The organism is Catellatospora chokoriensis, from assembly GCF_011297315.1.
Taxonomy (GTDB): domain Bacteria; phylum Actinomycetota; class Actinomycetes; order Mycobacteriales; family Micromonosporaceae; genus Catellatospora; species Catellatospora citrea.
The window spans coordinates 511,916-567,163 of sequence record NZ_JAAOTI010000001.1 but is presented as its reverse complement, the minus strand read 5'-3'; the positions used below and the strand labels follow the sequence as shown (position 1 = coordinate 567,163).

52 protein-coding genes and 4 pseudogenes (2 of these 56 only partly in view) are annotated in these 55,248 nt (G+C 71.2%); 26 read left to right on the top strand and 30 right to left on the bottom strand.

Annotated elements, in window-relative coordinates; all coding sequences use genetic code 11:
• From HAV39_RS02525 to HAV39_RS02505, 5 genes are all read left to right on the top strand, one after another.
• A protein-coding gene (locus HAV39_RS02525) for a dipeptide ABC transporter ATP-binding protein (protein ID WP_191837491.1) crosses the window boundary here: on the top strand, positions 1–1,504 show its 3' portion. It extends 356 nt beyond the left edge of the window; 1,504 of the gene's 1,860 nt are visible here — the last part of the coding sequence; its start codon lies off the left edge, out of view; its stop codon occupies positions 1,502–1,504.
• Between the two features lie 105 nt (positions 1,505–1,609).
• Positions 1,610–2,359, top strand: a complete 750-nt coding sequence (locus tag HAV39_RS02520) for a GntR family transcriptional regulator (protein ID WP_191837490.1) — start codon at positions 1,610–1,612, stop codon at positions 2,357–2,359.
• Complete coding sequence (locus HAV39_RS02515) at positions 2,356–3,156, top strand: alpha/beta fold hydrolase (protein WP_191837489.1); 801 nt, start codon at positions 2,356–2,358, stop codon at positions 3,154–3,156. Before HAV39_RS02520 ends, HAV39_RS02515 begins: the two co-directional genes overlap by 4 nt.
• 155 nt (positions 3,157–3,311) lie before the next feature.
• Complete coding sequence (locus HAV39_RS02510) at positions 3,312–4,592, top strand: VWA domain-containing protein (protein ID WP_239121028.1); 1,281 nt, start codon at positions 3,312–3,314, stop codon at positions 4,590–4,592.
• The gene (locus HAV39_RS02505; RefSeq protein WP_239121027.1) at positions 4,592–5,410 is read left to right on the top strand and encodes a peptidase; all 819 of its coding nucleotides are present in this window, start codon (positions 4,592–4,594) and stop codon (positions 5,408–5,410) included. The genes HAV39_RS02510 and HAV39_RS02505 overlap by 1 nt, the downstream gene beginning before the upstream one ends.
• A gap of 78 nt (positions 5,411–5,488) precedes the next feature.
• Here HAV39_RS02505 and HAV39_RS02500 read toward each other — a convergent pair whose 3' ends face one another.
• The 5 genes from HAV39_RS02500 to HAV39_RS02480 all read right to left on the bottom strand — a co-directional run bounded on the left by HAV39_RS02500 (position 5,489) and on the right by HAV39_RS02480 (position 11,239).
• Positions 5,489–5,935: a hypothetical protein gene (locus HAV39_RS02500; protein ID WP_191837487.1), complete on the bottom strand. Its 447-nt coding sequence runs from the start codon at positions 5,933–5,935 to the stop codon at positions 5,489–5,491.
• Positions 5,936–5,997: 62 nt separating this feature from the next.
• Positions 5,998–8,475, bottom strand: coding sequence for a M48 family metalloprotease (locus tag HAV39_RS02495; RefSeq protein ID WP_191837486.1), 2,478 nt, complete (start codon positions 8,473–8,475; stop codon positions 5,998–6,000).
• Positions 8,472–9,269 carry a hypothetical protein gene (locus HAV39_RS02490; protein ID WP_191837485.1) on the bottom strand — a complete coding sequence of 266 codons (798 nt, stop codon included), beginning with the start codon at positions 9,267–9,269 and terminating at the stop codon, positions 8,472–8,474. The genes HAV39_RS02495 and HAV39_RS02490 overlap by 4 nt, the downstream gene beginning before the upstream one ends.
• A 2-nt stretch (positions 9,270–9,271) precedes the next feature.
• Positions 9,272–10,012 (bottom strand): LPXTG cell wall anchor domain-containing protein, encoded by a 741-nt coding sequence (locus HAV39_RS02485; RefSeq protein ID WP_191837484.1) that lies wholly within the window; start codon positions 10,010–10,012, stop codon positions 9,272–9,274.
• A gap of 237 nt (positions 10,013–10,249) precedes the next feature.
• Entirely contained in the window at positions 10,250–11,239 is a 990-nt protein-coding gene (locus HAV39_RS02480; protein WP_191837483.1) for an ArsR/SmtB family transcription factor, read from the bottom strand.
• Between HAV39_RS02480 and HAV39_RS02475 the strand changes: the two genes are divergently transcribed.
• Positions 11,226–12,503: an MFS transporter gene (locus HAV39_RS02475; RefSeq protein ID WP_191837482.1), complete on the top strand. Its 1,278-nt coding sequence runs from the start codon at positions 11,226–11,228 to the stop codon at positions 12,501–12,503. The two genes, HAV39_RS02480 and HAV39_RS02475, sit on opposite strands and share 14 nt — an antisense overlap.
• Before the next feature lie 27 nt (positions 12,504–12,530).
• Here the strand turns inward: HAV39_RS02475 and HAV39_RS02470 are convergent, their stop codons facing one another.
• The gene (locus HAV39_RS02470) at positions 12,531–13,037 is read right to left on the bottom strand and encodes a DinB family protein (RefSeq protein WP_191837481.1); all 507 of its coding nucleotides are present in this window, start codon (positions 13,035–13,037) and stop codon (positions 12,531–12,533) included.
• 198 nt (positions 13,038–13,235) lie between these two features.
• Between HAV39_RS02470 and HAV39_RS02465 the strand changes: the two genes are divergently transcribed.
• Positions 13,236–13,736, top strand: coding sequence for a hypothetical protein (locus tag HAV39_RS02465; RefSeq protein ID WP_191837480.1), 501 nt, complete (start codon positions 13,236–13,238; stop codon positions 13,734–13,736).
• A 30-nt stretch (positions 13,737–13,766) separates the two neighbouring features.
• Here the strand turns inward: HAV39_RS02465 and HAV39_RS02460 are convergent, their stop codons facing one another.
• Positions 13,767–14,243, bottom strand: coding sequence for a MarR family winged helix-turn-helix transcriptional regulator (locus tag HAV39_RS02460; protein ID WP_191837479.1), 477 nt, complete (start codon positions 14,241–14,243; stop codon positions 13,767–13,769).
• Positions 14,244–14,346: 103 nt separating this feature from the next.
• On the opposite strand from HAV39_RS02460, the gene HAV39_RS02455 reads away from it, so the two are divergent.
• Complete coding sequence (locus tag HAV39_RS02455; RefSeq protein WP_191837478.1) at positions 14,347–14,907, top strand: NADPH-dependent FMN reductase; 561 nt, start codon at positions 14,347–14,349, stop codon at positions 14,905–14,907.
• A 49-nt stretch (positions 14,908–14,956) separates the two neighbouring features.
• The gene (locus HAV39_RS02450) at positions 14,957–15,697 is read left to right on the top strand and encodes an SDR family NAD(P)-dependent oxidoreductase (RefSeq protein ID WP_239121026.1); all 741 of its coding nucleotides are present in this window, start codon (positions 14,957–14,959) and stop codon (positions 15,695–15,697) included.
• Between the two features lie 104 nt (positions 15,698–15,801).
• On the opposite strand, the gene HAV39_RS02445 is transcribed toward HAV39_RS02450, so the two are convergent.
• The 3 genes and pseudogenes from HAV39_RS02445 to HAV39_RS43755 all read right to left on the bottom strand — a co-directional run.
• Positions 15,802–16,998 (bottom strand): epoxide hydrolase family protein, encoded by a 1,197-nt coding sequence (locus HAV39_RS02445; protein WP_191837476.1) that lies wholly within the window; start codon positions 16,996–16,998, stop codon positions 15,802–15,804.
• A gap of 271 nt (positions 16,999–17,269) precedes the next feature.
• Positions 17,270–18,127, bottom strand: a pseudogene (locus HAV39_RS43760) (polysaccharide deacetylase family protein); the annotation flags it as partial.
• A gap of 78 nt (positions 18,128–18,205) precedes the next feature.
• Positions 18,206–19,192, bottom strand: a pseudogene (locus HAV39_RS43755) (glycoside hydrolase family 11 protein); the annotation flags it as partial.
• Between the two features lie 489 nt (positions 19,193–19,681).
• Between HAV39_RS43755 and HAV39_RS02435 the strand changes: the two are divergent.
• The 5 genes from HAV39_RS02435 (at position 19,682) to HAV39_RS02415 (ending at position 24,009) form a co-directional block, all read left to right on the top strand.
• A complete protein-coding gene (locus HAV39_RS02435; protein WP_191837474.1) occupies positions 19,682–20,038 on the top strand; it encodes a YciI family protein in 357 nt (118 codons plus the stop codon).
• Between the two features lie 59 nt (positions 20,039–20,097).
• Positions 20,098–21,366: an RNA polymerase sigma factor gene (locus HAV39_RS02430; protein ID WP_239120887.1), complete on the top strand. Its 1,269-nt coding sequence runs from the start codon at positions 20,098–20,100 to the stop codon at positions 21,364–21,366.
• 71 nt (positions 21,367–21,437) lie between these two features.
• Positions 21,438–22,127: a response regulator transcription factor gene (locus HAV39_RS02425; protein WP_191837472.1), complete on the top strand. Its 690-nt coding sequence runs from the start codon at positions 21,438–21,440 to the stop codon at positions 22,125–22,127.
• Positions 22,124–23,494, top strand: a complete 1,371-nt coding sequence (locus tag HAV39_RS02420; protein WP_191837471.1) for a HAMP domain-containing sensor histidine kinase — start codon at positions 22,124–22,126, stop codon at positions 23,492–23,494. Before HAV39_RS02425 ends, HAV39_RS02420 begins: the two co-directional genes overlap by 4 nt.
• Positions 23,495–23,550: 56 nt before the next feature.
• The gene (locus HAV39_RS02415) at positions 23,551–24,009 is read left to right on the top strand and encodes a hypothetical protein (RefSeq protein ID WP_191837470.1); all 459 of its coding nucleotides are present in this window, start codon (positions 23,551–23,553) and stop codon (positions 24,007–24,009) included.
• 135 nt (positions 24,010–24,144) lie between these two features.
• On the opposite strand, the gene HAV39_RS02410 is transcribed toward HAV39_RS02415, so the two are convergent.
• The gene (locus HAV39_RS02410) at positions 24,145–24,657 is read right to left on the bottom strand and encodes a hypothetical protein (protein WP_191837469.1); all 513 of its coding nucleotides are present in this window, start codon (positions 24,655–24,657) and stop codon (positions 24,145–24,147) included.
• A 91-nt stretch (positions 24,658–24,748) separates the two neighbouring features.
• Positions 24,749–25,153 (bottom strand): BlaI/MecI/CopY family transcriptional regulator, encoded by a 405-nt coding sequence (locus tag HAV39_RS02405; RefSeq protein WP_191837468.1) that lies wholly within the window; start codon positions 25,151–25,153, stop codon positions 24,749–24,751.
• A gap of 86 nt (positions 25,154–25,239) precedes the next feature.
• Here HAV39_RS02405 and HAV39_RS02400 point away from each other — a divergent pair, with 86 nt between their 5' ends.
• From HAV39_RS02400 to HAV39_RS02385, 4 genes are all read left to right on the top strand, one after another.
• Positions 25,240–25,740 (top strand): ABC transporter permease, encoded by a 501-nt coding sequence (locus tag HAV39_RS02400; RefSeq protein WP_239120882.1) that lies wholly within the window; start codon positions 25,240–25,242, stop codon positions 25,738–25,740.
• Positions 25,741–25,868: 128 nt separating this feature from the next.
• Positions 25,869–26,891: a Bug family tripartite tricarboxylate transporter substrate binding protein gene (locus HAV39_RS02395; RefSeq protein WP_191837467.1), complete on the top strand. Its 1,023-nt coding sequence runs from the start codon at positions 25,869–25,871 to the stop codon at positions 26,889–26,891.
• Positions 26,891–27,391, top strand: coding sequence for a tripartite tricarboxylate transporter TctB family protein (locus HAV39_RS02390; RefSeq protein WP_191837466.1), 501 nt, complete (start codon positions 26,891–26,893; stop codon positions 27,389–27,391). Before HAV39_RS02395 ends, HAV39_RS02390 begins: the two co-directional genes overlap by 1 nt.
• Positions 27,388–28,929 (top strand): tripartite tricarboxylate transporter permease, encoded by a 1,542-nt coding sequence (locus HAV39_RS02385; protein ID WP_191837465.1) that lies wholly within the window; start codon positions 27,388–27,390, stop codon positions 28,927–28,929. Before HAV39_RS02390 ends, HAV39_RS02385 begins: the two co-directional genes overlap by 4 nt.
• A gap of 69 nt (positions 28,930–28,998) precedes the next feature.
• Here HAV39_RS02385 and HAV39_RS02380 read toward each other — a convergent pair whose 3' ends face one another.
• On the bottom strand, positions 28,999–29,667 hold the full coding sequence (locus HAV39_RS02380; protein WP_191837464.1) for a response regulator: 669 nt from the start codon (positions 29,665–29,667) through the stop codon (positions 28,999–29,001).
• Positions 29,664–31,217, bottom strand: a complete 1,554-nt coding sequence (locus tag HAV39_RS02375; RefSeq protein WP_191837463.1) for a sensor histidine kinase — start codon at positions 31,215–31,217, stop codon at positions 29,664–29,666. The genes HAV39_RS02380 and HAV39_RS02375 overlap by 4 nt, the downstream gene beginning before the upstream one ends.
• Before the next feature lie 37 nt (positions 31,218–31,254).
• Here HAV39_RS02375 and HAV39_RS02370 point away from each other — a divergent pair, with 37 nt between their 5' ends.
• Positions 31,255–32,232, top strand: coding sequence for a tripartite tricarboxylate transporter substrate binding protein (locus tag HAV39_RS02370; RefSeq protein WP_191837462.1), 978 nt, complete (start codon positions 31,255–31,257; stop codon positions 32,230–32,232).
• Between the two features lie 17 nt (positions 32,233–32,249).
• Here HAV39_RS02370 and HAV39_RS02365 read toward each other — a convergent pair whose 3' ends face one another.
• Positions 32,250–33,152: a M56 family metallopeptidase gene (locus HAV39_RS02365; RefSeq protein WP_191837461.1), complete on the bottom strand. Its 903-nt coding sequence runs from the start codon at positions 33,150–33,152 to the stop codon at positions 32,250–32,252.
• A gap of 226 nt (positions 33,153–33,378) precedes the next feature.
• On the opposite strand from HAV39_RS02365, the gene HAV39_RS02360 reads away from it, so the two are divergent.
• Together HAV39_RS02360 and HAV39_RS02355 are read left to right on the top strand one after the other, a co-directional pair.
• Positions 33,379–33,759, top strand: coding sequence for a BlaI/MecI/CopY family transcriptional regulator (locus HAV39_RS02360; RefSeq protein ID WP_191837460.1), 381 nt, complete (start codon positions 33,379–33,381; stop codon positions 33,757–33,759).
• Positions 33,756–34,649 carry a M56 family metallopeptidase gene (locus HAV39_RS02355; RefSeq protein ID WP_191837459.1) on the top strand — a complete coding sequence of 298 codons (894 nt, stop codon included), beginning with the start codon at positions 33,756–33,758 and terminating at the stop codon, positions 34,647–34,649. Before HAV39_RS02360 ends, HAV39_RS02355 begins: the two co-directional genes overlap by 4 nt.
• Before the next feature lie 72 nt (positions 34,650–34,721).
• On the opposite strand, the gene HAV39_RS02350 is transcribed toward HAV39_RS02355, so the two are convergent.
• The 3 genes from HAV39_RS02350 to HAV39_RS02340 all read right to left on the bottom strand — a co-directional run bounded on the left by HAV39_RS02350 (position 34,722) and on the right by HAV39_RS02340 (position 37,983).
• A complete protein-coding gene (locus HAV39_RS02350; RefSeq protein WP_191837458.1) occupies positions 34,722–35,666 on the bottom strand; it encodes a metallophosphoesterase family protein in 945 nt (314 codons plus the stop codon).
• Positions 35,663–36,979, bottom strand: coding sequence for an MFS transporter (locus HAV39_RS02345; protein WP_191837457.1), 1,317 nt, complete (start codon positions 36,977–36,979; stop codon positions 35,663–35,665). Before HAV39_RS02345 ends, HAV39_RS02350 begins: the two co-directional genes overlap by 4 nt.
• Positions 36,980–37,119: 140 nt before the next feature.
• The gene (locus HAV39_RS02340) at positions 37,120–37,983 is read right to left on the bottom strand and encodes a phosphatase PAP2 family protein (RefSeq protein WP_191837456.1); all 864 of its coding nucleotides are present in this window, start codon (positions 37,981–37,983) and stop codon (positions 37,120–37,122) included.
• Between the two features lie 124 nt (positions 37,984–38,107).
• Here HAV39_RS02340 and HAV39_RS02335 point away from each other — a divergent pair.
• A pseudogene (locus tag HAV39_RS02335) lies at positions 38,108–38,311 on the top strand (sensor histidine kinase); the annotation flags it as partial.
• Positions 38,312–38,341: 30 nt separating this feature from the next.
• Here the strand turns inward: HAV39_RS02335 and HAV39_RS02330 are convergent.
• From HAV39_RS02330 to HAV39_RS02300, 8 genes and pseudogenes are all read right to left on the bottom strand, one after another.
• Positions 38,342–41,371, bottom strand: coding sequence for a putative bifunctional diguanylate cyclase/phosphodiesterase (locus HAV39_RS02330; RefSeq protein WP_191837455.1), 3,030 nt, complete (start codon positions 41,369–41,371; stop codon positions 38,342–38,344).
• A gap of 134 nt (positions 41,372–41,505) precedes the next feature.
• Positions 41,506–42,501: a dihydroxyacetone kinase subunit DhaK gene (gene dhaK / locus HAV39_RS02325; protein ID WP_191837454.1), complete on the bottom strand. Its 996-nt coding sequence runs from the start codon at positions 42,499–42,501 to the stop codon at positions 41,506–41,508.
• Between the two features lie 14 nt (positions 42,502–42,515).
• Complete coding sequence (gene dhaL / locus HAV39_RS02320; RefSeq protein ID WP_191837453.1) at positions 42,516–43,157, bottom strand: dihydroxyacetone kinase subunit DhaL; 642 nt, start codon at positions 43,155–43,157, stop codon at positions 42,516–42,518.
• Positions 43,154–43,939 carry an HAD-IA family hydrolase gene (locus HAV39_RS02315; RefSeq protein ID WP_203736598.1) on the bottom strand — a complete coding sequence of 262 codons (786 nt, stop codon included), beginning with the start codon at positions 43,937–43,939 and terminating at the stop codon, positions 43,154–43,156. Before HAV39_RS02315 ends, dhaL begins: the two co-directional genes overlap by 4 nt.
• Positions 43,933–44,793 (bottom strand): class II fructose-bisphosphate aldolase, encoded by an 861-nt coding sequence (locus tag HAV39_RS02310; RefSeq protein WP_191837452.1) that lies wholly within the window; start codon positions 44,791–44,793, stop codon positions 43,933–43,935. The genes HAV39_RS02315 and HAV39_RS02310 overlap by 7 nt, the downstream gene beginning before the upstream one ends.
• Positions 44,794–44,961: 168 nt before the next feature.
• Complete coding sequence (gene eno / locus HAV39_RS42095) at positions 44,962–46,248, bottom strand: phosphopyruvate hydratase (RefSeq protein ID WP_203736603.1); 1,287 nt, start codon at positions 46,246–46,248, stop codon at positions 44,962–44,964.
• Positions 46,249–46,323: 75 nt separating this feature from the next.
• Positions 46,324–47,151: pseudogene (locus HAV39_RS42090) on the bottom strand (MerR family transcriptional regulator); the annotation flags it as partial.
• An 80-nt stretch (positions 47,152–47,231) separates the two neighbouring features.
• Entirely contained in the window at positions 47,232–48,602 is a 1,371-nt protein-coding gene (locus HAV39_RS02300) for an FAD-binding oxidoreductase (protein ID WP_191837450.1), read from the bottom strand.
• A gap of 376 nt (positions 48,603–48,978) precedes the next feature.
• Here HAV39_RS02300 and HAV39_RS02295 point away from each other — a divergent pair, with 376 nt between their 5' ends.
• On the top strand, positions 48,979–49,581 hold the full coding sequence (locus tag HAV39_RS02295; RefSeq protein WP_191837449.1) for a hypothetical protein: 603 nt from the start codon (positions 48,979–48,981) through the stop codon (positions 49,579–49,581).
• A 46-nt stretch (positions 49,582–49,627) separates the two neighbouring features.
• Here the strand turns inward: HAV39_RS02295 and HAV39_RS02290 are convergent, their stop codons facing one another.
• Both HAV39_RS02290 and HAV39_RS02285 read right to left on the bottom strand, forming a co-directional pair.
• Positions 49,628–50,626 carry a phosphotransferase gene (locus HAV39_RS02290; protein WP_191837448.1) on the bottom strand — a complete coding sequence of 333 codons (999 nt, stop codon included), beginning with the start codon at positions 50,624–50,626 and terminating at the stop codon, positions 49,628–49,630.
• Positions 50,627–50,689: 63 nt separating this feature from the next.
• Positions 50,690–51,370 carry a tetratricopeptide repeat protein gene (locus HAV39_RS02285; protein ID WP_239120888.1) on the bottom strand — a complete coding sequence of 227 codons (681 nt, stop codon included), beginning with the start codon at positions 51,368–51,370 and terminating at the stop codon, positions 50,690–50,692.
• Between the two features lie 107 nt (positions 51,371–51,477).
• Here HAV39_RS02285 and HAV39_RS02280 point away from each other — a divergent pair, with 107 nt between their 5' ends.
• Entirely contained in the window at positions 51,478–52,008 is a 531-nt protein-coding gene (locus HAV39_RS02280; RefSeq protein ID WP_203736599.1) for a GNAT family N-acetyltransferase, read from the top strand.
• 79 nt (positions 52,009–52,087) lie between these two features.
• On the opposite strand, the gene HAV39_RS02275 is transcribed toward HAV39_RS02280, so the two are convergent.
• Positions 52,088–52,459 carry a TraR/DksA family transcriptional regulator gene (locus HAV39_RS02275; RefSeq protein ID WP_191837447.1) on the bottom strand — a complete coding sequence of 124 codons (372 nt, stop codon included), beginning with the start codon at positions 52,457–52,459 and terminating at the stop codon, positions 52,088–52,090.
• A gap of 202 nt (positions 52,460–52,661) precedes the next feature.
• Between HAV39_RS02275 and HAV39_RS02270 the strand changes: the two genes are divergently transcribed.
• Complete coding sequence (locus tag HAV39_RS02270) at positions 52,662–53,168, top strand: sigma-70 family RNA polymerase sigma factor (RefSeq protein ID WP_239120883.1); 507 nt, start codon at positions 52,662–52,664, stop codon at positions 53,166–53,168.
• A complete protein-coding gene (locus tag HAV39_RS02265; protein WP_191837445.1) occupies positions 53,165–54,544 on the top strand; it encodes a WD40 repeat domain-containing protein in 1,380 nt (459 codons plus the stop codon). Before HAV39_RS02270 ends, HAV39_RS02265 begins: the two co-directional genes overlap by 4 nt.
• 107 nt (positions 54,545–54,651) lie before the next feature.
• On the opposite strand, the gene HAV39_RS02260 is transcribed toward HAV39_RS02265, so the two are convergent.
• Positions 54,652–55,248 carry the 3' portion of a hypothetical protein gene (locus HAV39_RS02260; RefSeq protein WP_191837444.1) on the bottom strand. It continues 243 nt past the right edge of the window, so only the last 597 of its 840 coding nucleotides appear in the window; the start codon falls outside the window, past its right edge; its stop codon occupies positions 54,652–54,654.

The window sequence follows — 55,248 nt, the reverse complement described above, 5'->3', positions numbered from 1 at the left end:
GCACCCGCTGCAGACGGTGCGCGCCACGCTCGCCGAGTCGCTCGACCCGCGGACACGGCGCGACCGGGCACGGCGCGACCAGGAGATCGAACGCCGCCTGGACGAGGTCGGCATCCAGCCAGCCATCGCCGACAAGCGCACCTTCGAGCTGTCCGGCGGCATGCGCCAGCGCGTCGGCATCGCCGCGGCACTCGCGCGCGACCCGCAGCTGCTCATCGCCGACGAGCCGACGACGGCACTCGACGCCGGCACCCAGAAAGAGGTGCTGGCACTGCTCGGCAGGCTGCAGCGCTCGCGCGGGATGAGCCTGATCCTCATCACCCACGACCTCAACGTCGCGTTCGCCGCCTGCGACCGCATCATGGTGATGTACGCCGGAACCATGCTGGAGTCCGGCCCGTCCGAGGCCCTGAAGCACGCCCCGAGGCACCCCTACACCCGCGGGCTGCTGAACGCGGCACCGCCGCTGACGCACGTCGTCGACCGGCTCGACGCGATCCCCGGCACCGTTCCCGCGGCGCACGAGGTCCTCGGCCAGTGCGCCTTCGCGAGCCGATGCGACCTGGTCGTCGACGCCTGCCGGACGCAACGCCCCCCGCTGCGCCGGCTCGACGACGGACACACCTCGGCCTGCCTGCGCACCGACCAGCTGGACACGACCACCCCCCGCGAGCCGCGCGGCGGCGACGCCGTCATCGCGCAGCCCCGACCCGCCACGGTGCCGCTCGTGAAGGTCGAGAACCTGTCGAAGGCCTACCGGTCGACCGCGATCACCGGACGCCACCGTGTCTTCCACGCTCTGCACGACGCCTCCTTCGAGATCGGCGAGGCGGAAGCCGTCGGCCTGGTCGGCGAGTCCGGCTCGGGCAAGTCGACCCTCGCCCGGTGCCTCATGGGCCTGACCACACCCGATACAGGCCGGATCGGGCTCGGCGGCCTCGACGCGACCGACTTCTCGAAGCTTTCCCTCCAGCAGCGCCGCGACGCCTACCGAACCGTCCAGATCGTCTTCCAGGACCCCTACTCCTCCCTCAACCCGAAACTGACCATCGGCGCCGCCCTCGAAGAGGCCGTCCGCGTCCGCGGCGGGCACCGCACCGAGGTGCCCGGCCTGCTCGAGCAGGTGGGGCTGCCCGGTGACTACGCGCAACGGTGGCCGCGGGCGCTGTCCGGCGGCGAGCGCCAGCGCGTGGCCATCGCCCGCGCCCTGGCCCTGCGTCCCCGGCTGCTGATCTGTGACGAGCCCGTGGCCGCCCTGGACGTCTCGGTCCAGGCACAGATCCTGGAGCTGCTCCGCTCGGTGCAGTCCGCCACCGGGATGAGCACCCTGTTCATCACCCACGACCTGGCCGTCGTCCGGCAGATGACCTCACGGGTCCTGGTCTGCTTCGAGGGGCGGATCGTCGAGAGCGGCGCTACGTCGCAGGTGCTCGACGACCCCACGCATCCCTACACGCGCCGCCTGCGAGACGCCGCCCTCCTAGGCGCACGCGACGCGGCATGAAAGATTGGATCCATCAGTGACAAGATCCACGAACTCACGTCCGGAGCCGGAGGCATACCCCATGACTGACCGCCCCATGGTCGGCGACGACATCCGAGCCGTTGCATGACGCGCGAGACCCGTGCCGAGGACACCGCCGAGCCGGCCGAAGCCCAGGCCGGCTCCCCGACGGTTGCGAGCAGGCGGATCGCCGAGCACCTGCGGCAGATGATCCTGGACGACCGCCTCCTGCCCGGTGAGCGCATCCGTCAGGAGGCGGTCGCCGAGCAGTTCGGCGCCAGCCGGCTGCCGGTGCGCGAGGCCCTGCGCATCCTCGAGTCCGAGGGCCTGGCGACCCTGAAAGCGAACAGCGGCGCCTGGGTGGCGCGCATGGACCTCGTCGAATGCCAGGCCATCTACAAGATCCGTGAGCGTGTCGAACCCCTTGCCCTCATCGAGAGCATGAACAACCTCACCGACACCGACCTCGCCGAACTCGAACGCATCCAGTCCGAGATCGAGTCCGGATGGGACGTCGAAAGGTTCCTGGTCCTCGACCGTGAACTGCACCTGCTCACCTACAGCGGCTGCCGGATCCGCCAGCTGGCCAACATGGTCCACCGGTTCTGGAACACCACCCAGCACTACCGGCGTGCCTTCGTCCGACTCAACGGACCCGGGCAGCAGTGGATCGTCAACGCCGAGCACCGCCTGCTCATCGAGGCGATCAAACGACGCGACCCGACCGATGCGGAGCAGATCCTCAGCGGCCACATCCGCCGGACCCGCCACCAGCTGGCCCTGCACCCCGAGTTGTTCGACCGCCCCGCACCCCCGGCGCCCGAGGACAGGCAGGCCGGCGAATGGAACGGATGACCCGGCCCCCGGCGACCTCGGGCATGATCTCCGGGATCAGCTGGGCTGCCGCGGGAGCAGGCGACCCGCTGTTGCTGATCCAGGGCCTCGGTTACCCGGCGGCGATGTGGTTCCGGCTGCTGCCGTTGCTGACCCCACGGCGACGAGTGATCACCTTCGACAACCGGGGCGTCGGCGGGAGCGCGGCAGCCGACACGACCGGACTGACCATCGAGCAGATGGCCGCCGACGCCGCCCTGGTGCTCGACGCCTGTGAGATCTCCTCGGCCGACGTCCTGGGCGTGAGCCTGGGCGGGATCGTCGCCCAGGAGCTCGCTCTCGCCCACCCCGCGAGGGTGCGACGGCTGGTCCTGGCCTCCACGCACACGGCAGACGAGCACGCCGTACCCGCCGACGACGAGGTCCTCGCCATGTTCGCGCGACGCTCGCAGCTCAGTCCTGAGGAGTCCCTCGTGGCGTCCGTGCCCTTCGTCTACGCGCCCTCCACACCGCGCGCCTTGATCGAGGAGGATGTCGCCTGCCGGGCTCGGCAGCCCGTCCCCCCGGGCGTCTACCAGGCACAGCTCACCGCGGCTGTGGCGTTTCGTGGCACGTGGCAGCGACTGCCGGAGCTGACCCATGAGACCCTGTTCGTCCACGGCACCGAGGACCGCGTCGTGCCACCGGTCAACGCCGCCATCGCAGCGGAGCGCGTGCACGGTGCCAGACTTGCGTGGATCGAAGGCGGAGGCCACAACCTGTTCTCCGAGCGGTCCGTCGACACGGCCGAGGCCGTGAACCAGTTCCTTGGCGTTTAGCGCTCGTTGAGCTCATACGGCAGCAGTCACGATTGGCGAACAACGGGTGTCCGGTGCCAGAGCCATGGTGTCTAAAAAGGACTGTCGTATAGGGATGATCGTTAATGCGGTGCGGCGCTGTCAGGGCGCCTGTCGCGGTCAGTATGATCATCGCGGTGATCACCAGCAGATGGTTACGAACCATCCTCATAGGACCGTTGGTCGCGCTGTCGACCATCCTCCCGACGGCGGCCCACGCCGACGAGAACGAACCCGTCGAGACTGCCGCGCCCCCCAGGGTGGAGCTGGTCCTCGACGTCAGTGGATCGATGCGCGCCGCCGACATCGATGGTCGCACCCGGATCTCCGTCGCACAGCAGGCGTTCAACGAGGTGGTGGACGCCCTCCCGGACGGAACAGAGCTCGGCATCCGCGTGCTCGGCGCGACGTACCAGGGCAAGGACAAGGCCAAGGGCTGCCTGGACACTCAGCAGATCGTGCCGGTGGCCCCGGTGGACCGGTCAGCTGCCAAGGCCGCCATCGCCGCCCTGCGGCCGACCGGGTTCACCCCGGTCGGGCTGGCATTGCGCGGTGCGGCCGAGGACCTGGGCACCGGCGAGACCACCCGCCGGATCATCTTGATCACCGACGGTGAGGACACCTGCGCCCCGCCAGACCCCTGCGACGTCGCTCGCGAGCTGGCCGCCAAGGGCACCCACCTGGTGGTGGACACGCTCGGCCTGGCGCCGGACGACAAGGTACGCCGACAGCTGCTCTGCATCGCCGCGGCCACCGGTGGGACGTACGCCTCCGCGCAGACGCCGGTCGAGCTCACCCACCGGATCCAGCAGCTCGTCGACCGGGCCAAGGACACCACCGTCAAGACGCCCGCGCTCGTGGCGGGCGGCAAGGAGTGCGCCGGAGCGCCGCTGCTGTCACCCGGCGTCTACACCGATCGCGAGAAGATCTCCGAGCACCGCTGGTACCGGGTGCCGGTCCGCGAAGACCAGGAACTGCGCGCCTCCGTGAGCATCGCCCTGGACCGCCAGGTCAACCCGGACTACGGCGTGCTGCTGCGGGCCACCGCCGCCGACGGCCGGGAGCTCGTCCGCGGCACGGACGCGGGCAGCGGGCGCACCGACGTGCTGTCCACCGGCCTGCGCTGGTCGGCCCTGGAGCCTGACGCGGAGCCGGACACCTCGACAGACGGCCCCACCGCCCCGACGCACGTCTGCCTGGTGATCAGCAATTCCTTCGCCAGCTCGACGGCGAACGACGCGCCGGGCTTGCCCTTCGAACTGACCATCGACGTCGTCGCCACCTCGCCCGCACCGGACGCGCCAGGGCTGGGAAGCGGCTGGCTCCTGCTGCTGGTGCTGACCGTCGCCGGCCTGCTCACCGGCGCGCTCGCCGGCTGGTTGACCCGCTGGTGGGTCGCTACCTGGAGGACCAACTAATGCTCATCCATCACCAGCAGGGACACGTCCGTCTGCATACCCGCCTTGCGGCCGCCGCGTTCGCCGTCGCCTGCGCCGCGCTGCTGCCCGCCGCGGCTGTGGCGGCTCCGAGCCCGTCTCCCGGATCGGCCACCGTCAACCGGGCGGGAACCTCGTTCCTCACCGCCACCACGGTCGGCGTCGGCCAGCCGGTTCAGGTCGCCGCCTCCACCGGCGACTACCTCTACTGGTCGTTCAGCGCCACTGCCGGGCAGGTCACCGAGATCGCGCTGACCGTGTCACTTCCGCCCGCCGGGAAGCGGACCGGCGCGTCCACGTGGACCGTGGATGTCTTCGACGGGCTCCGCCGCCGCCAGGCGTGCACGGCCGGCGTGCAGACGCCGATCGCCGCCGCCACCGACACCTCCGTCAGTCTCGGCTGCACGCTGCGCAGGGTGCGCTCGTGGGCCGAGCCGTGGTCGGGCGATCCGCTGCCCGGTACGTACTACCTCCGCCTGTCGGTCACCGACCTGCCGGAGCCGGATCTCGGCCTGCCCATTCAGGTCGACCTGGTGCTCGGTGCCGACGGCGACTCCAGCGCCGATGACGGCGAGCTCAAGGCGCCCCTCGTCCCGCAGGTCAAGCCCGGTGCGGTCATGGCCGAAGCCGGATCGGTCCCCGCTTCGGCCAGCCCCAGCCCGACGCCCGATGCGGCGACCGAGGCGTCGGACTGGTTGCCCGACCTGTCCGCCCGCTGGATCTGGACCACGGTCGGCGGTGTGCTGGCCGCTGTCGCCGGTGTCGTCGGATTCTCCTTCACCTGGCGCCGCCGCAAGTGAAGGAAGCGCCCCTTCCTCTTCGGCATGTGGAGGAAGGGGCGCTTTCCGGTATGCGAGCGGGGAGGACGATCCGGAGTGTCAGGGGCGGCCGATGGCGGCGAGCCTCGCCACGATGAGCGGGATGATCCTGTCGGTGAGGTCGGGCGACAGCTCGATCTGCTTGGCAGCCGAGCGGGCGGCGGCCTCCGTGGCGTCGATCTGGCCCGCGGTCAGTGGCTCGACACCGGCCTGCTTGCTGCGGAACAGGCGGCGCCACAAGGTCTCGGTCAGGTGCGGAAAGGCCGCATCCACCGCCTTGTCCGCGAGGTAGAGCACCACCTGCACCAGCGCGACGCCCACGACCTCGATGCCGAATCCCAGTGGTTCGTCGGCTGCCTTGATACTGCGCAGCGCGCCGAGGCGGTCACCGAAGTAGTCCTCTGCCGAAGCTTCGAAATGCGCCACGTCCTCCGGCGACATCTCGGCGACGACCACTCCCGCCACGCTCTTGACCAGCTCGTTGCTCGTTGTCGGTTCGACGCTCAAGCCTGCACCTCTCATCTGGGGTCGATCTGCTGTCACGGCCGTCCTCGACCGCGTGCGCGCGGTCATCCGGCAAGGAAGACGGCACCGTAGTACGTCCACATCGCCAGCGTGGCGCCGAGGAACAGCAGCGCCGTGGCCGCGGTGACCCGCGACGCCACACCGGGCGGCGCGGCCACCGCGGGCGGCACCGGATGCTGCGCGCCGGCGAAGTGACGTCGGAGCCTGGCGGCGCCCGCGGACACCGCGATGGCGAACATCGCCAGCAGGAGCGTCTTGACCAGCAGACGGGGTGCCGCGTAGCCGTAGATGACCCCGGCGTAATCCGCGGGGACCCGGCCGGCACACGCTGCCACCCCGCTGATGCCGCACGCACCCGCCAGGACGAACACCGGCGCGAAAAGTGACACGACTCCTGCCGTGACCGTGCTGGCCACCAGCTTCACCGTGGCGCGGCGGTCGCGGACGCACAACGCCGCCGCGGCGCCGCCGACGGCCGCCAGGGCCACCAGCGCGTCGCACAGGTAGCTGATCAGGTCGGCTCGCGGCACGGCGTTCAAGTCGTCGAATCGTGCCTGCAACCAGACCGTGAACAGCAGCGCGCCGCCGATGACGACAGCGGCCCACCCCAGGCCCCAGCCGGCGACGGCGCCGACCCGAGCCGGTGCGTCCGCCTGCCGGTCGAGGCGGCCCGGCAGCCGGCGCCACAGCGAGGCGACGGTGGTGAACAGGCAGCAGGCGACGATGACGGCGCCGGCCCCGGGCACCGCCGCCAGCAACTGCACCGGGAGGTAGACGGCCTGCAGCCAGGGACCCGCCGGCCCGTCCCAGTACGCCGCCCCCATCTGCTCGGCCAGCTCCCGGCTCCCCAGATGCACGGTGGCGATCATGTCCTGCAGGTGCATGAGCCACCAGAGCGTGAGGACCGGCAGCACACCGAGTGCCGCGACCACGGTGGACGCGACGCTGGCCGAACGGTGCGAGTGACGGACCCGGGCCAGCAGCACGGCGGCGTTCTCCCCGGACCAGACGAAGACCATCGCCATGACAGCCACGAGGGTGAGCGCGGCCATGGCGCTGCCGACCAGCGGACGGTTGCCCACGCCACCGAAGACCGCCCAGACGCCGGCATTCGCGTACGTCATCGACAGCGGCTCGCCGACGAGCAGGCCCGCGGCCATCACCACGCTGTAGCCCAGCGCTCGGGAAGTCCGGGCGTGGTCGGAGGAGAGCTGCTGTCGCCACATCGCGGTGGTCGCGAACCAGGCGATCACGCCCGCGGAGAACGCGTTCACCACGGCCACCAGCAGGATCACCAGGAACACGGACGGCAGCCCGCGCCCGAGCGGCGACGCCACCATCGCGTGCCAGGCCAGCAGCGTGACGTTGGCGGTCAGGGCCGACACCGCCACCCCCGCGACGAACAGCTGAACCGCGTCGACGGCCCCGACCGTCCCGGGATCGTCCAGTGCCCGCAGCCGCTGTCGCGGCGTCGGATGGTTGCTCAACCAGCCAGGCCGTCGCCAGCGTCGTCCTGCCCGCACCGGCTCGGATGCGTTCCTGCCTCCCGCCGCGGCAGCTGGATCGAAAACGGTCCGCAGACAGCCATGGGGGTCGTGCCGCGCTGCCGTCAGGTCCGCGTTGATCTCACGTGCCCGCAGCAGCGCCGCACGGGTGAGGACCACCAGGCCGGTGAGGATCGCCACGGCCAGCACCACGTGCAGATCGGTCGACGCCGACCGCAGGCCGCCGATGCGCACCCCCGCCGCGCCGGCCTGGGCTCGAGGCAGCAGCACCACGAGCACGTACGGCAGCAGTGCCAGTCCGACGAAGCTGCGGAACAGCGTGACGGTCAGGTAAGTGGCCCGGTTGTCGCGGTTGCGGACATGGGCCAGCTCGTGCAGCACGACCGCGTCGAACGCCGGTGCGAGCGTCGACCGCTTGTCCAGCAGACGGTCGCTCAGCTTGACATATGCGGTGTTCCGGGTGCCGAACACCAGCTCGCCGGACGCGTACCGCGAGACCAGGAACTGTGGCGGGGGATCCAGCCCCAGCTGGCCGGCCAGCGCCTGCAGGCGGGTGATGGCCTCCGCATGGCGGCTCTGCTCGACCGGCACCAGGCCGCTGCGTCGCGGTCTCCTCAGGGTCAGCCGCTGCCGGACGAGGTCGCGCAACCGGCTGTCGTAGCGCATCTTCCAGTACGGCAGCAGCCGGTAGGCGACCCAGGCGGTCACCAGCACCAGTGCGGTCCCGGCGAGCGCCGCCTGCAGCAGGCCTTGGGTGAAGGGGCGGCCGCAGGCCAGCAGCATGAGGGTGGAGCCCCGCAACTGCTCGGCGGTGATCGCGTTGATGCCGGTCACCCGTGCGATGTCGTCGACGGACGGGCACTGCTCGTTCTCGCCGCCGGCCAGGACGAGCCACATGTGCCCGTAGATCGACGCCGTGCTGCCGAGGATGAGCAGCAGCAGGACGAAGAACCGGACCGTCAGGTCCGAGGGCAGCCGGACCGCTGCGGTGTCCGGGTTCTGGATGTCGGTGTTCACGGGCGGGGCAGCTTCGCGAAGGCGCGCTTGGCGGCCGACCGGGTGATGCCGCCGTCGATGGAACCGGCCGCGGTGTGGCTGATCACGATGAGGATGCCGGCGCGACGCATCACCACGATGTCCTGGTACAGCGTGACCGCTATGTTCTGCGGCTTGATGGTCAGCCGCAACGACGCGGTGCCGTCGCCGTACGACGGCACGTCGAGCGACGTGACCGTGTAGTCGACCGGACCGCCCAGCGAGGCATCGTCGCCTTTGAAGTGGGCGCACTCCGACAGAGCCCGGCGCAGGCGGGACACGCGGCCGGCGGCGGTGGACGCCGACATCACCCCGATCCGCTCCCTGACGAACGGACCCGCGCTTCCCCGGGTCAGCAGTGCCTCGGCCTTCGGCTGCGCACCGGACATGTAGTCGGCGTCGAGCGCGGAACAGCCGGAGTCCCCGCCGGAGCCGCCGGGGTCGCCGCCTGCGTGGAACCCGGACAGGTCGGACCCGGTGAGCAGCGCGGCGCGCAGTTCGGCCTGCGTCACTTTCGCAGGGGGAGGGGAGTGGGTGGCGGGCGGGCGGGTGGGCGTCTGACGCGACGCCGAGGGGCTCGGTGATGACGGGCTTGCGGACGAGGGGCTCGGCGACGGCGTCTCGGTGCCGGTCGGCGACGCGATCGGCTCGGCCGACAGCGACGGAGCCGGACTCGGCCCGTCGAAGGGCTTGTCGCTGACGCAGGCGCTGCCCGTCACCATCACCCCGGCGGCCACGACCGCCGCGACACCGGCCCTGATCAGCGAGGTCGCCATGGTCACGCCCGCCGCGCCCGCCGCGACAGCACGAGCAGCAGAGCGCCCACCAGCAGCAACCCGAGGCCCGCCAGCACGACACTGCTCAGCTTCGAGCCGGTCACCGGCAGCCCGCCGGCGGAAGCCGACGCGGTGATCGCGGCAGTGGCCCGAGGCGACGCGGAGGCGGCCGACGACCGGCTGGGGACCGCCGACGCGCTCGGGCGCGGCGAGGCCGACGCCACCGGGGGTGCGCACACCGCTGCCAGGCCGAACGCGGCCTGTTCGGTCGGTTCCGCGACCTGTAGCTGTCCGCTGATGAGCTCCCAGCCCGCCGGGGTCTTCAACCAGGCTCCGGTGCCGCCGTTGCCGAGCAGGCCGCCGCTCACGCCCGCGGGGGCCGGTCCGGGGCTGGTCGGGTCGCTGAGCGGGACCTCGACGACACCGTCGGCGGTGATGCCGAGGATGTGCGGCGTCGGGTTTTCGCGGGTGCCGGCGATGAAGCCGATGACGTACGCCGCCGCGGTGTTGCCGGCGGCCGGCTGCTCGAAGACCCAGCCGTCCGTGCCGGCGGATGCGCCTTGCGGGACCGCCTCGCAGTTGCGCAGCGCTGGGGGTTGCCCGGTCAGCTTCTTCTGCAGGTACTGCTCCTCAAGCGCCAGCACCTGAGTCGGAGCCGCCGCATCCGCCGCAGGCGCGGGCGCTGCCAGCACGGCGACGAGCAGCGCCGCTGCCGCCGAGAACCAGCGAACGACGTTACGCATGGTGGATCCTCACTGCCGAAGACGGGGACCCACCGAGCCTGCCCCCGATCGGACCTGCGAGGGAACGCCCGTTCGCAGCTGATGCGCCGGAACATTGGCTGGTCGCGGCGGCACGGTCCGTCCCATCACGACGGATGATCGGATATTTTGAACAAATAACATGAATTCACTTCGGTTTGATGGCGGCCGATCAGCCGATCAATGTGGGCAACACCGTGTGCGAAGAGCGGTCCTTGGCTACCGGGACTGATGATCGGGGGTGCTTCCCGCCAGCAGGTCGTCGCCGAGCGCCGTGCGCCGGTAGAGGACGAGGCGTCCGGCGCGGGCCCGGCTCACCAGGCCCGCGCCGCGCAGCACCGCGAGGTGGTCACCGACCGCCCCCAGGGCCATGCCGAGCAGACCGACGAGCTGACTGGTGCTGGCCGGTTCCGCCAGGGCACGCAGCACCGACGCCCGGGAGCGTCCGAGCAGCCGGTCCAGGCTGTCGGGCGTACGGTCGTCGGGGTTCAGGCCGACACCGCGGGCCGGGTAGATCACGGCGTAGGCCCGCGGCGGATCCAGCGCCAGCCAGGCCGCGCCGAAACTGCTCGGCACGAGCACGAGCCGGGCGCCGGACACTTCGTACGGTGGAGTGTCCCAGGTGTTGACCTGGATCTGGCCGGCGTCGGGCAGCCAGCGGACGTTGGGGCCGAGGCCGTCCAGTGCCCGGGCCCAGCCGTACGCGGCAAGCTGACCGGCCCGCTGCACGACGTCGCGTTGCAGCTGTGCCCGCCGCCGGGGCCAGTCCGCGGCGAGCAACGTGGACCATGCGGCCGCCAGCGCGGCGGCGACCTGGTCCGCCGCATCAGGCCCGGTGAGGACGGGCGGCATCGGGCCGCCCGCGCTGCGGGCCAGGTCGGCGTGCACCCGATCGGCCGGTGTCGCCCGGACGACGGCCAGCTCCTGCTCGATGGTGGTCTCCATGCCCGGCGGCGGCACCGTGATGAAGTCGGGCATCCAGCGGGTCACGTGCACCGTGCGGCGCAGCACCTCGCACAGCGCGCTCACGGCCGGATCGGTGGTCAGGTCGGCGAAGGCGTCGCGGTGGCGGTCCGCCCCACCGGCCAGGCCGGGGGCCGCGCGGCCGGGAGACATGAGACTGGCCAGCGCGGCGACCGTCTCGGCCAGCGGCGAGAGCCCGAACCGGACCAGGGCCAGGTCCGCGGGACCCACGGTGAGTGCCGCCATCACCGTCCCTTCGTCCGTGCGCGAAACAATAGCCTGCCAAGGTACGCCGCCCGAGGATCGACCGGTGACCACCTACCGGGAAGTCTTCGCTGACGGCGAGTTCCGCGCACTGTTCGCCGCCAACGCCGCGGTCGTCGCCGGTATGACCATGCAGATGCTGGCCTTGTCCGCGCTGGTCTACGCCAGCACCGGATCGCCGCTGCTGGCAGCGCTGGCCTACCTCGGCGGTTACCTGCCGCTGGCGATCGGCGCGCTGACCCTGCTCTCGCTCGCCGACCGGGTCCGACCCCGGGCCTTCCTCGCCGCCTGGGACGGCGTACGCGCCCTGGCCGCCATCACGTTCGCGGTCGGCGTGCTGCCGAGTTGGGCGATCCTGGCGATCGTCATGGCGATGGGCCTGCTGGAGTCGGTGACCGGCGCGGTGCGCAACGCGCTGATCGTCGACATCCTGTCCACCGGTGGCTTCGTGCTCGGCCGGTCCACCTTCAACGCCTCGGTCGGTGCGATGCAGATAATCGGCTTCGCCGTCGGCGGCACCCTGATCGCTGTCATCGGGCCCCATCCCGCCCTGTTCGCCAGTGCGGCGTTCATGGTGGTCAGCGCGCTGCTGACTCGCTTCGGCCTGCGTCGACGGGCGCCCCGGGCCGCCGGGCGGGCCGGCCTGCGCGAGACGTGGCACGGCACCCGCGTCCTGTGGCGCGATCCGGCGATCCGGGCCCTGCTCCTGGCGCTGTGGCTGCCCAACGGGATCATCGTCGGCGCGGAGGCGATGTACGTGCCGTACGCGGGATCGTCGGCGGGCATCCTGTTCATCGCCGCCGCGCTGGGCATGCTCGCCGGGGACGTGGTGGTCGGCCGGTGGGTGTCACCAGGCCGCCTCGACCGGCTGATCACGCCGTTGCAGACGCTGCTCGCGGTACCGTATCTGATCTTCGTCTTTCACCCTGGCACCTGGTTGGCGGCCGGCGCGGTCGCGGTGGCCTCGTTCGGGTTCGCGGCCGCGCTCGGGTTGCAACGCCGCCTGCTCGACGCCATGCCCGAGCAACTGCGCGGCCAGGGACTCGGACTGGACAGCAGCGGCCGGATGACTTCGCAGGCCATAGGCGCGTTCGCGGTCGGTTCGCTGGCCGAGGCATTCGGGCCGGCGGCGGCGATGACCGGCGCGGCGGTGGGTTCGCTGCTGATCGTCGCGCTGTTGTGGCGCCCGCTGCGCCGCACCGGCATCGTCGCGTCCGGACATCCCGAACCCAGTACCGTCTCTTAGTTCTGCTCGCCGACGCAGGCGCCGCCCTCAGCTTTGGCGCGTGCCGTCGATGGTCTCGCGGATGATGTCCGCGTGGCCGCCATGGCGCGCAGTCTCCTCGATCATGTGGAACAGGACGTAGCGCACGTTGCACTCGATGATGTCCTTGCGCGCGCAGGGACTGTCGAGATCCGTCGAAGCCACGATGGCGCGGGACTCCTCGATCTGCTCCCGGTAGTACGCGACCCAGTGGTCCACCGTGTCACTCTCGTCGACCATCATGTCGGCGTCGCGGGGCTCGGTCTTGACGGCGGGCCAGTTCTCGGGGAGTTCGCGCCCGGCCACGATGACCTGGAACCAGCGGCGTTCCCAGGTGGCGGCGTGCTTGATCAGCCCGAGCAGCGACAGCGAACTCGCGCTCGGCGCCGTGCGCGCGGCAGCGTCGTCGAGGCCTTCGAGTGTCAGGATCAGCCCCTCGCGCTGGTAGTCGAGAAAGCCTTCCAGGGCCTCGCGCTCGGAGGAGTACGCATATCGCACATTCGGGTTGTCGGACATGCGCGGATGCTACAGCGACCTCGGCTACCGGCAGGGGCCGTCAGTGCCGCCGAGGCTTGTCAGGCAGCATCCCCATCCACAGCTCCGCCGCCTCTGACGATGCAGTTGCCGCCGATCCCTCGATCAAATAGGGTGCTGCGGGCGCCATCCACATTGTGCGGACAGTGCCGCACACGTGACCCGTCAGGAGCTTTCCGCATGCGCCGTACCGCCGTCTCCGTGCTGCTGGCCGTCGTCGTGGCCGGAGTCGCCGCCTGCGGTGACGAGGTCCAGCCGCAGACCGCGCCCTCCGCCGCCGCACCGGCGAGCAGCGCGGCGGCCGATCCGGTCGCGAGCATCCCGTTCGCCTGCGAGGCCGCCGACGGCCTGTACGCCACGCTGAACCAGCAGACGCAGGAGCACATTCAGCGCGGCTTCGCGGCGGAGAAGCGCGGGGACAAGGCGACGGTGGCCAAGGAGCTGGCGGCGCTGGAGCCGACGTTCCTGGCCGTGGCGGCGAAGTTCGCCGAGGCCTCCGACCGGGTCGCCGACGCCGAGGTGAAGGTGGCCCTGCGCGACCTCTCCGATGCGGCCGTGGCGGGGTCGACGTTCACGAAGTTCAGCGAGTTCGGCTCGATGCAGCAGCTGACCGTGTCCGGTGAGCTGGTCCTCATCCGCCGGTGCCGCGACGCCGGCTACAAGATGGTCAACCTGGTCTGACCGACCCGTCGCGGCCGCGGCGCGCGCTGCTCAGGTGGCGACGTCCTGTAGTGCCGCGGCCAGGGCCTTGAGGTCGAGCCCGGTCAGGTGGTCGAGGAAGTGGCGGCGCACCGAGGCGAGGTTGGTGGGCCAGGCCTCGGCCAGGCGGGCCTGGCCGGCGTCGGTGAGAACGGCGTTCCAGCCGCGGGCGTCGTGCTCGCTCCTGACCCGTTGGACCAGCCCTTCGCTTTCCAGCCGGCCCACGATGCGGCTCATGCCGCTGATGGACAGCTCGCTCGCGGAAGCCAGCTCGCTCATCCGTAGCCGCCGGTCGGGCGCTTCGGACAGGTGCTTCATGACCAGGAACTCGATGAAGGGCAGTCGCTGCTCGCGGACCATGTCGGCGTCGATGGCGCGGGGCAGGGCGTAGATCAGGCGGCTGAGGGACCGGACGAGGTCGTCCTCGTCCGGGGTGAGGGGCTGCGACCCGCCCGTGGCCGGTGTCGAGCGCGCTGTGACGACAGACATATCCCCAGCTTACTTGCTTGACGAAGGAAATATCGCGCCTATATTTGCTTGACGAAGCAAGGACATCCGTTCGGGTGTCGTACCAGCTACGGAGGAACAGCAGATGACCAGAATCGGGATCATCATCGGCAGCACCCGGCCGGGGCGTAACGGGGCCGCCGTGGGGCAGTGGGTGTACGACGTCGCGCAGCAGCGCAGCGACGCCGAGTTCGAGCTCGTCGACCTCGTCGACTACCGGCTGCCGCACCTGGACGAGGCGTACCCGCCGGCGATGGGGCAGTACACCCAGCCGCACACGCTGGCGTGGGCGAGCCGGATCGCGTCGTTCGACGGGTTCGTCATGGTGACGCCGGAGTACAACCACTCGACGTCCGGCGCGCTGAAGAACGCGATCGACTTCCTGTACGCCGAGTGGAACAACAAGGCCGTCGGCTTCGTCAGCTACGGCTCGCTCGGCGGCGCCCGCGCGGTCGAGCACCTGCGGCTCATCGCCGGCGAGTTGCAACTGGCCGACGTGCGCTCGCAGGTGGCGCTGTCGCTGTTCACCGACTTCGAGAACTTCAGCGTGTTCAAGCCGGGCCAGTTCCAGCGGGACGCGCTCGATACGACGCTCGACCAGGTGGTGGCCTGGAGCAGGGCCCTCGCGCCGCTGCGGACCAGCTGACCGGGCGGCGGAAGGGACAAGCCCCATGGGAATCATCGACGACAAGGTCGTGCTGATCACCGGCAGCGGCCGGGGTCTGGGCCGCGCCGCGGCGCTGGTCTTCGCGCGCGAAGGCGCTAGGATCGTCGGGCTCGACATCATGACCGAGGCCAACGAAGAGACGGTCGACCTCGTGCGCCGCGCCGGTGGTGAGATGACCGGCCTCGCGCCGGTCGATCTCACCGACCCTGAGCAGGTGCGGCGCGCGGTGGACGACGCCGCGGCCGCCTACGGCGGACTCGACGTCGTGCACAACAACGCCGCGGTGGTCCGTTTCGGGCCGATGCCCGACCTCTCGATCGAGGACTGGCGGACGACGATCACCGGCGAACTCGACATCCCCTTCTTCGTGTCGAAGTTCGCTTGGCCGCACCTGGTCCGGCGAGGCGGCGGCGTCATCATCAACGTCGCGTCCATCGCGGGCATGATCGGCGGCGAGGTCCCGCCGATGGTCGCCCACAGCGCGGCCAACGCGGGCGTCATCAGCATGACGCGGCAACTGGCGCTCGAAGGCGCCCGCCACGGGATCCGGGTGGTGGCGATCAGCCCTGGTCCCACGCTGACGCCGCTCAGCGACCGCGACCTCGGCGACGATCATGCCGCCCGGGCCGCGATCACCGGCAAGACGCTGCTCAAGCGATTCGCTCAGCCCGAGGAGATAGTCGAACTGGCAGCGTTCCTCGCGTCCGACCGGGCGGCGTTCATCACCGGCGCCAACTATCCGGTCGACGGTGGCTCGACCGCCTGGTGACCCGCTCGCACTGTGGGCGGGACGGGGAGTTGTCGCATCAGACGGCGTCGTCCCGGCGGGCCTGCCCGCCGGGACGACGCTTGAACGCGGTCTGCGTGCGGTCCTCAGTGACGCAGCGGGCGCAGGCCCACGCGCAGTTCCTCGGTGAACGACTTCGGCTGCTCCCAGGCCGCGAAGTGCCCGCCCTTGTCGAGCTTGTTGTAGTGGACGAGATTGGGGTATGCCCGCTCGACCCAGCTGCGCGGCGCCGAGTAGATCTCGTCCGGGTAGGCGCTCACGGCCACGGGCACGTTGACGCCCTTGGGCGCGAAGAAGGCGAACTTGTTCTCCCAGTACAGGCGGGAGGCGGAGATCGCCGTGTTGGTCAGCCAGTAGAGCGTGATGTTGTCCAGGACGTCGTCGCGGGTCAGGCCCTCCTTCTTGCCCTGGAAGACGCGCGCGATCAGCTCGGTGCTGCGGGCGTCGTGGTCGAGGATCCACGCGGCAAGGCCGACAGGAGAGTCCGCGATGCCGTACAGCGTCTGCGGGCGGTTGCCCATCTCCTGCGCGTAGGCCAGGCCCTTGGCGTAGAAGAAGGTGAGCTGGTCGAAGGCGTGGCGCTCCTCCTCGGACAGGCCGGCCGGCGCTTTCGACCCGGCCAGCGCCGCTTTGTCGATCTCGGGTGGCACCGCGCCGGCCATGTTGGTGTGGATGCCCAGCAGCTCCGGCGCCGCCTGCACGCCCATCATGTCGACGATGAGGGCGCCCCAGTCACCGCCCTGCGCCACGAACTCGGTGTAGCCGAGCCGTTTCATCAGCTCCACCCAGGCGCGTCCGATGTGGTCGGGATCCCAGCCGGTGGTCTTCGGGGCGCCCGAGAAGCCGTAGCCGGGCATCGAGGGGATCACCAGGTGGAACGCGTCCTCGGCCTTGCCACCGTGTTTGGTCGGATCGGTCAGCGGTTCGATGATCTTCAGCTGCTCGACGATCGATCCCGGCCAGCCGTGCGTGATGATGAGCGGCAGGGCGTTCTCGTGCTGGGAGCGGACGTGGATGAAGTGGATGTCCAGCCCGTCGATCTCGGTGATGAAGTTCGGGTACGAGTTCAGTCGCGCCTCGCACTTGCGCCAGTCGTACTCCTTGGCCCAGTAGCTCGCGAGCGACTGCATCGTCGCGAGCTGCACTCCCTGGGTCAGGTCGTCGACGGTCTCCTTCTCGGGCCAGCGCATGTGCTCGATGCGCGAGCGCAGGTCGTCCAGCTGGGATTGCGGTATCTCGACCGTGAACGGCCGGATCGCTGATTTCTTGCTCTTGGCGGGCATGGTGTCCCCTTACCGATGGCAGGTTCCGGTGAGACCGCAGGGTCTTTGCGCCCTGGGTGCGACGAGCGGCTTGCCCGGCCGTCGTCTCGCTCGGGCAGCGGGAATGATGTTCTGTGCCCGAATTAAACCGATTCAGGCGCTATTCCCGCTTGACTGCCTTATGGTAATACGGGTTCACGTGCGCCGGTGCCGCTATGCGCTCGGCCCGCCTGAACGACCGCGTCGACGGTGGCGGGGATACCGCCGTGGCCGGCATCCCCGCCCGGTCCGATCAGGCCGCCGCGCAGCTCGCGGTCGGGGTGGTGCTGTTGCCGTTCTTGTAGAGGGTGACGCCGAAGTTGTTGCCGGCGCCGCTGGGGCGGGCGGTCAGGGTGCCGGTGCTGCCGGTGACGGTCGCGTTCCAGCTGCTCTGCAGGCTCTGGCTGCCGTTGAGGGTGATGCTGACGGTCCAGTTGCTGCTGCCGCTGACCGCGAAGGTCACGTTGAACCGGTCGCTCCACTCGTCGGCGCGCGAGACGCTGACGGTGCAGCTGCCACCGCCGCCGCCACCACCTCCGCCGCCACCGCCGGACGGGGCGACGGCACGGCCGGTGCTGGCCGAGATGTGGCCGGGGCAGAGGTTGCGGGCCTGCAGGTCCTGCAGGATGCCGGGCAGCGCCGAGATGGTGTTCTGCGGCCAGTCGTGCATGAGGATGATCTGCCCGTTGGTCAGGCGCGCGGCGGCCTGCCGGATGGCGCTCGCGCTGGCGTTGTTCCAGTCCTGCGAGTCGACGTCCCAGATGATCTCACGCAGGCCGAGTGAGGCCTCGATCTGCTTGAGGGTGGAGTTCGTCTCGCCGTAGGGCGGGCGGAACAGGTTCGGGGTCACCCCGGCCGTCTGCTGGATCGCCTGCTGGGTCCGGGTGAGCTGGGACTGGATGTCGGCGGAGCTCATGTTGACCAGGTGCGGGTGGTCCCAGCTGTGGTTGCCGATCTGCAGCCCGGCGTTGCGGTAGGCCTGCATGAGCGAGCCGTTCGACTGCGCGTTCGCGCCGGTCGGGAACACCGTCGCGGTCGCGTTGTACTGCCGCAGCGTGTTGACCAGCTGGTTGGTCGTGCCGGTGTTCGGCCCGTCGTCGAACGTCAGCCCGACGTACCCGGCCGAGCAGCTGTTCGTGCCGCCGCCCGTCGGAGTGGGTGTGGGCGTGGGGTTTCCGCCGCCGCCTCCCGAGGCCGAGCAGCTCGCGGTCGGGGTGGTGCTGTTGCCGTTCTTGTAGATGGTGGTGCCGAAGTTGTTGCCCGAACCGTTCGGCCGGGCGGTCAGCGTGCCGGAGCTGCCCGTGACGGTCGCGTTCCAGCTGCTCTGCAGGCTCTGCCCGCTGTTGAGGTTGATGCTGACGGTCCAGTCGCTGCTGCCGCTGACCGCGTAGGTCACGTTGAAGCGGTCCGACCACTCGTCAGCGCGCGTGGTGGTCACGGTGCAGCTGCTGCTGCCGCCACCGCCGCCGCCTCCGCCGCCGGTGCCCTCGCTGACGGTGATGTTCGAGTTGCCGCTGCTCTGATAGCCCTCGGTCGCCATGATCTGGTAGTCGTGCGTGCCGAGGTTCATGCCCCTGCTCGCCCACGCGTCGAAGTGGTTGGCGGCGGTGATGGTGCCGCCGGTCCGCTTGGCCTGCCGGACGCTCCAGTACTGGTAGAACGTCGCGGTGCCGTCGATGGAGGGCTGGTTGACGCGCTGCGTGCGGTAGATGTCGTAGGTGCCGCCGTCGCTGGTGACGGTGCCCATCAGCGTGCCCGTGGGCCGGTAGGTGCCCCAGTTGTCCACGATGTAGTACTCGATCAGCGGGTTGCGGGTCCACCCGTAGAGCGTCAGGTAGGCGTTGCCGGACGGGTTGAAGCTGCCGGAGTAGGTCACGGTCCGGCGGGTGCCGGGCTTCCAGCCCTTGCCGGCGACGAAGTTGTTGATGCCGCTCCACTGGGTGCTGTACTGCCCGCCGGCACCCATGGTCATGGAGACGTTGCCGCTGTCCTTCCAGAAGGAGTAGAAGAAGCCGTTGTCGGTGCCGGTCTGGTTCGTGGTGACGGTCGTGTCGGCGTACGCGCTGCCCATCGGCACCATCGCGGTGACGGCGAGTGCCGCGGCGCACGCGGCGCCGAGCAGCAGCCTGATCCGGCCGCGTCTGCGGCTGTTCAGGCGGGCGGGGATGTCGGGCATGTTGATCCACCTACTCGTGAAGCCTGGCGTGCCAGGGGCGGGTGCGGGACGCTGCCGCTGGACGGCCGGGCGGCCGTCGCGATCTGGCCGCGGACCGGGTGTGGGACGGGGCGGTTCGTTGCGGGTCGGTGATCGGAATGCCGGCTCCCCGGGCGGGCGGTCCGGGCCGATGGCGCTCACGGTCATCGATAGACGAATCGTGGGCAGCGGTGATGGCGAAGTCAACAACTTCCGGGAAGTTTCGGAAGCTGCTTAACCGTTAAAGCGCTGATCCTGACCATGTCAGGCAGATCGTTTCGGCTGCCTGTCGGGCAGATGGCATGAGGTGCGGCCGAAAGTACCGGAACTTTCAGAGGGCGTCTCGGGGCGGTGACCGGCCGAGGTGCGGCAAGTTCTCAAAATCCTGCCGCGCATACTGTCGAATCTGCGCGGCGCGTTCGACGTATAGGCGTACCGACCAGGAACGCAGAAGCAGGAAGGCAGCTCACCATGGCCCAGTACGCAGTTCTGATCTACGCCGGCGACTCCGCGCACCACCCCGACGCCACCGCCGCCGACACCGCACCGCACGACCGGCACGCCGAGGAACTGGAGCGTTCCGGCGCCCTGGTGGCCGCGTACGCCCTGACACCCAGAGACCTGGCGACCTCGGTCCGTGGCGACGTCATCACCGATGGCCCGTTCGTCGAGGCCAAGGAGATCGTGGCCGGTTTCTACATCCTGGAGGCGCCCGACCTCGACGCCGCGCTCGCGATCGCCCGGCTCAACCCTGCCTGCCAGGCCGGCGGGGGAGTCGAGGTCCGGCCGGTCGCCGGCGGCGGCTTCGTGCAGCACCACGCCGGATGAGCGAGCCGGCGGCCGTCGAGGCGGCGATCGTCGACGCGCACCGTCGCGAGTGGGCCCTGGTGCTCGCCGCGACGGTGCGCGTGGCCGGTGACCTGGACCTGGCCGAGGAGTGCGTCCAGGAGGCGTATGCCGCGGCGCTGCAGAGCTGGACCCGCGACGGCGTGCCGGCCAGCCCGGCGGCGTGGCTGACCACCGCGGCCCGGCGGCGCGCGGTCGACGCCATCCGCCGAGAGCAGACGCTGCGGTCGAAACTCCCGCTGCTGCTGGAACCCGAGGAGGCCGACAAGGACACCGCCGTGGACCGGCCGCTCGACGAAGACCTCGACGCATACGACAGCGTGCCCGACGAGCGGCTGCGCCTGATCTTCACCTGCTGCCACCCGGCACTGGCGCAGGAAGCCCAGGTCGCGCTGACCCTCCGGCTCGTGTGCGGTGTGGCCACCGCCGACGTCGCCAGGGCGTTCCTGGTCTCGGAGCCGACCATGGCAGCACGCCTCACCAGGGCGAAGAAGAAGATCTCCGGTGCCCGCATCCCCTACCGGGTGCCGCGGCCGGCCGAACTGCCCGACCGCCTGCGGCCGGTCCTCGGCGTGATCCATCTGCTGTTCACCACCGGACACACCGCGCCCTCGGGCACGGACCTGATCCGCGCCGACTTGATGGAACGCGCCCTGCACCTGGCCCGGATGCTGCGCGAGCTGATGCCCGACGAGCCCGAGGTGCGCGGACTGCTCGCCCTGCTGCTGGTCACCGACGCACGACGGGCCACCCGGGTGGACTCCGCGGGCCGCCTGCTGCGCCTGCAGGAGCAGGACCGCACCCGCTGGGACCGTCGGGCCATGGCCGAGGCACACGACCTGATCGTGGCCGGGCTGCGCGGCGGACGGGCCGGGCGGTATGTGCTGCAGGCTGCGATCGCGTCGCTGTACGCCGAGGCGCCCTCGTACGACGCGACCGACTGGGCGCAGCTCGTGGCGCTGTACGACAGGCTGCTGGAGGTGTGGCCCTCGCCCGTGGTGGCACTGAACCGGACGGTGCCCCTGGCGATGGTCGCGGGACCACGTGCCGCGCTCGCGGAGGTCGACAGGCTGGAGCAGCAGGGGAGCCTGGCCGGGTACCAGTACCTGCATGCCGTCAAAGCGGACCTGCTGCGGCGGTCCGGGCAGCTCGCGCAGGCCCGCGAGGCATACGCCCGGGCCTTGGCCCTCACCGCGAACGAGGCCGAGCGGGCGTTCCTGTCCGAGCGGCTGTCCGAGCAGAGTGCCGCATCCGCCCACGATGCCGGTGAGTCGGCGACCGGCCGCCGTCACGACAGCGCACAGTTCTGACGCGTACCATGGCGCCGCACTTTCCGGGCGTGCCCGCGACCGCGAGGACACGCTGAGGTGGGGGGAACCGTATGCGGATCCTGGTCGCCGAAGACGACACGGCAGTCCGTGACTCTCTCGCGCGCAGTCTCCGATTCGAGTGCTATGCCGTCGACGTCGCCCAGGACGGCGCACAGGCACTGGCTTGCGTGCTCGCCGCCGAACCTGACGCGCTCGTGCTCGACGTGATGATGCCCGAGGTCGACGGACTCGACGTCTGCCGGACACTGCGCCAGCAGGGCATCGTCGTCCCCGTGCTGATGCTGACCGCCCGCGACAGCGTCGGTGACCGGGTCGCCGGCCTCGACGCCGGAGCCGACGACTACCTGGTGAAACCGTTCGCGCTGCAGGAACTGCTCGCCCGGCTGCGGGCACTGCTGCGCCGCGCGGTGCTCACCGGCGTGCCCGGGAACGACGGCCCGCTGCGCTTCGCCGGGATCATCCTCGACCCCGTCACCCGCGAGGTCACCGCCGACGGCCGGGCCGTCCGGCTGACCCGCACGGAGTTCAGCATCCTGGAGGTGTTCCTGCGCCACCCACGCCAGGTGCTGAGCAGGTCGACGCTGTTCGAGCACGTGTGGGGATGCGATCTCGGCGAGAACTCCAACAGCCTGCACGTGTATGTCGGCTACCTGCGCCGCAAACTCGAAGCCGCGGGCCAGAACCGGCTGCTGCACACGGTGCGCGGCGTCGGCTACGTGCTGCGTGAGACACCGCTGTGAGCCTCACCAACCGGCTCAGCGTCATCGCCGCCCTGGCGGTCGCGGTGGCGGTCGTGGCGGTCAGCGCGCTCGCGTTCCTGCTCGTGCGCGAAGAGCTGTACCGGCAGCTGGACGCCCAGCTCGACGCCGACGCCCGCACCATCGCCACGCAGCCGGAACAGTGGATGGCGAGGGCGCCCGTGAAACCGGCGTTCCCCGACGAGGTCCCGGGCGAGTGGCACCGCTTCGACAAGGGCGACATCGGGCCGCAGTGGCAGATCATCTCGATCAAGGGCGTCGTCAACACCTCCGCCCTGCCGATCACCGAGGCCACCCTCGCCGTGCTCGAGGGACGGGCGGTACGCAGCCGGGAGACGGTCCCCGTCGACGGCGAGCAGCTGCGGATGGTGACCCTGCGCCTGGACGACCGCGGCACGATCCAGGTGGCCCAGCCACTCGACCCGCTCAACAACACGCTGCGCAGACTGGCGCTGCTGCTGGCGTTGGGCTGCCTCGGCGGCGCCGCGCTGGCGGCGCTGCTCGGGCGCAGCGTCGCCCGCGCGGGCCTGGCGCCCATCCACCAGCTGACCGGGGCGGTGGAGAAGGTGGCCGCGACCCGCGACCTGCAGACCGCGATCCCGGTGCACGGCAAGGACGAAGTGGCCCGCCTGGCCGGCGCGTTCAACGGCATGCTCGCCGCGCTCACGGCTTCCCGCGCCGCGCAGCGGGCACTGGTCGAGGATGCCGGGCACGAGCTGCGGACCCCGCTGACGAGCCTGCGTACCAACATCGAGCTGCTGGTACGGGCCGAGGCGGACCCCGACCGGGTGTTGCCGGCGCAGGACCGGGTCCGGCTGATGCAGGACCTGGAGACGCAGGTGGTCGAGCTGACGCAGCTCACCAATGAACTGGTGGATCTGGCGCGGGAGGAGACGAGCCCGGAGGAAGCCGAGCTGGTCGACCTGGCGGACGTGGTCGCCGCCGCGATCGACAGGGCACGTAGCCGTACCGCGGTCCCGATCGAAGCCGATCTGGTGACGGCTGAGCTGACCGGTCGCCCGGGCGCGTTGGAGCGCTTGGTCTTGAACCTGCTCGACAACGCTGCGAAGTGGAGCCCGGCCGGAGGCCGGGTGGTGGTACGCCTGCGTGACGGTGGTGAGCAGATCGAACTGACCGTGGTGGACGAGGGACCGGGCATCGACGACGCGGATCGGTTGCGGGTGTTCGAGCGGTTCTACCGGTCGGCCGCGGCCAGGGCGATGCCCGGCTCCGGGCTGGGTCTGGCCATCGTCGCGCAGACGGTGGCGCAGCACGGTGGCGCGGTGACGGCCGAGCGGGCGCCGGCGGGCGGTGCGCTGTTGCGCGTGCTGCTTCCGTCGCATTCATAGGAAGTTCTTAAGCAACTGAACGGCCCCGCTTAAGTGCCTGCGCCATCGTGTGCTGCATGACAACTGAGCCTGATGAGGCACCGGCCGCGGAGCCTGCTGCCGAGCCGTCGGCCGAACCTTCGGCACCTGCGGCCGCACCTGCTGCCGCGGCCCCGGCCGCCCCCGCTCGGCGGCGGCCGTCCGGCAAGTTCGTCCTGGCGTTGACCGGGGCGTTTCTGGCCGGTGCGGTCTGCACCGGATGCGTGGGTGTCGCGGCAGCGTTCGTGGTGGGCCACGGTCACGACCACCGCGGGTTCGAGGGTGATCATCCGAAGATCGAGCGGATGTTCCCGGACCGCGGTCCGTGGAAGGGCGGTGAGGGCTGGCCCGGTGACGAAAGGACCCGGGACAAGTCGGATTGGCCGGGGCTTCCGGACAAGGGTGTCTGGCCGCTGCCTGACGGCAAGCCGGGCCTGCCCGCGGTCCCGGCACCCGAGCAGAAGCCTCCGGCGCCGGTGCCGTCTGCGACGTCCTGACCGGTAAAAGCACCTGCGGCAACGCCATGGCCGGGTCGATGCGGTCGGCCCGGCCTCGGCCGCTCACGTTGCCGCCTCGACAGCACGTGAACACCAGCAGGGTCCCTTACACACTGTAGAAGTCAAGCTGGACGTCTAGGGCACCTCCATGCGCTGAGCTGGCAACTGGTGCAGCCACACCACCACCGCGCGCAGGATCTCCCGTTCGAATGCCACCCGGGCCGCCTCGACCGCAGGCGCCGGGCGTGCCTCGAGCTGAGCCTGCCGCAGCCGCAGCAGCGCCTGCGCTCGGAAGACGTACTCGTCGAAGTCGGCCCGGTCGGCGTCGAGGGCGAGCAGGCCCTGCAGGACCAGGTCCTCGGCGGTGGAGTTGGCGTCGACCGCGGTGAGCCGGGCCTTCTGCCGGGCGCGCCCGGCCTCGGTGACCGAGAGCATGGTGCGGTTGGCCAGCCGTGCCGATACGGGCGGGGAGCGGTCCTCGACGAGGTCTCCGGTGCGGCGCAGCCGGTTCACCGCGGCGAGGACGCGGGGCAGGCCCACCGCGCCGCGGTTGCCGACGATGCGCTGATGGCGGGCCTGCAGGTCGAAGGCTGTGGAGGGCTGCTGGTGGAGCAGGACCAGCACGATGTCCTCGAGCGTGAACGTCATGCCGACCTCCCCTGCAACTTCTACGGACTGTAGAAGTTAACAGAGGCTTTCCTCACCGCACAGCCGTGCGGGCCGACCGCGCTGCTGAGGCCTACTCGGTCTCGTCGCGCAGTAGCGCGCGCAGAATCTGCTCGTCATCGGCGTCCAGACCGCCGACGAACCGCCGCAGCACCGACCCGCGGTCGGACTCGGCGGCCAGCAGCCGCGTCATGCGGTCGGCGACCAGGCCGGCAGCGTCACGTACCGCGGCGTAGTGGTAGGCGCGTCCGCGGCGCTCACGGATGACCGCGCCCTTGGCGTGCAGGCGCGTGAGGATCGTGACGACGGTGCTGTAGGAAAGGTCCGCCTGCGCGGCGAGGCGGTCGCGGACCTGGCCGGGAGTCAGCGCCACGCCGGCTTCGGTGAGCACGGTGACGATCTGGGACTCCAGCTGACCGGACCGGCGTCGGCCGGGGTCGGCGTGCTCCGGGCCGGCATCTGGTTGGGTAGGGCTCATCAGTGCCGACTCTATCGCTGACGCGCGTGGTGGCCGCCACCCGCGGTGCTGGTGTCGGCGGGGCACGAGCGCGCACCGGAGGCAGCGTGAACAGCGGCGCGGCGGTGACCATCGGTCCCGCGTTCTGGGTGGTGTTGGCGCTGCTGTGCGCGGCCGCGGCAGCGCTGGCTGCCCTGTCGGGACTGCGGATGTCCCGGGGCGTGGTCACGGCGTCGGTGCGAGCGATCGTGCAGTTGACCGCGACCTCGCTCGCCGGTCGGCGGGCGATGGAGGACCTGCGGGTGCGCCGCGGCGAGTTCGAGGCGCTGCTGGCGCTGGGGTTCCCCGACCCCGACGCGGTGCGGGAGTTGTGCCGCCCGTACGCGGGCCAGGCGCTGCACCCGGCCCTGGATCAGACCCGCACCGTCGGTCTGGTGACGCTGCCGGGCGCGTTCGTCGGCGTGCTGCTCGGCGGCGGCAGCCCCGTGCAGGCGGGCGCCGCGCAGCTGCTGGTCCTGATCGGGCTGCTGGCCGCCGAGACGATCGCGATCGTGGTGGTGCTGGAGCTGATCGCTCGCGGCGTCATCAACCGGCCCGCCGTTGCGTGACGGCGACCCTCAACTGCGACCACAAAGACCAATACGCTCTCAGTCTCCACAAGCGTGACCACGGTCACGGGCTCCGGCATGGTGCGTAACACGTTTGCCACACCGATGTGACAGGAGCCATAACCCTCATGCTCAGACGTACTCTCGTGGTCGCCCTCCCGGCGCTGCTGCTGGCCACGACCGCGTGTGCCGAGCAGTCGGTCGGCGACCCGAACGCCCCGGCAGGTTCGGCGGTCGCGTACCCCAGCAAGACACTGCAGATCATGGCCCCGGCGGGCGCGGGCGGCGGCTGGGACACCACCGCCCGCACGATGCAGCAGGCGCTGCAGGGCGCCGGGCTGCTCAACGGCCAGTCCGCGGAGGTCCGCAACGTCACCGGCGCGGCCGGCACGATCGGCCTGGCCGAGCTCGTCACCAGCCACAAGGGCGACGCCCACCAGCTGATGGTGACCGGACTGGTGATGGTCGGCGGCGTGGTGACCAACAAGTCGCCGGTCGACCTGTCGCAGACCACCCCGATCGCGACCCTGACCGCCGAGTCGGAGGTCATCGTCGTCAAGTCCGACTCCAAGTACCAGACCCTCAAGCAGCTCGTCGACGACGTCAAGGCCAACCCGACGTCGGTGAAGTGGGGCGGCGGCTCCGCCGGCGGCACCGACCAGATCCTGGTCGGCCTGCTGGCCAAGGCGGCCGGCGCCGACGCGAAGACGGTCGCCAAGCAGTACATCGCCTACTCCGGCGGCGGCGAGACCAAGGCCGGTCTGCTCTCGGGCGACATCAGCGTCGCCGTCTCCGGCACCAGCGAGTTCGCCGACCTGGTCAAGGCCGGCACCGTCCGGGCGCTGGCCGTGTCCAGCGCCGCCCCCGGCGACGCGGGCCTGGGCACGCCGACGCCGAGCATCAAGGAGTCCGGCTACGACCTGGAGCTGATGAACTGGCGCGGGCTGGTCGCCCCGCCCGGCATCAGCGACGCCGAGAAGACGGCCGTCATCGCGATGGTCGACAAGCTGCACTCCTCGGCGCAGTGGAAGCAGGCGCTGACCGACAAGAAATGGACCGACTTCTACCGCACCGGCGACCAGGCGACCTCGTACTTCGCCGGCGAGAACACCCGGATCAAGGCCGTGCTCACCGAGATCGGCCTGGGCTAGTGTCCGACACCACGCACAACCCGGGGGCGGCCAAGGCCGCCCCCGGCCCCATCGTCGCCGGCGGCCTGCTGTTCGCCGTCGGAGCGCTGCTGTTCGCCCAGGCGCTCGCACTGGCGGCCGAGCGCGGGTACGCCCCGTCCGGGCCCGCGCTCGCGCCGGTCATCGTTACCGGCCTGTGGGTGCTGGTCTCCCTGGGCTACCTGGCCGAATCGATCAAATCCCGCGCCGTACCCGCCGAGGGCGGCGGCAGCTGGCGCACGCCGCTGCTGCTGCTGGCGGCGCTGATCGTCTACGCGCTGGTGCTCAAGTACACCGTCACCGGCTACGTCCTGGCCACCGCCGCGTTCGTGCTGGCCACCGCGCGGCTGCTGAGCACCCGCCCGGTCCGTGAGGTGGTCTTCCGGGACCTGCTCGTCGCCGCGGGCCTGTCCGTGGGCATCTACCTCGTGTTCACCCGCCTGCTCGGCATCGTCCTGCCCGCCGGAGTGCTGCCCCTATGAATTCCCTGTCCAACCTGCTCGACGGCTTCGTGTCCGTGCTGAGCGTGCAGAACCTGCTCTACGCCGCGATCGGCGTCACCATCGGCACCCTGGTCGGTGTCCTGCCGGGCATCGGACCCGCGCTGACCATCGCCCTGCTGCTGCCCGTGTCGCTGCAGCTCGACGACCCGACCGGCACCCTGATCATGTTCGCGGGCATCTACTACGGCGCCATGTACGGCGGGTCGACGACCTCGATCCTGCTCAACACCCCGGGCGAGTCCGCGTCGGTGGCCACCTCGATCGAGGGATACCAGATGGCCCGGCACGGCCGGGCACGAGCCGCGCTGGCCACGGCCGCGATCGGGTCGTTCGTCGCGGCCACGATCTCGACCGTGCTGCTGGCCTTCGTCGCCGAGCCGATCGCCACACTCGCCGTCACGTTCCGGGCCTCGGACTACTTCGCCCTGGCCGTGCTGGCGATGGTCACCGTCACCGCGATGGTCGGCGCGTCACTGGCCCGCGGCCTGATGTCACTGACCTTCGGGCTGTTCCTCGGCCTGGTCGGCATCGACTCGCTGACCGGGCAGGCCCGATTCACGTTCGGCGTGCCCGAACTGCTCGACGGCGTCGACGTCGTCACCGTCATCGTGGGCCTGTTCGCCATCGGCGAGACCCTCTACATCGCGTCCCGGCTCAAGGACCTGCCCGCGAACGTCGCCCCGCTGGAGCCGGCCAAGGGCGGCTTCGCCTGGCTGACCCGCCAGGACTGGGCCCGGTCGTGGCCGGCGTGGCTGCGCGGCACGCTGTTCGGGTTCCCGTTCGGCGCGCTGCCCTCCGGCGGCGCCGAGATCCCGACGTTCCTGTCGTACACCGTCGAGAAGCGGCGCTCCAAGCACCAGGACGAGTGGGGCAAGGGCGCGATCGAAGGTGTCGCCGGTCCGGAGGCCGCCAACAACGCCTCGTTCTCCGGGGTGCTCGTGCCGCTGCTGACGCTGGGCATCCCGACCTCGGCCACCGCCGCGGTCATGCTCGCCGCATTCAGCTACTTCAACATCTCACCCGGCCCGCAGCTGTTCGAGAAGTCACCGGACCTGGTCTGGGCACTGATCGCATCGCTGTTCGTCGGCAACGTCATGCTGCTGGCACTGAACCTGCCGCTGATCCGCGTCTGGGTCAAGGTCCTGCAGATCCCGCGGCCGCTGCTGTACACCGGCATCCTGGTCTTCGCCACCCTCGGCGTCTACGCCGTGTCCGGCAGCGTCGTCGACGTCCTGATCGCCTACGCCATCGGCGTGCTGGCGATGTTCATGCGCCGCTTCGACTTCCCGATCGCACCGGTCATCCTCGGCCTGATCCTCGGCCCGATGATGGAGACCCAGTTCCGGCGGGCGCTGCTGCTGTCCGACGGCGACATGTCGGTGTTCGTCACCCGCCCGCTGACGGTGACGCTGCTCGGCCTCGCGGTCGTCGCGCTCGCGCTGCCGCACCTGCCGAAGGTGTGGGCCCGGCTGCGCGGCGGCAGCGCCCAGCGGCTGTCGTTCGCCGAAGACGACTGACCCGGGTGGGCCGTGCCGACGCCTCGGCACGGCCCACCCGGCCAAGCAGGCGACGAGCGAAGTCGGTGCTCAACCACGCCAGGTGTAGCGGTGCTCCGGCCGACCGGTGCCGCCGTAGCGCATGCGGACCTCGGCGCGGCCGGTCTGCACCAGGTGCTCGAGGTAGCGGCGGGTGCTGACCCGCGACAGGCCCGCCAGTTCGGCGCACTCGACGGCGGACAGGTCGCGCCGGCTCTCCCGCAGCACCCCTGCCACCAGGTCCGCGGTCGTCGTCGACAGGCCCTTGGGCAGCGACGCCGCCGCGGGTCCGGTCATGCCGAACAGCCGGTCGACGTCGGCCTGGGCGACCGTCGGGAGCTCGGCGAGCCGCCGCATCCGTGCCGCGTACCGTTCGAGCTGTTCGCGCAGGGTCTCGGCGGAGAACGGTTTGATGATGTAGTGCACGACGCCGCCGTGCAGCGCCGCGCGGATCGTCTCGACGTCGCTGGCCGCCGTGATCGCCAGAACGTCGACCGGGTGCTCCCTTTCGCGCAGGCGGCGCAGCACCTCCAGACCGGAGATGTCGGGCAGGTAGATGTCCAGCAGCACCAACTCCGGGCGCAGCTGCTCCACCGCGGCCAGCGCCTCGGTCCCGGTGTGGGCCACGCCGACCACGGTGAAGCCTTCGGCGCGTTGCACGAACCCGGTGTGGATACGGGCCACCATGAAGTCGTCGTCGACGACGAGCACCCGCGTCATGACCGCTCCCGCTGCCGCGGCAGCCGGGCGGTGAACGCCGCGCCCTCGACGCTGACCGAGCCGCCGCGGGCGGTGCAGATCTGGCTGATCAATGCCAGGCCCAGCCCGCGGCGGTCGCTGTCCTTGGTGCTGTAGCCGCGGGTGAACACCGTCTGCGCCAGCTCGTTGGCGACCCCGGGGCCGGAGTCGTCGACGCGCACCTCGACCTCGGCGGGGTCCTGACGGATCAGGACCCGCACCCAGCCGCCCGCGGGCGCGGCGTCGATGCCGTTGTCGACCAGGTTGCCGACGACGGTCACCAGATCGGCGACGAGCTGTCCGTCCGGCTGGGGGGACAGCTGCGAAGCGTCGTCCACGGACAGCTCGACCCGCTGCTCGGCGGCGGCGCTGGCCTTGGCGATGAGCAGCGCCGCGAGCGCCGGGTCGGCGATGCGTGACTGCACGCGATGGCTGAGGTCCTCCTGGGCCTGACCGGCGCGGATGATGAAGTTGACCGCGTCGTCGTACTGGCCGAGCTGGATCAGCCCCGAGATGGTGTGCAGGCGGTTGGTGAACTCGTGCGCCTGGGCGCGCAGGGTGTCGGTGGCGTGGCGGCTCAGGCCCAGCTCGCGTTCGAGCGAGGTCAGTTCCGTGCGGTCGCGCAGCGTGGTGACCGAGCCGACGGTGCGGCCGTGGACCAGGACCGGCATCCGGTTGAGGACCAGGACCCGGGACTGGAACAGCACGACGTGGTCGGGCTCGCCGCCGCCGCTGGTCAGCAGCTGCACCAGGTCGTCGGGGACGCCGAGCCCGGGCAGGGGTTTGCCGGTGGCGTCGCCGGGCAGGTCCAGCAGGCGTACGGCTTCGTCGTTGGCGAGGGTGATCCGGCCGGAGGTGTCGAGGGCGAGCAGGCCCTCCTTGAGGCCGTGCAGCATCGCCTCCCGATGCTCGACCAGCCCGGCGATCTCGCGCGGCTCCAGTCCCAGGGTCTGCCGCTTGACCCGCCTGACCAGCAGCATGGAGCCGCCGATCCCCAGTGCGGACCCCAGCAGCAGGTAGGTGAGCAGGTCAGGGGTCGCCTCGGCGAGCAGTTGCGGCCATGACGGGTAGGTCTGGCCGGCGACGACCAGCCCGAGGACCTTGCCGTCGCCGGGATCGATGACCGGTGCGTGGGCCTCGAGCACCCGAGCCGGGGTGAGGACTTCACCGTGCCAGCCCTTGCCGGCCAGGCCGTCGCTGTCACCGAGGTCGGCCGGGCGGCCCGCGTCCGGGCCCGTCAGCAGGCGCCCCTCGGCGTCGGTCAGCACCACGAACGAGACGCCGTTGGCGCCACGGGCGGTCTCCGCCGCGGCAGCCAGCGAGTCGTACCAGACATCGGGTCCCATACCCTGGCGGATGGTGTCGTTCCAGGCCAGGCTCTCGGCGATGGAGCGCAGTTTGCCGCCTTCGTCGTTGTAGAACGCGGCCTGGGCCTCGGCCATCGACACCGCGGCGACCGCGCCGACGGCCAGCAGCACGATCCCGAGCTGGAACAGCAGCAGCTGCCTGGCCAGGGAGAACTGCCTGCGCATGGTCCCTCCAGAGCTCGGGCACCGCTAGGGTGGTCGGATGCTTCGTCGTACCGTACTCGCTGCTCCGCTGCTGGCAATGCTGGCGGCGAGCGGATGCGGGCTGGACCGGGAGCCGGATCTGCGGCTGATGGTGCCCAACGCCCCGGGCAGCGGATACGACATCACCGCCCGCACGGTCGCCACGGCCCTGCACGCCGCGGACGTGCATCGCAGCATCGAGGTGTTCAACCTGCCCGGCGCCGGTGGCATGGTCGGCCTGCAGCGGCTCGTCTACGAGCGCGGCAACAGCGGCCTGATGATGCTGATGGGCCTGGGGCTGGTCGGCGCCCAGCACACCCTGCCGGTCCCGGCCCGGCTGGCCGACGTGACCGCGTTGGCCAGGCTCATCCAGGAACCGGAGATCGTCGTGGTCACCCGCGACTCGCCGCTGACCTCGCTGGCCGGGCTCGTCGAGGCGTGGCGTGCCGATCCTGCGGCGTTGACGGTGGGCGGCGGTTCGTCGCGTGGCGGCCCGGACCATCTCGCGGCGATGCTGATGGCCGCCGCGGCCGGGATCGCCCCGCCCACGGTCGGCTACCGGCAGTTCGACGGGGGTGGCGCGCTGCTCGCCGCGATCCTGGGCAAGCGGGTGGCGTTCGCGGTGTCCAGCCTCGGGGAGTACGCCGAGCAGATCGACGCCGGACAGCTGCGGGTGCTCGCGGTGACCAGCCGCAGTCGTGCGGTCGGCGTCGACGCGCCGACCCTGGTGGAGGCCGGCCTGGACGTGGTGTTCGACAACTGGCGTGGACTGGTCGCGCCGCCGGGCCTGTCGGCGCAGAAGACGGCCGTGCTGTCGGACATGGTGGTCCAGCTTCGGGCGTCGCGGGCCTGGCAGGAGGCCCTGGCCGGGCACCGCTGGACGGATGCGTACCTCGATGGCCCCGAGTTCGCCGCGTTCCTGCGTAAACAGGATCAATCGGTTACCCGGATCCTGGACGGGATGGGCCTGGCGGCGCCCAGCGCCGCGGGCAACTGATCCGGGCTGTCGCCTGATCAGCTCGCGAGACCCGCGTTGAGCAGCAGCTCGATCAGGTCCCAGACCGCCTCGACCGTCCATACGAGCGTCGACGCGGCCAGCAGCACCGGGATGAGCTGCCAGCCCGACGCTCCCCGTCGCGGCGGATCGAGCAGGCTCGCCACCCGGCGTGGGACGGCGCCGCCACGGCCCGCGGCGTTCAGGCCGAGCCCGACCTCGGGGCCGGTGGCCAGGCAGGCGCGTCCGATGGCGTGCGCGACGGTGCGGCGGCTGCCCACGTCGTGGGCGGCCTGTTCGTCGGCGGCCCGTTCGACGAGGTAACCGACGTGCCGGGCGACCCACCACAGGGCCGGGTGGGCCACCGCGGCCATCTCGGCGACCGCGACGAGCCGATGGTGTCCGGCGTCGAGGTGTGCCCGCTCGTGGGCGATCACCGCGTCCAGCTGGGTGGCGCTGAGATGCGCACGCATACCGGTGGTCACCACGACGCGGCCGGGCCGCCCCGGCACGGCGAACGCCTCCGGGCGGTCGTCGGGCAGCACGAGAACCGTCGCCGAGCCGTCGGTCAGGTGCCGCGCCTGCGCGAGGACCCGCCGGTGCCGCAGCGACGTGACGGTGACCGCGGCCACCGAGGCGGCCAGCAGCACGACGCTGAGCAGCGGCACCCACGGCACGTGCGCGGTGTCCTGATAGACGGTGTGGGCCGACCACCCGAACACCGTGCCGACTGCCGGCAGCTGCGCGACGGCTTTGAGCGTGAACACGAACAGGTTGGCCATGCCCGCGGCCGCGGTCGCGGCGGCCGACCATGCGACGGCCCGCGCGGCACGGCCGGGAGCGAGCCGCTCGGCGATCAGCCGGACAGCGACACTGACCAGGGCAGGAGCCACGACCACCGACCACATGAAGTGATCGAACATGTCTTGCCTCCCGCCGCCGTTTCGCCGGGTCGAGTGTGCCACCTGCGGGGCGGCGCGTACGAACGGCGCCTGCCCGAACATGCGGCATGGCGCGGATCCTCGACGACGGGCAGCACCTCATCGCCGGCACCTGGGTCGGGCAGAACAGTTCGTCTCGGTGGTCGTTGTCTCCTACGGGGATGCACGGCGGAACCCGATGACCTGACCACCTGGATATGGTTCGGATATGAATGACAGCGACGGACGCAGACGTGCCTCGGGCGAGCTCGAAGGCCAGGTCATGAACGTCCTGTGGGCCGCGGGCCGCTCGATGACCCCGGCTGAGGTCCAGGCGCAGCTGGATCCGGCGCCGGCATACAACACCGTGCAGACCATCCTGATCCGGCTCGTGGACAAGCAGGTCGTCCGCCGCAGCCGGGTCGGCAGGGCGCACGCGTACGAGCCGGTCAACAGTGAGGCCGACGCCGCCGCGGCTCAGCTGCGTGCCACGCTCAGCGGCGTCGGCGACCGCCAGCTGACCCTGCAGCGCTTCGCCGCAACCCTCGACGACGCCGAAGCACAGGTGCTGAGGCGGCTGCTTTCCGACATGCGCCCGGGGGACAAGTGAAGGTCTGGGTCTACCTGCCACTGCTGCTGTCGGCGCTGCTGCCGTACGTGGCCCGGTTCATGGCCGGGCGGGTCGCGCCGGCGGCCGCGGCCCGGACGGTCACCGTAGCCGCGACCGCTGCCGCGAGCGGGTTCGTGTGCTGCTTGACGTTGCTGGCGCTGACCCTGTTCGACGACCTGCCACCGCTGTGGGAGTTCGACGACCGGCCCGAGCTCGGCCTGCCCAAGCCGGTGCCCGGCCTGGTCGCGTTGGCCGCGGCGCTGGTGCTGATGACGGGTGCGGTGCGGCTGGTCCGCGACGTGCGGATTCGGCGACGGGTGTTGCGGGAGCTGCGCGACGCGGGTCGCCCGCGGGCGGGGCTGGTCGTGGCCGACTGGGCGGAGCCGTTCGCGGTGGCGGTGCCGGGCAGGCCGGGGCACATCCTGGTCACGTCCGGGATGCTGCGGGTGCTGAGCCCGGGTGAGCAGCGGGTCCTGTTCGCGCACGAGAACTCGCATCTGCGCCGTCGGCACCATCGATGGGTGACGGCCGCGAGCTGGTCCGCGGCGGTCAACCCACTGCTGGCGCCGATGGCGGTGCTGGTGGGTCACCTGGTCGAGCGGTGGGCGGACGAGGAGGCCGCCGCGGTGGTCGGCGACCGGCAGCTCGTGGCCCAGGCGGTGGCCAAGGCGTCGCTGGCCGGTCGGCGTAAGCAGGTCGCGCCGGCAATGGGGATGAGCGGCTCGGGCGCGGTCGAGCGGGTGATGGCGCTGCAGCGTCCGGGTCAGCGCAGCCGCTGGCAGGCGGTGGCCGGCGTGACCGTGTTGTGCCTGATGCTGCTGGCGGCCACCGCGGTGGCCGCGGTCGAGTTCGCCGGAGTGGCGCAGGCATGGCTCGACATGATCGTCTAGCGATCGGTCGAAGCGTCCGGCGCTGACCGGCACCGCGGCACCCGCCGGGTGCCGCAGGATTCCCGCCGCGGGTCAGTGGCATCCGGCTGACCCGGAGTCGCTGTACGCGGCACCGGGTTGGCCGATGAACCGCCAGTGGTAGGCGTCGGGGTCGAGGGTCAGTTTGAGCACACCGTAGGTCCGGTCGTCACGGGTTTCGGAGTTGGCGGCGACGTCGTCACCGAACCGGTAGAGGCTCGCGCCGCCGGTGCCGACGACGAACTGGCGGATGCCCTGCCGGTCGTCGCGGACCCCGCCGGGGTCCTGGGGCGCGAAGCGCTCGTAGTTGTGATTGTGCGCGGTCAGGACCAGCTCGGTGCCGTGCTCGTACAGGATCTGGTAGAGCGGCCGCATCCGCGGCTCGGCGGTGTGTTTGCCGCCCGAGGTGAACAGCGGGTGGTGCCACATCGCGACGGTGCACCGCGCCGGCCGGTCGGCCAGGGTGTCCTTGAGCCATCGTGCCTGCGGGGAGTCGGGGCCGCAGTCGACCTGGTCGCACTGGCTGTTGAGGACGAGCACCTGCCAGTCGGCGATGCGGTAGCTGTACCAGCCTTCGCCGTGCCTGCCGACGTCGGCGCCGAAGTAGTCGTAGTAGGCCTTGCCATCGGCTTTGCGCAGGTCGTGGTTGCCGAGCACGGGCCTGGTGCGGTCGCGGTGACGTCCCCAATGGGGGTCGTAGCAGCGCCGGAACTGCTTGGCGGAGCCGTCCATGTAGGCGTTGTCGCCGAGGGTGTAGACGGTGCCGTCGATGTCGTCGAGCAACTTGGCGGTGATCTCGTCGCCGCCGCTGGTGCAGCTGGCGATGTCACCCGCGCCGACCAGCACCGGAGGGCCGTCGTCGCGGCCACCGCCGAACACGACGACCGCGCCGGCGGCGAGCAGGGCCACGACCAGTGAAGCGCGCCCGGCCACGCTGCCGAGTGCGCCGCCGACCCGGCTTGCGGCAGCACGGATCGACGGAGGAGTCGCCTCGATCATCGGCGGGCCCTTTCGCGTTGTGCCGCGACGGACTCCTGGCCGTGCAGCAGCGCGGCGCGGTCGACGGGCAGCGGACGCGAAAGCAGCGCCCCGCTGCGCCTGCCCCACGGGGCAGGGCCGAAGGTGCGCAGCATCAGCGCGTCGTAGATCAGCGCCAGCAGCGCGGCGGCGATCAGCGGGGCGCCGAACTCGGCCAGCGGCGGATACGACAGCGCGGTCGCCGCCAGTGGGCTGGTGCTGACAGCCATGCCACGCGCGGCCGCGGTCATGCTGGCGACGGCGACGCGCTGCGGCGGTGCGACGATCGCGGCGGTGAACGCCTGCCGGGCCGGGACATCGACTTTGGACAAGGCGTGGCGTACGAGCAGCAGGCACGCCGCGACGGCGAACGTGGGCGCGAACGCGACGCCCAGTAGCAGGACGTTGGATACGGCGTGTGGCCAGAGCATCGCCACCAGCAGTCCGCTGCGGGCGGTCAGCGCCGGCGCGGCCAGTTGCGCGGCTGCGGCGAGCATGTTCATGGCGAAGAACAGCGCGCCCAGGGTGCTGACCGGCACGTCGAATCGTTCGTGCAGCCACCACGCCAGCAGTGCCTGGACGACCAGGCCGCCGGCGAAGGCGTCCAGCCCGGACAGTGCGGCCAGTGCCCTGCCCTGCGGCGGGATGCGCACGGTGCCCTGGGCGCTTGCTGTTCCTTTTCTGCCTCGTGCCTCGGCGTCCGGGGACATTCTGGCGACGACTTGGCCGGCCAGGAGCGCGACCAGGGCGTAGAGGACGAAGGCATGTCGGCCGGCGTGTGGTCCGCTGACGGCCGCCAGGCCGGCGGCAGCCAGGGCGCCGAGCGCGCCGGCGACCTGCGCGGCGACGTTGTACGCGGTGAACACGCGGGTGCGGTTGTCGGCGGTGCTGTGGTGGGCGAGGACGGCCTGCTCGACGCCGCTGAACGGGGTGTTGTCATTGGTGGACGGTGAGATCGTGCCGAGGAAAGCGGCGGCCAGCAGCACGGGGTAGCTGTCGCAGGCGGCGAACACGGCACCGGCCGCTGCCATCAGCAATGCGGAGACCAGCAGCGCGAGGCGGCGGCCCATGCGGTCGGCGAACAGCGCCATGACGACGGTGCCGGCGACGCTGCCTGCGCAGGCGACGGCGATGAGCACTCCGATCTCGGCTGCCGAGTAGCCGGCGATGCTGAGTCGGGTGGCCAGCAGCACGCTGACGCAGCCGAAACCGAACGTGCGCAGCGCACGCGAGACAATGACCCGCTTGCTGTCGGCGTGCAGATGCCACCGAACTGCAAGGGATCTTCCGTTCATCGGAGAACCCACTAAGAGATGATGAAACAGGCAATATCGGCTCCAACTCCGACACGCCGTAGGTTTTAGGTAATGATCAGTTTCCGGCTGGCGGCGAGGCGATGCTGCACGCTTGGGCGCCATGCGGGTGCGTGCCTGCGTCAGTCGAGCAGCAGGCTTGCCGGGATGAGGGGGGCACTCGGGGCAGGCGAACGGGACAAGCCGGAGGCGCCCTTTTGGCGATGAACCCGGCAGGCCAGGGCGACCACCGTCAGCCACAGGCCGCCGATGAGCCAGCCGCCCAGTACGTCACTCGGGTAATGCACGCCGAGGTAGACACGCGTCAGACCGATCGCCACCGCCATGGCGGCGGCGGTGGTCCATGCTGCGGACCTGATGCGCCGGTCGCTGGTGATCGTGCAGGCCAGCCACGCCAGCAGGCCGAGCGTGGCAGTCGAGCTGCCCGCATGTCCGGAGGGAAAGGACGGCCCGGTGACGTCGACGAGCCACAGCGCGGTGTCAGGGCGCGGGCGACCGGCCATAATTTTGATCAAGTTGACCAGCAGCTGTATGCCGCCGAGTACGACGAGCCCCAGGGCGGCCGGCGTTGCGCTGCGGCGGCGTGCGGAGACGGCGATGGTCGCGATGGCGGTGACCGTGATGAGGCAGGGCGCTGAGCCCACATCGGTGACGGAGATCGCCGCGGTGGTCATCGCGGTGGTGCGGTGATCGACTGCCCACTGCACACCCCGCATGTCCCATGGGTCGAGTAGCGCGAGCTGCGTGGCGAGGGTCAACGCGGCGGATCCGCCGGCCAGCACCGCGGCGGTGGCTGCGATCGTGCGGGCGACCGCCAACCCGGGTCGGCGCGGCGACCAAGGCGAACGCGCCACGATCCCACCGCCGAGGCTGATGCGCCGCTGTGGACCGCCACGCCGTCGGGGCAGTGCGGCGATTGCCCAGGCCGCCCCGTATGTCGTGGCGAATACGATGATTGCGGCCACTATGCCGATGATGTTCTGCATTGGTCGCCTGTTCTGCGTCGCAGGCTGGTCGCAGATACGGCCGAGCAATTCCTACGTCACGTAGGAGTACGATACCTACAATATGTAGGACTTCGGTGATGGCGAGCCGCGTGTCCGTCACAACGTTCCCGACGGCCATGTCTGGATCACGACGTCGACCGTGGCAGGCCGAGCGAGCCTGGTCGTCGCCAACACCGGTCCGGTGATCCCGGACCACGCCCTGCACGCCCTCTTCGAACCCTTCCACCGGCTACAGGAACGCCTCACCGGCCACGGCTTCGGCCTGGGACTCGCCATCGTCGCCTCGATCGCCACCGCGCACCACGGCTCCGTGGAACGGCTAGCCCGGCGATGGGGATCACCTGGCGTGCGCGGTGGCCCACCTGCCCGCCGCCTCGGCGCTCATGGGCCGGGCGAAGAGGTAGCCCTGCCCGTAGCCGCACCCGAGCCGGCGGAGCAGATCGTGCTCGCCGGACAGCTCGACACCCTCGGCGACGGTGTCCAGGCGCATCTTCTGCGCGAGCGTGATGATGCCGTCGACCAGGTCCGCCTGGCGCTGGGACGTGGTGAGGCTGCTGGTGAAGACCCGGTCGAGTTTGAGCACGTCCAGGGGGATGTGGCGAAGGTAGTTGAGGGCCGAGTAGCCCGTGCCGAAGTCGTCGATGGCGACCCGCACGCCGGTCTGGCGCAGTTCGGCGAGGTCCTGCCAGACCTGCTCGTCGTCGCCCAGCAGCAGGGTCTCGGTGATCTCCAGCATGAGCCGGCAGGCGGGCAGCCCCGACTCGGCCAGCACCTGGCGGACGTGCTCGGTGAAGCCACCCGCGCGGAACTGCCGCGCCGACACGTTGACGCTGACGTACGGCGTACACCCGGCGTCACCGTGCGGCCAGGCCGCCGCCGCCGTCACGGCCGCGCTCATCGCCCAGTTGCCGATGGCGACGATGGCCTGGCTCTCCTCGGCGATCTCGATGAACTCACCGGGCATCAACCGTCCCCGGGTGGGGTGGTTCCAGCGCAGCAGCGCCTCGAAGCCGACGGTCCGCTCGTCGGCCAGCGCGACGATCGGCTGGAACTCCATGAAGAACTCCCCGTGCGGCAGCGCGGTCTCCAGCGCGGCGCGCAGCCGCATCCGCTCCGCGGCCCGGACCTCGTACTCCTGCCGGTAGCGCAGCCAACGCCCCTTGCCCTCGGCCTTGGCCGCATAGAGTGCGACGTCAGCCTGCCGCAGCAGCTCGGCCGCCGTGGACGACGCGGTGCTGAACGACACCCCGGCGCTGCCGCGCCCGGACACCGCGCTGCCGTCGAGCACGAACGGGGTGGCCAGCGCCGCCGTGATGCGGTCGGCGACCGCGTACACCGTCTCCTCCGCGGCGTCCTCGATGGACACCGCGAACTCGTCGCCGCCGAGCCTGGCCGCGGTGTCGCCGCGCCGCACCACCTCGACGATGCGCTCGGCGACCAGGCGCAGCAGCCGATCTCCGTAGTCGTGCCCGAACGTGTCGTTGACCAGCTTGAAGTCGTCGAGGTCGATGAATATCACGGCCGCCGGCACGCCGGTGCCCTGGGCGCGCACGGTCGCGTCGGCGAGCCTGCGCTGGAACGCCACCCGGTTCGCCAGCCCCGTCAGCGAATCGTGGTACGCGTGGTATGCCAGCTCGCGCTCCATGTCGCGCTGCGTGGTGACATCGCGCAGCGTCACGACGAACCCGACGACGGCCGGTTCGGCGCGCAGATCACGGCAGATCGCCTCGACCTGCACCCGCAGGCCGTCGGAGCGCACGATGACCCAGTCGCCGCGGTCGCCGTCGGCCCCGGGCGGGGCGGTCTTGATCTGCTCCCGGGCGGTCTGCTGGCTTTCCTCGGCGACCAGCTCGACCAGTTCGGCGCCGAGCAGGTCGCCGGGGCCGAACACGCCTCTCGCCGACGGACTGGCGTACCGGATGCGCAGCCCGTCCGGTTCGAGGATCAGGATGACGTCAGCGGCGTTCTGCACCAGGGCACGGAAGTACTCCTCGCTGTCACGCTGGACCAGCATGCGGGTCAGGCTGATCCGCTCCAGCGCCAGCGCGGCCTGCGCGGCGATGGTCTCCACCGCCGACTGCAGCGCGTACAGCAGGTCCCGGTCGGCCCCGACCAGGATGGCGCCCAGGTGCGGGTCGCCACCGGGGCGGGCGTCCAGCACCAGCGGGCAGACGAGCACGTGCCGGAAGGGCCGGATGCGGGCTGCCTGCGCCGCCGGCAGCTCGCCCGCGTCGATCACCCGGGAGCCGCACGCGACGTGGCCCGCTCCGCCGTGCTCCGCGTCGTGTCCGGTGGTGTCCAGGTGGAAGGCGTGCGGCTTGCGGGCCGGTGCGAGCTGGTCGACCGCGGCGGCGAGGCAGTCGCGGACCCCCTGCACGTCGTGTGCGGCCACCAGCCGGGTGCTGGTGGTACGCAGGATCTCGGCGCGGGTGAGGAAGCGGCGATGGTCGGCGATCATGCTGAACAGGCGGATGGCGACCAGCACCGCGGTCACGCTGGCGAACACGGCGATCGCCGGTGTGTGCCAGACCCGGCCGCGCGCAGCCTCGAGCAGCAGCAGCGCCGACGGGAGCAGCGAGGCGGCCAGCAGCGACGCCTGCCGGGCGGGACTGAGTTCGCGGGGCGCGGTGGTCGGGGGCAGGGTCAGCGCGGTCATCGACGGATGCAGCGCGGCCGCGGCACAGCCGCCGTAGAACAGCAGCCAGCCGATGTCGATCGGTCCGCCGACCGGGCCGTGCCCGCGCAGCTGCGACATGGCGTACACGAGGTCGGTCACCAGGAGTCCGGTCGCGCCGACGGTCATCAGGGTGACGGCGGGGGAGAACCGGTGGATCACGATGAGGCGGCCGATGGTGGCCAGGATCAGCACGTCGCCCACCGGATAGGCGACCGACAGCAGGCGCTGTGCCGGGGAGAGCGTGGGATCGATGAGGTGCGGCGTGATGAGGAAGATCCAGGTCAGCAGGCCCAGCCCGGTGACCAGGATCATCATGTCCAGCGGCAGCAGGCGGCGGCGGGTGTGCGTGGCCGGGCCGGCCATCCGCAGCAGCCCGGCCGCGAGAACCGGATACATCGCCAGGTAGAAGACATCCGCGGCGGAAGGGAACAGCAGCGTCACGCCGCGCGTGTCGACCAGGAAGTCGTACAGGGTGTCACCGAGGAACAGCAGGACGATCGCGGTGCACAGCAGCCACCACGGGCCGGCTCGGGCCGGGCGGTTCGAGACGACCCCGTAGGCCACCGCGGCGGCGGAGCAGAGCCCGATCCCGGCCCATACCAGGTCGTCGGCGGGGGAGGGGAAGGCGAAGAAGCCGATGAGGCCGACCAGCCACAGCATCCCGTACACCGCCAGCGGCCTGTTGACCATGTTAACCACCTCGCCCTGTTCACCTGCCCGTGGTCATGGGCCCCGCGAGGCCCGTGCTCATGCCCTCCCGCCAGTACATCACCGTGCGTGAAGGAGCGACCACCCGATGATCGGCGGCAGGTGCGGCCGGGCGGCTAGAACGTCCGGATCGCGATCTCGGCGGGTGCGGCCAGGCCCTTGACGATCTCGTCGTCGAGTTTGACGAGGGTCAGGGAGGCGCCCGCCATGTCGAGCGAGGTGCAGTACTCGCCGACGTAGTTGCGCCGCACGTGGATGCCGCGGGCCTCGAGCTGCTCGTGGGCGCGGCCGTAGAGCAGGTACAGCTCGCCGATCGGGGTGCCGCCCAAGCCGTTGATCATCAGGGCGACGTCGTCGCCGCGCTCGTAGGGCAGGTCGGTCACCACGGCTTCCAACAGTTCGTCGATGATGGTGTCGGCGTTGGCCAGCTTCTCGCGGCGCCGCCCGGGCTCGCCGTGGATCCCGACGCCGATCTCCATCTCGTCGTCGCCGAGTTCGAACAGCGGCGAACCCTTCGCCGGCGGCGTACACGAGGTCAGCGCCATGCCCATGGTCCGGGTCACCGAGTTGACCTTGTTGCCGAGCCGTACCAGCTCGTCGATGTCGGCGCCCGCCTCGGCGGCCGCGCCGACCACCTTGATGACGAAGAAGTTCCCGGCGACACCGCGCCGGCCGATCGTGAACGTGGAGTCCGCCACCGCGACGTCGTCGTCGACCAGCACCGTCTTGATCTGGACGCCCTCGGCTTCGGCCATCTCCTTACCCATGTCGAAGGCCATCCGGTCACCGGTGTAGTTGTTGATCAGGTGCAGCACACCCTTGGGCGAGGCGAGCAGTTTGCTGGTCTCCAGCACGTAGTCCATGGGCGGTGCGGCGAACACGTCGCCGGGGCAGGCCGCGTCCAGCATGCCCTTGCCGACGATCATCACGTGCGCCGGTTCGTGGCCGGAACCGGAGCCCTGGATGACGGAGACCTTGTCCGCGCGCGGGGCGTCGGCCCGCATGATGAGGTTGTACTCCGGCACGTAGCGCAGCGTGTCCGGATTGGCCAGGGCCACGCCCTTGAGCATCTCGGCGACGAACTGGCGCGGATCGTTGACGAACTTCTTCATGGCAGGTCGTCCCTTCAGGATGCGGCGGGCCAGGCGTCGGCGAGGGCTTCGAAGATGACGGCGACGGCCACCGCGCCGGGGTCGACGCTGCCGATGCTGCGCTCGCCGGTGTAGCTGGCCCGGCCGCGGCGGGCCTCGAGCTTGGCGGTCTCGTCCGCGCTGGCGCGTGCCACGGTCGCGGCGGCCCGGACCGTCGTCGGTCCGTCGCTGCCGAGACCGACCTGCCGGGCGATCTCGTCCGTGGCCGGGGCCAACGCGTCGAGCAGGGTCTTGTCGCCGAGGCCGGCGCTGCCGCGGGCCTGGATACCCTCTATCGCCGCCCGCAGCATCGCCACGACGGTCTCCCCGTCGATGGCGGTCTTGCCGGCGGCCGCGGTAGCCGCGCGCAGGAACGCGGTGCCCCACAGCGGTCCGGAGGTTCCGCCGATCCGGCTGGTGATGACGACGGCGACCTTGCGCAGGAACGTGGCGGCGTCGGCGCGGTCGAAGGTGTCCCAGTCACTCAGGACGATCTCGAAGCCGCGGGCCAGTGAGTAGCCGAAGTCGCCGTCGCCGACGACCGCGTCGAGGTCGCCGAAGTACTTCTCGTTCGCGACGGCGGTCTGCGCGATCGTGCGCACCACGAACTCGACCTGCGACAGCGGGTTCTCGGTCATCGCCGGTCCTTTTCTGCGAGCACGGCCGCCAGGTCGGCCAGCGTCACGTACGCCCCGGGCGAGGCCGGGCTGTCGTTGGCGAGCACCGTGACCGGGGCGGCGTCCGGCTCGCCGAGCGAGTCGACGACGAACGCCGCGCCGGTGAAGTCCTCGCCGGCGGTGTAGTCGTTGACCGTGACGACACAGGCGATCCCGGCCGCGACGGCGGCGGCCAGGCCGTTGTGGGAGTCCTCGACGACGACCGCGTCGTGCGGGGCCAGCCCGAGCCGGTCGAGGGCGAGCAGGTAGATGTCGGGCGCCGGCTTCTTGCGCGGCACGATGTCGCCGGCGAGCACGGTGAAGTCGCGGGCCCGGTCCGGGCCGACGGCGTGCTCCAGCACCGCTCGCACGGAGGGTTCGGCCGAGGTCGAAGCGACAGCGAGCAGCCAGCCGGCGGCGTGGGCCTGTTCGGCGATGCGGGCGATGCCGGGGCGGGCGGGCAGGTCGCCCGCGGCGACCATGGCGGTGTAGATCTCGGTCTTGCGGCGGTGCCAGGCGGCGACGGCCTCGGCCTGCCCGGCCGGGTCGGGCGGCAGTGCGGCGGCGGCGACGAACTGCGGGGTCAGCAGGCTGGACATGCGCTCCTTGCCGCCGCCGATCGCGAGCTTGCGGCCGTACTCCTGCTCGTCCCACCGCACCGGCAGCCCGAACTCGGCGAACGTCTGGTTGAACGCGGGCAGGTGCCCGTAGCGCTCGGTGTCGGCCAGGACGCCGTCACAGTCGAAGATCAGGGCTTTCACCATGCCCGCCCCGAGCTGCCGAAGCGGTCGGCGTAGCCGGCGGCCATCGCGGTGACGTCCGCCGCGACGTGCTTGAACAGCGAGGGCGGGTCCCACTTGCCCTGCGTTTCGGCCTCGCGCAGGAAGGCCAGGTTCGAGGTCATGTAGGTGATCTTGAGGGCGGTGGACACGTTGACCTTCGCGCAGCCCCGGGCGATCAGGTCGGTGAACTGGGCGTCGGTCAGGCCGGTGCCGCCGTGCAGCGCGATCGGCACGCCGGTCGCCGCGACGATGTCGCTGACCCGCTGGCCGTCGAGGTGCGGTTCGGCCGAGTACACACCGTGCGCGTTGCCGATCGACGGCGCGAACACGTCGACCCCGGACGTCTCGACGAAGTGCACCGAGGTCTCGAGCGTCTGCCGGTGGGCCGCCTCGTCGCTGCCGACGCCGTCCTCGACCCCGGTGATCGCCTCGATCTCACCCTCGACGTGGGCGCCGTGGGCGCGGGCCTCGGCGACCACCTCGATGGTCTGGCGCAGGTTCTCCTCGACGGGCAGCGTGGAGGCGTCGAACAGCACCGAGTTCCAGCCCTTGGCCAGGCACTCGGTGATCACCGCCCGGTCCGGGCAGTGGTCGAGATGCAGGCTGACCGGCACCTCGATGCCGGCCGTCATCGCCTTCCACATCGCGATGAGCACGTCGGACCGGATGGAACGCACCGTCTTGACCGAGGTCTGGACGATGACCGGTGACCGGCGCTCGACCGCGGCGGCCAGGACGCTCTCCATCGTCAGGTCGTTGACGATGTTGATCGCGGGGACGCCGTAGTGCTCGCGCATCGCCCGGTCGACGATCTCCTTGAGCGGCACGACACCCATATGGCGAAGGTTAGAACCCGAACGGACTCCTCATCGGCGGATGCGGAATACCGGCTGTCGGTTTGGGCGCTTCCCGCCGCAGCTGCGCGCAACACCCGATTCTGCCCATGTCGGCGACCTCGGGCGGCCGGAGTCGTGTCCCGGCCGCCCGCAGTTCGGCAGGATCGGTCATCGAGGCTGACCGGTCAGGGCGGCCCGGCCCGCGTAGACGGCGCGCTCGCCTAGCTCCTCCTCGATACGGAGGAGCTGGTTGTACTTGGCGGTGCGGTCGCTGCGCGACAGCGAGCCGGTCTTGATCTGGCCGCAGCCGGTGGCGACGGCCAGGTCGGCGATGGTGGTGTCCTCGGTCTCGCCGGAGCGGTGCGACATGACCGCGCTGTAGCCGGCCTCCCGCGCGGCCCGCATGGTGGTGAGCATCTCGGTCAGGGTGCCGACCTGGTTGACCTTGACGAGGATCGAGTTGGCGATGCCGCGGGCGATGCCGTCGCGCAGCAGGTCGACATTGGTGCAGAACACGTCGTCGCCGACCAGCTGCACCCGGCCCCCGAGCCGGTCGGTGAGCGCCTTCCAGCCTTCGAAGTCGTCCTGGGCGACGCCGTCCTCGATCGACACGATCGGATACCGGTCGGCCAGCTCCACCAGGTAGTCGACGTGCTCGGCCACCGTGCGGACCCGCTGCTCGCCGGCGTAGTGGTAGACGCCGTCGCGGTAGAACTCGGACGCGGCGGGGTCCAGCGCGATGGCGATGTCGACGCCCGGGGTGTAGCCGCTGTCGCTGATCGCGGTGCTGATGAAGGCGAGGGCCTCGTGCGCGTTGTGCAGCACCGGCGCGAAGCCGCCCTCGTCGCCGACGGCGGTGTGCTGGCCGGCGGCCTGCAGGGCGGCCCGCAGGGTGTGGAACACCTCCGAGCCCATCCGGACCGCTTCGGCGAAGCTCGCCGCGCCGACCGGGGCGATCATGAACTCCTGGAAGTCGAGGGGGTTGTCGGCGTGCGCGCCACCGTTGACGATGTTCATCAGCGGCAGCGGCAGGGTGACCGCGTCGGGGCCGCCCAGGTACCGGTACAGCGGCTGGCCTGCGGCGACGGCGGCGGCCTTCACCACCGCCAGGGAGACGCCGAGGGTGGCGTTGGCGCCGAGCCGGGACTTGTTGGCGGTGCCGTCGAGTTCGATCAGCACCCGGTCCACAGCGGCCTGGTCGGCGCCGTCCAGACCGGCGACCGCGTCGGCGATCTCCCCGAGCACGGCCTCGACCGCCCGGCGTACGCCCTTGCCGTGGTAGCGGCGGGTGTCGCCGTCGCGCAGCTCGACGGCTTCCGCGGTGCCGGTGGACGCCCCGGACGGGACGGCGGCCCGCCCGAGCGAGCCGTCGTCGAGCAGCACGTCGACCTCGACGGTCGGGTTGCCGCGGCTGTCCAGGATCTCCCTGGCGTGCACGGTGTCGATGGCGGTCATCTGGCTCCTTCGGTTCGGGTGGTCGGCGAGCCAGCGCAGCACCTGTTCGGCGTGCAGCGCGGGCTCGGTCACCGGGTGGAACACGTGCTCGACCACGCCGTCGTTCACGATGAGCGTCAGCCGCCGGTAGTAGGTCGACCCGCCGGCGGGGAACGTCGGCAGCCGCAGCGCGGTCGCCAGGCTCAGCCGCGGATCGGCCAGCAGCGGGTACGGCAGCCGCAGCCGGTGGGCGAGCTCCCGCTGGTAGCCGGTGGGCTGCGCGGACAGGCCGTAGACCTGGTCGCAGCCTGCGGCCAGCAGCTCGGAGTGCAGATCCCGGAACCCGCAGGCCTGCACGGTGCAGCCCCGGGCTCCGGCGACGTCGTCCCAGCCGTCCGGCATCGCGACGCCGGGCCGGCTGGTCATCGGGTACACGAACACCACGGTCCGGCGCCCGTCGAACGCCGCGGGTCCCACCGCGGTGCCGTCGGTGGCCCGGAAGGTCAGCCCGGGCATCAGCGCACCGACGAGACCCGCCGGATCACCATCGGCGGACACGCGGCCGTCCACCTGCCCGGCGACGGGACCGGCGTTCGCGTCGACCAGCGCCAGCAGGGTGTCGCGCTGGCCGACCAGGCGCTCGATCCGCTGCTCCAGACCGGCGATCGCCTGCCGGTAGACGCCCAGGGCCGCCGGATACACCTCGGGGCCGTCGCCGTCGGCCATGGCTTCGACGAACGGCCTGGTCTCCTCGACGCTGAACCCGAGCGCCGTCAGCGTCCGGATCTGCTCGACCAGGCGCACCGCCACCGGGGCGTACTCCCGGTAGCCGTTGCCGAGCCTTCGGGGGACGACCAGGCCGGCCGCCTCGTAGTATCGCAGCGCCCGGACCGTGGTCCCGGTCCGATGCGCCAGTTCACCCACTCGCACGTCACGACCGTAAACCCGTACCCACGGGTACAGGTCAAGCGGCGACCACGGTCACGCCGCCGCCGCGGTGACGGTCAGAAGATCGCTCCGGGGTTGAGGATGCCCAGCGGATCGAGTGCGTTCTTGATCCGTTTGTTGAGTTCGAGCGCATCCTGCCCGAGGTAGTCGGGCAGCCAGGCCTTCTTGAGGCGGCCGACGCCGTGTTCGCCGGTGATCGTGCCGCCCAGGGCGATGGCGAGCTCCATGACCTCCGCGTAGGCGCGGTGGGCGCGCGCCGACTGGTCGGCGTCCATGGGGTCGAACACGATCAGCGGGTGCGTGTTGCCGTCACCGGCGTGGGCGATGACGGCGATAGTGACCTCGCGAGCAAGGGAGATCGCCGCAATCCCGCGCACCAGGGCGCCGAGTTCGGGCACCGGCACGCCGACGTCCTCCAGCAGCAGCGAGCCCTGCTTCTCGACCGCGGGAATCGCCATGCGCCGGGCGACGGTGAACGCCTCGCCGGTCTCCTGGTCGTCGGTGGAGAACACCTCGGCGGCGTGGTTGGCCCGGCAGATGTCGCCGATCTGGCCGATCTCCGCGGCCGCGTGGGGTGCGGGCTCGTCGGACTGGATGACGAGCATGGCCTCGGCGTCGCGATCGAGGCCCATCCTGGTGAGGTCCTCGACGGCGTTGATCGACGTGCGGTCCATGAACTCGAGCATCGACGGGCGCATGCGGCGGGTGACGTCCAGGACGGTGCGGGTCGCGTCGTCGAGGGAGGCGAACGTGGCGACCAGGGTGGCCCGCGGCCGCTGGGCGGGGATGAGGCGCAGCACGGCGCGAGTGATGATGCCGAGAGTCCCCTCGCTGCCGATGAACAGTTTGGTCAGCGACAGCCCGGCGACGTCCTTGAGCCGGGGGCCGCCCAGGTCGACAGCGGTGCCGTCGGCGAGCACGACAGTGAGTCCCAGGACGTAGTCGCTGGTCACGCCATACTTGACGCAACACAGGCCACCGGCGTTGGTGGCGACGTTGCCGCCGATCGAGCAGAACTCGTACGAGGACGGGTCGGGGGGATACCACAGCCCGTGCTCGGCGGCCGCGGCCTTGACCTCGGCGTTGAACAGGCCCGGCTCCACGACGGCGGTCCGCGACGTCGGGTCCACGGTGATCGCGCGCATGCGCTCGGTGGAGATGACCAGGCATCCGTCCACGGCCGAGGATCCGCCGGACAGGCCCGATCCGGCACCGCGCGGCACCACGGCGATCCGGTGCGCGACCGCGAACCGGACCGCTTCCTGCACGTCCTGCGTGCTGGTGGCCCGGACGACCGCCAGGGGCATGCCCGCGTGCGGATCGTTGGCGCGGTCCCACCGGTAGCCGCCCATCTGGTCCGGGTCGACGACGACGCAGGTGGCGGGCAGCGCGGCGACCAGGGGCGCCAGGTCGACGGTTCCGGTCATGGCGGTGTCGGCACCTCCCTGGTCGGCACGGTCGTCGGTGGTGCGCCTGGCAGCCGGACCGCGACCATATATCTATGATCTTATACGGTCTTCCTGCGAACAGGTCACGGTCTGATGCCGTCGGCGGGACTGTTTCGACGCCGCCGACCCGTGGCCGCCGACGATGACCGCACCGGGTTTGGTCGATACGGCTGGGAATCGGCGTGTTACCCGGGTTGCGCAGCCTTCGGCCGTTGGCCATTATGTGCGTTGATCACGAGCGCTGTGAAGGAAAATGACCCGTCCGCGCCGCTGTTCCGAGGCTTCACCTGGACCTCGGGCGGGCGTCCCGGGGTCGTGGGCTTGGCGTCGCAGCATGGCGAGGAGGACGGAGCACGTGGCAGATCAGGTCGCCGCAGCCGATGAAGGGCACCTGGCCGGGCACGCGCCGCAAGCGGATCGCGAGCGGCGGCGTAAACGCCGTCGCCGGTGGTGGATGTTCACCGCCACGGCATTGGGTCTGCTGCTCTGTGTCCAGCCGCTGTTCTCCGGCGGTGACGACGGCAGCGCACCGTCGTCGTGGCAACCCGACACGGTGCCCGACGGCCGCTGGTCGGTGGGGGCCGCGCAACCGACCGCCAGCCCGGTCCCGCCTTCCGCCCCTGCCGCCACCACGGCGGCACCCGAGCCCACCTCCGCTGCCCCGCCACGGCCCACGCCCACGGCATCGGCGAGCCCCTCGCAGACTCCCGGCCCGCTGCTGCTCGGTCCGTCGGGAAAGGCCGGTGTGCAGGACCTGGCGCAGGAATACTGCGATCGTCACGGAGGCGGCGCCCTGGCGGGGCCTCGCGCGGACGGCCGCTGGCAGTGCGTCCGGCTCCTGCTGTTCGTGAACATCGTCGACATGGACGTCGCCTGCGCCGACACCTACGGCAAGGCCGCGTACGCGCAGACCTCGGATCCGGACGACGCCTACGCGTGGCGGTGTTACCAGCGCTGACCCCGCGCACCGGCTCGGTCCGACACGCTCCGCCGAGGTCTCTTCGTCACTCCGGCCGGGCCGACAGGGCGGCGCACACCTGCCGACGGTGTGCGGTCCACCAGCGCAGGGTCCGCTCGTTGGCGGCGAACTGGTGGTCGCAGGAGGTGTCGCCGCGGTCGTAGCGCCAGTCCAGCGGCCAGAAGTCGGTGAACCATTGCCACCACGCCCGGCGGACGAGATCGGCGAGGACCTCGTCGTCGACCGGCCGGACCGCACGGTAGCCCCGCACGACGGCCGCGATCCGACCCAGATCGAGCGCGCCGTCCTCGCCGGAGAAATGCAGCAGGCACGCGCGGATCAGCTCGGCACCCGGCGGCTGCCGGCGCAGGCGGTCCCAGTCCAGCACGGCGACGACGGCACCGGCCCGCCAGACGAGGTTGAACTGGTGGAAGTCGCCGTGGGTCCAGCCCTGCTCCGGCTGCGGTCCGGCCGGCCGGACCGCGTTCGGCAGCAGCGCCCGCCGCCAGCGCAGATGGTCGGCGGCGACCAGGTCGACCGGGTCCGGAACCGGCCGGGCGGCGATCGCGGCCAGGTAGTGCTCGATACGTCCCGCGGCCGCCGCATGGCTCGGCGGGTCCGCCGGGGCCGGAACACCTATGTCCGGGCGGACGGCGGCCAGCGCCGCGTGTACCCGCCCGAGTGTCCGTCCCAGCCGGTCGCACGCGGCGACGTCCAGCCGTGCTCCGGGCAGGTGCTCGCCGTCGACCCAGGGCGTCACCGTGAACCCGGCGCCGGCCAGCTGTGCCACGGTCTCGCCTGCGGCGTCGGCGACCGGGACCGCCACCGGGATGCCGTGCTCCGCCAGCCGCCGCAGCAGCACGTGCTGCGTCCGGGCGTGCTCAGCCGGCGCGTCGCGCAACTCCTTGACGGCGTACTCCCGGCCGTCGGCGGTGGCGATCCGCCAGTTGCGGTTCATCATCCCGTGCGCCAGCCGGGTCGAGGAGCGCGGAGCGGGCAGGCCGAACGCCCGGCAGACCTCGGCCAGCGGCGGATCACCTGGCACGGCGGCACCATGACCGGGTCGCCGGCGCACCCGGCCGGCGGAACGTCTGCGGTGGCCGCACGTCTAGATCCGCGCTCGTGCTTGCTCGATGTGGCCCACGATGGCGTGCGCACCGTGCGCGCTGGCGATGGCGTGCGCCTCGTCCAGCGTCGCGCGCGCATCAGCGCGCCGGTCCTGGGCGGCGGCGATGTAGGCCAGCCCGATCATGTTGGAGGCCACGCCCGGCAGGGCGCCGACCTCCCGACGCAACCGGGACGACTCCTCCAGCCGCTCGCGGGCCTCGTCCAGCCGGCCGGCCGCGTGCGCGGCGATCCCCAGGTGCCGCAACGCCTCGGACCAGGTCGGCTTGTCGCCGTTCTGCGCCGCCAGCAGGCACGACCGCTCCAGGTACGGCATCGCGGTCTCGTGGTCACGCCGGATGAACTGGTGCACGCAGCCGATCCAGAACAGGGCCTCACCTTCACCGCGCCGGTCGCCCAGTGCCTGGTACAACTCGAGCGCGCGCTCGAACAGCGGCAGTTCCGCGGGATCCTCCGCGGGCGGCGAACCGGCGTCGGCGGACGCGCTCTGAAACCGCGCGTGCAGGATCAGCCCACGTGCCAACGCCGTATCGGCCTCGACCGCGGCCAAGCCCTGCTCGGCGTCGGTCAGCGCGGTGGTGTCGCCGCCGAACACCGCCCGTGCGTAGACGTCCCTGGCCCGTTCGATCCGATCGTCGATGCTCATCGCCGCCCCCGCCGCCATCACCACCACCTGCTGGATGCCGCAGTCTAGTCGGGAAAGTACGGTGCCAGGTCAAGTGCGGGCTGATACGGACGCTCCCCGCGAGCAGCAGCCCACCGTGAATCGAGTTGTGCGCACTGCTGATGGCTGCTTCGCTGTTGCCCGTGACCGAACTGCGAACGCCGCGACTGCGCCTGCACGCCATCGACACCGCAGAGGGCGAGCGCATCGTCGCGCGACGCGCCGGAGCCGGGGATGCCTGGGCCGATGATTATCCGTTCGACGGCGACGTCATGGGCGTCACCGCCTTTCTTGCGACCACGGCCGCCCACGGCGACCAGCGCCCGTTCGGGCACTACCGGATCACCCGGACCGCGGACGGCAGGGCCGTCGGCGGCATCGGTTTCAAGCGTCAGCCGGACCATGGATGTGTCGAAATCGGTTACGGCCTCGCCCCTTCGGCACGGGGCCGCGGCTACGCGGCGGAAGCACTCGCCGCCCTGCTGAACGTCGCGGCCGAGCACGGCATGTCCCGGGTCGTCGCCGACACCACCGAGGACAACGTCGCTTCCCAGCGGACCCTCGAACGTGCCGGGTTCCGCCGCATCGGCGCCGGCGACGGCCTCTGCCGGTACGAGGTGCTCCTCGACGCCGCCTGACATCGTCACGGATCACCGGTCGTGTCCGGGCGACGACCCGCACGGATGTCCGCGGTCAGTGGACCGCGGGACAGCCTGGTCAGCGGCCCCGTTCAGCCCGCTGCTGACAGGGGATGCAGTGGGTGGCCCACGGCATGATCTCCATCCGGGCCAGCGGGATCTGCTGCCCGCAGGTGCCGCACCGGCCGAACGAGCCGTCACGCAGCCGGTCCAGCGCCGCTGACAAGCGCTCGGCCTGCTCGGTCAGCTTGGCCGTGACGATGTCGTGCTGAGCGGTGTCGCTGATCAGCGAACCCGCGTCGGCCACGTCGCCGGGCTCGTGCCGTGCGGCCTGCCGCAGGTTGTGCGACTCGGCGGTCTGCACGCGGATCTGCTCGACGGTCTGCTCGTGCCGCTGGCGCAGCAGCGCGGCGACCTGCTCCAGGTCCACTCCGTCGTCGACAGACGTCATGTGCGTCCTCCTCATGCCACAGGCGGCCGTGCCCTCTGCCGACCGGCTCACCCGCCGGGGCGGTGTGAGACCTGAGACCATACCGGCTGCATTGATGTAGTCGACGATGAAACACCGGCATACGCCGGGTGCGAAATTCGATCAGGATCCGCCACAACCGAAACGGGTCCCGGATCACTCCTTGTGTGGTTGGGAGGCCGGGTTGCGAAATGAACGAGAGTACGTCGAGTACGTGCAGGCACGGATGCCGTGGCTGCGGCGGCTGGCGTATCGGCTGTGCGGGCAGTGGCCGGCCGCGGACGACCTGGTGCAGGACTGCCTCGTCGCGCTGTACCGGCATTGGCGCAAGGCGTCGGCGGCGGAGTCGGTCGACGCCTACGTGCGGGCGATGCTGGTCCACTCTTACCTGGCCGAGCGGCAGCGGTCCTGGACCCGCCGGGTCTGGCCGGTCGCCGAGGTGACCGGGCCCGCGACGGTGCCGATGGCGGACGCCGAACACCGCGTCGACCTGCTGGCCGCGCTCGCGAAGCTGTCCGCCGGGCAGCGTGCGGTCCTGGTCCTGCGGTACTGGGAGGACCTCGACGTGGCGCAGACCGCGACCGCGCTGGGCTGCTCGACCGGGACCGTCAAGAGCCAGACGTCGTACGCCATCTCGGCGCTGCGCCGCCTGCTGCCCGCCTACGAGCCGGGAAGGTCGGACACGCCATGAGAGAACTGTTCGCCGCCGTGCCGGACGAGACACCGCCCCCGCTGCCGCCGGGCCACCTGGACGCCGTGCTCGTCCGGGCCCGCCGCGAGGTCCGGCACCGGCGGATCGGCGCCGCCGGCCTGGGCGCGGTCGCCCTGCTCCTGCTAGCCGTCCTCGTCGTGCCCGGGTTCCCGCTGCCCGCGCCGACGGCCGCGCCATCGAGCAGCCCGAGCCTGCCGGACCGGCTCGCCGGATACTCGACCCTCACCAGCACCGTCGGACAGGCTCCGGCCGGCCGGGCGATCGCCCTCTACGGCTACGGCAACGGCGAGCTGTTCAACATGTTCCAGCCGCTGGTCGTCGGGGCCGACCGGGACACCTACCGGCAGGTCGACGCCATGCAGGAGCGCGGCAACCCTTCGGCGCTGCTCGCGCCGGACGGCACCGGCGTGCTGCTCGGCGACGACCGCGGGGCGACCGCGGACCTGATCCTGGTCGACCTGGCCACCGGTGCGCGCAGGTCGATCCCGATCGGCGACCCGGTAGGCGTACGGCTGCTGGCCTGGTCCGCCGACGGCCGCCACGTCGCGTACAGCGCCGCACCGCTGACCGGCACCGGCGAGTTCGGCAGCGTCAACGCCGTCGAGGCCGAGGTGGCCCGCACCGGCACGCTGCGCCTGCTCGACCTGTCCACCGGGCGCAGCACCGCGGTGCCGTCCATCGCACCGGCGTGGACGGCGGCGTTCGCGCCCGACAGCCGCCGGCTCGCCGTCCAGGTCGGCCAGCGGGCGCACCTGCTCGACGTCGACGGCCGCGAGTACGGCACGGTCGAGCTGCCGGCCGGACGCGAACTGGCCGCCGACGTCGGCTGGTCGCCGGACGGCGGCTTCCTGGCCACGGTGCCGTGGCTGTCGGACGGGCCGTTCAACGGCACCACCGGCGGTGACACCGGCCACGCCACGTTCCTGTGGAAGGCCGGCGACGTCGCCTTGTCGCCCATCGCGGCCGACCCGCCGGTGACGGTGCCGGAGCCGGTCCGCGATGTCGTGCAGCTGCTCGGCTGGCGCTCGGCGAGCACGGTGGTCGTCGCGACCGTCGACGACGTCGGCCGGCTGTCGCTGGAGGAGGTGCAGTTCGGCACCGGCACCCGCCGGACGCTGTCGAGCTTCGACACCGGCAGCACCTGCGAGCTGGGCATGCAGACCTGCCAGACGTTCGACCTGCACCTGGCCACCGGCCTGCTGCCCGAGCTGACCGTCCGGGCGGCCGGCAGCCCGCAGCGCGGCCCGTGGCCGCTGGCGCTGAGCGCCGCCGTCGCCGTCGTCGGCATGGGCGCCGGGCTGCTGATCTGGCGTCGGATACGCCGCTCGGCACGGCGGCGGCGAGCGGCGGCCTGAGGCTGCTCCCATGCGAGTCGCCCCGGGCAGCGGTGCTGCCCGGGGCGACTCGGTTACCTACCTGGCCACGGCGGGAGGGTGGGCGCGACGCACCGCGCCCACCCCCGTCACCGCTTCGCGGCTGTGCTCGCTTCGGGCACCGGCCGACCCGCCGATGGAGTCGGCAGCGGACCGTCCGCCGTCGGGATCAGGTCCAGCAGTGCCCGGTCGGCGACGACGACCTTGAGCGCGTCGACACTGATCACCGGGACGGCCTCCGCACCGATGCGCTCCATGACCACCGCACGGTGATCGGCGTAGACGGCGCCGACGGTGACGCTGGTGGTGTCGTAGGCCGTCGCGTAGAGCAGCGGCTCGGCGTTCCCGCCCGCCTGGCAGAACAGGACGTCCTGGTGGCCCTCGGCGGCGAGGGCGTCCAGGTCGGCGCAGGAGTCCGGCACCCACCGGTCGGTGTCGTGCACGAACAGGTTCACGGTCAGGTGGCCGTGCTCGCGAAGGTGACCCAGGTTGATCACGGTGTAGGCGTTCGACGCGCCCGGCTCGCCCCAGTTGCAGATGTCGTAAGTGTTCTGCACGACGTAGTCGTCACGGTCGGGCAGCAGGCCCAGCACCGTCTGCACATACTCCGGCCAGTGCTCCTCCGCGACCTCCTTGGTCGTCGGGTTGACCATGGGCGCGTCCTGGCAGGCGCCCAGATTCGCCGG

Coding starts and splice junctions, on each gene's coding strand:
- HAV39_RS02520 (WP_191837490.1), top strand. CDS start 1,610: ATGACGCGCGAGACCCGTGCCGAGGACACCGCCGAGCCGGCCGAAGCC.
- HAV39_RS02515 (WP_191837489.1), top strand. CDS start 2,356: ATGACCCGGCCCCCGGCGACCTCGGGCATGATCTCCGGGATCAGCTGG.
- HAV39_RS02505 (WP_239121027.1), top strand. CDS start 4,592: ATGCTCATCCATCACCAGCAGGGACACGTCCGTCTGCATACCCGCCTT.
- HAV39_RS02490 (WP_191837485.1), bottom strand. CDS start 9,269: ATGGCGACCTCGCTGATCAGGGCCGGTGTCGCGGCGGTCGTGGCCGCC.
- HAV39_RS02485 (WP_191837484.1), bottom strand. CDS start 10,012: ATGCGTAACGTCGTTCGCTGGTTCTCGGCGGCAGCGGCGCTGCTCGTC.
- HAV39_RS02480 (WP_191837483.1), bottom strand. CDS start 11,239: ATGGCGGCACTCACCGTGGGTCCCGCGGACCTGGCCCTGGTCCGGTTC.
- HAV39_RS02470 (WP_191837481.1), bottom strand. CDS start 13,037: ATGTCCGACAACCCGAATGTGCGATATGCGTACTCCTCCGAGCGCGAG.
- HAV39_RS02465 (WP_191837480.1), top strand. CDS start 13,236: ATGCGCCGTACCGCCGTCTCCGTGCTGCTGGCCGTCGTCGTGGCCGGA.
- HAV39_RS02460 (WP_191837479.1), bottom strand. CDS start 14,243: ATGTCTGTCGTCACAGCGCGCTCGACACCGGCCACGGGCGGGTCGCAG.
- HAV39_RS02455 (WP_191837478.1), top strand. CDS start 14,347: ATGACCAGAATCGGGATCATCATCGGCAGCACCCGGCCGGGGCGTAAC.
- HAV39_RS02445 (WP_191837476.1), bottom strand. CDS start 16,998: ATGCCCGCCAAGAGCAAGAAATCAGCGATCCGGCCGTTCACGGTCGAG.
- HAV39_RS02435 (WP_191837474.1), top strand. CDS start 19,682: ATGGCCCAGTACGCAGTTCTGATCTACGCCGGCGACTCCGCGCACCAC.
- HAV39_RS02425 (WP_191837472.1), top strand. CDS start 21,438: ATGCGGATCCTGGTCGCCGAAGACGACACGGCAGTCCGTGACTCTCTC.
- HAV39_RS02415 (WP_191837470.1), top strand. CDS start 23,551: ATGACAACTGAGCCTGATGAGGCACCGGCCGCGGAGCCTGCTGCCGAG.
- HAV39_RS02410 (WP_191837469.1), bottom strand. CDS start 24,657: ATGACGTTCACGCTCGAGGACATCGTGCTGGTCCTGCTCCACCAGCAG.
- HAV39_RS02405 (WP_191837468.1), bottom strand. CDS start 25,153: ATGAGCCCTACCCAACCAGATGCCGGCCCGGAGCACGCCGACCCCGGC.
- HAV39_RS02395 (WP_191837467.1), top strand. CDS start 25,869: ATGCTCAGACGTACTCTCGTGGTCGCCCTCCCGGCGCTGCTGCTGGCC.
- HAV39_RS02385 (WP_191837465.1), top strand. CDS start 27,388: ATGAATTCCCTGTCCAACCTGCTCGACGGCTTCGTGTCCGTGCTGAGC.
- HAV39_RS02380 (WP_191837464.1), bottom strand. CDS start 29,667: ATGACGCGGGTGCTCGTCGTCGACGACGACTTCATGGTGGCCCGTATC.
- HAV39_RS02375 (WP_191837463.1), bottom strand. CDS start 31,217: ATGCGCAGGCAGTTCTCCCTGGCCAGGCAGCTGCTGCTGTTCCAGCTC.
- HAV39_RS02370 (WP_191837462.1), top strand. CDS start 31,255: ATGCTTCGTCGTACCGTACTCGCTGCTCCGCTGCTGGCAATGCTGGCG.
- HAV39_RS02365 (WP_191837461.1), bottom strand. CDS start 33,152: ATGTTCGATCACTTCATGTGGTCGGTGGTCGTGGCTCCTGCCCTGGTC.
- HAV39_RS02360 (WP_191837460.1), top strand. CDS start 33,379: ATGAATGACAGCGACGGACGCAGACGTGCCTCGGGCGAGCTCGAAGGC.
- HAV39_RS02350 (WP_191837458.1), bottom strand. CDS start 35,666: ATGATCGAGGCGACTCCTCCGTCGATCCGTGCTGCCGCAAGCCGGGTC.
- HAV39_RS02345 (WP_191837457.1), bottom strand. CDS start 36,979: ATGAACGGAAGATCCCTTGCAGTTCGGTGGCATCTGCACGCCGACAGC.
- HAV39_RS02340 (WP_191837456.1), bottom strand. CDS start 37,983: ATGCAGAACATCATCGGCATAGTGGCCGCAATCATCGTATTCGCCACG.
- HAV39_RS02330 (WP_191837455.1), bottom strand. CDS start 41,371: ATGGTCAACAGGCCGCTGGCGGTGTACGGGATGCTGTGGCTGGTCGGC.
- dhaK (WP_191837454.1), bottom strand. CDS start 42,501: ATGAAGAAGTTCGTCAACGATCCGCGCCAGTTCGTCGCCGAGATGCTC.
- dhaL (WP_191837453.1), bottom strand. CDS start 43,157: ATGACCGAGAACCCGCTGTCGCAGGTCGAGTTCGTGGTGCGCACGATC.
- HAV39_RS02315 (WP_203736598.1), bottom strand. CDS start 43,939: ATGGTGAAAGCCCTGATCTTCGACTGTGACGGCGTCCTGGCCGACACC.
- HAV39_RS02310 (WP_191837452.1), bottom strand. CDS start 44,793: ATGGGTGTCGTGCCGCTCAAGGAGATCGTCGACCGGGCGATGCGCGAG.
- eno (WP_203736603.1), bottom strand. CDS start 46,248: ATGACCGCCATCGACACCGTGCACGCCAGGGAGATCCTGGACAGCCGC.
- HAV39_RS02300 (WP_191837450.1), bottom strand. CDS start 48,602: ATGACCGGAACCGTCGACCTGGCGCCCCTGGTCGCCGCGCTGCCCGCC.
- HAV39_RS02285 (WP_239120888.1), bottom strand. CDS start 51,370: ATGGCGGCGGGGGCGGCGATGAGCATCGACGATCGGATCGAACGGGCC.
- HAV39_RS02275 (WP_191837447.1), bottom strand. CDS start 52,459: ATGACGTCTGTCGACGACGGAGTGGACCTGGAGCAGGTCGCCGCGCTG.
- HAV39_RS02265 (WP_191837445.1), top strand. CDS start 53,165: ATGAGAGAACTGTTCGCCGCCGTGCCGGACGAGACACCGCCCCCGCTG.